The 54245-nt window shown below is 68.1% G+C and carries 47 protein-coding genes and 10 pseudogenes (1 of these 57 only partly in view); 30 read left to right on the top strand and 27 right to left on the bottom strand.

All coding sequences use genetic code 11. The features are described 5' to 3' along the window. Window positions 1-122: 122 nt before the first annotated feature. Window positions 123-434, top strand: coding sequence for a hypothetical protein (locus tag AQI94_RS43320; RefSeq protein WP_199814335.1), 312 nt, complete (start codon window positions 123-125; stop codon window positions 432-434). Between the two features lie 82 nt (window positions 435-516). Here the strand turns inward: AQI94_RS43320 and AQI94_RS31710 are convergent, their stop codons facing one another. From AQI94_RS31710 to AQI94_RS31695, 4 genes are all read right to left on the bottom strand, one after another. Then, window positions 517-1272 (bottom strand): class I SAM-dependent methyltransferase, encoded by a 756-nt coding sequence (locus tag AQI94_RS31710; protein ID WP_031047217.1) that lies wholly within the window; start codon window positions 1270-1272, stop codon window positions 517-519. Window positions 1273-1844: 572 nt separating this feature from the next. Then, entirely contained in the window at window positions 1845-2369 is a 525-nt protein-coding gene (locus tag AQI94_RS31705) for a hypothetical protein (protein WP_031050430.1), read from the bottom strand. A 51-nt stretch (window positions 2370-2420) separates the two neighbouring features. Beyond that, complete coding sequence (locus tag AQI94_RS44775; RefSeq protein WP_158806309.1) at window positions 2421-2744, bottom strand: hypothetical protein; 324 nt, start codon at window positions 2742-2744, stop codon at window positions 2421-2423. 71 nt (window positions 2745-2815) lie between these two features. After that, entirely contained in the window at window positions 2816-3682 is an 867-nt protein-coding gene (locus AQI94_RS31695) for a hypothetical protein (protein WP_031050424.1), read from the bottom strand. Between the two features lie 480 nt (window positions 3683-4162). Here AQI94_RS31695 and AQI94_RS31690 point away from each other — a divergent pair, with 480 nt between their 5' ends. Together AQI94_RS31690 and AQI94_RS44245 are read left to right on the top strand one after the other, a co-directional pair. Then, on the top strand, window positions 4163-4879 hold the full coding sequence (locus AQI94_RS31690; RefSeq protein ID WP_225890313.1) for a class I SAM-dependent methyltransferase: 717 nt from the start codon (window positions 4163-4165) through the stop codon (window positions 4877-4879). 178 nt (window positions 4880-5057) lie between these two features. Continuing rightward, window positions 5058-5249, top strand: coding sequence for a DUF4240 domain-containing protein (locus AQI94_RS44245; RefSeq protein WP_404817938.1), 192 nt, complete (start codon window positions 5058-5060; stop codon window positions 5247-5249). A gap of 270 nt (window positions 5250-5519) precedes the next feature. Here AQI94_RS44245 and AQI94_RS31685 read toward each other — a convergent pair whose 3' ends face one another. The 3 genes and pseudogenes from AQI94_RS31685 to AQI94_RS31675 form a co-directional block, all read right to left on the bottom strand. Then, window positions 5520-6452 carry a hypothetical protein gene (locus AQI94_RS31685; protein ID WP_031050419.1) on the bottom strand — a complete coding sequence of 311 codons (933 nt, stop codon included), beginning with the start codon at window positions 6450-6452 and terminating at the stop codon, window positions 5520-5522. A 221-nt stretch (window positions 6453-6673) separates the two neighbouring features. After that, a pseudogene (locus AQI94_RS31680) lies at window positions 6674-7967 on the bottom strand (IS256 family transposase). 103 nt (window positions 7968-8070) lie between these two features. Next, window positions 8071-8538, bottom strand: a complete 468-nt coding sequence (locus AQI94_RS31675) for a winged helix-turn-helix transcriptional regulator (RefSeq protein WP_031050416.1) — start codon at window positions 8536-8538, stop codon at window positions 8071-8073. Window positions 8539-8631: 93 nt separating this feature from the next. Here AQI94_RS31675 and AQI94_RS31670 point away from each other — a divergent pair, with 93 nt between their 5' ends. Continuing rightward, window positions 8632-9135 carry a PaaI family thioesterase gene (locus tag AQI94_RS31670; RefSeq protein ID WP_031050413.1) on the top strand — a complete coding sequence of 168 codons (504 nt, stop codon included), beginning with the start codon at window positions 8632-8634 and terminating at the stop codon, window positions 9133-9135. A gap of 98 nt (window positions 9136-9233) precedes the next feature. Continuing rightward, window positions 9234-9701 (top strand): hypothetical protein, encoded by a 468-nt coding sequence (locus tag AQI94_RS31665; protein ID WP_031050410.1) that lies wholly within the window; start codon window positions 9234-9236, stop codon window positions 9699-9701. Here AQI94_RS31665 and AQI94_RS31660 read toward each other — a convergent pair. Then, window positions 9683-10324: pseudogene (locus tag AQI94_RS31660) on the bottom strand (MFS transporter); the annotation flags it as partial. The gene AQI94_RS31665 and the pseudogene AQI94_RS31660 sit on opposite strands and share 19 nt — an antisense overlap. On the opposite strand from AQI94_RS31660, the pseudogene AQI94_RS46625 reads away from it, so the two are divergent. Next, window positions 10325-10425, top strand: a pseudogene (locus AQI94_RS46625) (IS5 family transposase); the annotation flags it as partial. A 223-nt stretch (window positions 10426-10648) separates the two neighbouring features. Here AQI94_RS46625 and AQI94_RS46620 read toward each other — a convergent pair. Together AQI94_RS46620 and AQI94_RS45930 are read right to left on the bottom strand one after the other, a co-directional pair. Further along, window positions 10649-11047: a peptidase inhibitor family I36 protein gene (locus AQI94_RS46620; protein ID WP_078902857.1), complete on the bottom strand. Its 399-nt coding sequence runs from the start codon at window positions 11045-11047 to the stop codon at window positions 10649-10651. 965 nt (window positions 11048-12012) lie between these two features. Beyond that, window positions 12013-12333, bottom strand: a complete 321-nt coding sequence (locus AQI94_RS45930) for a hypothetical protein (RefSeq protein ID WP_225890312.1) — start codon at window positions 12331-12333, stop codon at window positions 12013-12015. Between the two features lie 632 nt (window positions 12334-12965). Here AQI94_RS45930 and AQI94_RS31645 point away from each other — a divergent pair. Next, the gene (locus tag AQI94_RS31645) at window positions 12966-14618 is read left to right on the top strand and encodes a WD40 repeat domain-containing protein (RefSeq protein ID WP_062230049.1); all 1653 of its coding nucleotides are present in this window, start codon (window positions 12966-12968) and stop codon (window positions 14616-14618) included. Between the two features lie 459 nt (window positions 14619-15077). On the opposite strand, the gene AQI94_RS31640 is transcribed toward AQI94_RS31645, so the two are convergent. Beyond that, on the bottom strand, window positions 15078-16433 hold the full coding sequence (locus tag AQI94_RS31640) for a serine hydrolase domain-containing protein (protein WP_031048431.1): 1356 nt from the start codon (window positions 16431-16433) through the stop codon (window positions 15078-15080). A gap of 161 nt (window positions 16434-16594) precedes the next feature. Between AQI94_RS31640 and AQI94_RS31635 the strand changes: the two genes are divergently transcribed. Next, on the top strand, window positions 16595-17278 hold the full coding sequence (locus AQI94_RS31635) for a TetR/AcrR family transcriptional regulator (protein ID WP_031048429.1): 684 nt from the start codon (window positions 16595-16597) through the stop codon (window positions 17276-17278). Here the strand turns inward: AQI94_RS31635 and AQI94_RS45375 are convergent. Then, window positions 17227-18291, bottom strand: a pseudogene (locus tag AQI94_RS45375) (transposase). The gene AQI94_RS31635 and the pseudogene AQI94_RS45375 overlap by 52 nt on opposite strands. 317 nt (window positions 18292-18608) lie before the next feature. Between AQI94_RS45375 and AQI94_RS31630 the strand changes: the two are divergent. After that, window positions 18609-18989, top strand: a complete 381-nt coding sequence (locus tag AQI94_RS31630) for a glycine cleavage system H protein (protein ID WP_031048427.1) — start codon at window positions 18609-18611, stop codon at window positions 18987-18989. 479 nt (window positions 18990-19468) lie between these two features. On the opposite strand, the gene AQI94_RS31625 is transcribed toward AQI94_RS31630, so the two are convergent. From AQI94_RS31625 to AQI94_RS31615, 3 genes are all read right to left on the bottom strand, one after another. Continuing rightward, window positions 19469-19663 carry a ubiquitin-like domain-containing protein gene (locus tag AQI94_RS31625; RefSeq protein ID WP_158806289.1) on the bottom strand — a complete coding sequence of 65 codons (195 nt, stop codon included), beginning with the start codon at window positions 19661-19663 and terminating at the stop codon, window positions 19469-19471. A gap of 635 nt (window positions 19664-20298) precedes the next feature. Next, window positions 20299-21570: an aldehyde dehydrogenase family protein gene (locus AQI94_RS31620; RefSeq protein ID WP_078902789.1), complete on the bottom strand. Its 1272-nt coding sequence runs from the start codon at window positions 21568-21570 to the stop codon at window positions 20299-20301. A 592-nt stretch (window positions 21571-22162) separates the two neighbouring features. Then, window positions 22163-23101 carry an AraC family transcriptional regulator gene (locus AQI94_RS31615; RefSeq protein ID WP_031048416.1) on the bottom strand — a complete coding sequence of 313 codons (939 nt, stop codon included), beginning with the start codon at window positions 23099-23101 and terminating at the stop codon, window positions 22163-22165. Between the two features lie 97 nt (window positions 23102-23198). On the opposite strand from AQI94_RS31615, the gene AQI94_RS31610 reads away from it, so the two are divergent. The 6 genes and pseudogenes from AQI94_RS31610 to AQI94_RS45920 all read left to right on the top strand — a co-directional run bounded on the left by AQI94_RS31610 (window position 23199) and on the right by AQI94_RS45920 (window position 29125). Further along, entirely contained in the window at window positions 23199-23978 is a 780-nt protein-coding gene (locus tag AQI94_RS31610) for an MBL fold metallo-hydrolase (RefSeq protein WP_031048413.1), read from the top strand. A 133-nt stretch (window positions 23979-24111) separates the two neighbouring features. After that, complete coding sequence (locus AQI94_RS31605; protein ID WP_199814338.1) at window positions 24112-25119, top strand: SMP-30/gluconolactonase/LRE family protein; 1008 nt, start codon at window positions 24112-24114, stop codon at window positions 25117-25119. Window positions 25120-25157: 38 nt separating this feature from the next. Continuing rightward, window positions 25158-25808, top strand: coding sequence for an NADPH-dependent F420 reductase (locus AQI94_RS31600; protein ID WP_031048407.1), 651 nt, complete (start codon window positions 25158-25160; stop codon window positions 25806-25808). 98 nt (window positions 25809-25906) lie between these two features. After that, window positions 25907-26847, top strand: a pseudogene (locus AQI94_RS46615) (SMP-30/gluconolactonase/LRE family protein). Window positions 26848-26970: 123 nt separating this feature from the next. Further along, complete coding sequence (locus AQI94_RS31590; RefSeq protein WP_037944268.1) at window positions 26971-28245, top strand: multidrug effflux MFS transporter; 1275 nt, start codon at window positions 26971-26973, stop codon at window positions 28243-28245. 409 nt (window positions 28246-28654) lie between these two features. Continuing rightward, window positions 28655-29125, top strand: coding sequence for an ATP-binding protein (locus AQI94_RS45920; protein ID WP_225890310.1), 471 nt, complete (start codon window positions 28655-28657; stop codon window positions 29123-29125). A 292-nt stretch (window positions 29126-29417) separates the two neighbouring features. On the opposite strand, the pseudogene AQI94_RS31580 reads toward AQI94_RS45920, so the two are convergent. From AQI94_RS31580 to AQI94_RS46610, 5 genes and pseudogenes are all read right to left on the bottom strand, one after another. After that, window positions 29418-29762 (bottom strand): annotated as a pseudogene (locus tag AQI94_RS31580) (hypothetical protein); the annotation flags it as partial. A 275-nt stretch (window positions 29763-30037) separates the two neighbouring features. Continuing rightward, window positions 30038-30976: pseudogene (locus tag AQI94_RS45915) on the bottom strand (PAS domain S-box protein); the annotation flags it as partial. 210 nt (window positions 30977-31186) lie between these two features. After that, a pseudogene (locus tag AQI94_RS45910) lies at window positions 31187-31819 on the bottom strand (caspase family protein); the annotation flags it as partial. Next, a complete protein-coding gene (locus AQI94_RS31570) occupies window positions 31803-32216 on the bottom strand; it encodes an effector-associated constant component EACC1 (protein WP_158806409.1) in 414 nt (137 codons plus the stop codon). The pseudogene AQI94_RS45910 and the gene AQI94_RS31570, both read right to left, overlap by 17 nt. A gap of 277 nt (window positions 32217-32493) precedes the next feature. Further along, window positions 32494-32691, bottom strand: a pseudogene (locus AQI94_RS46610) (hypothetical protein); the annotation flags it as partial. Window positions 32692-32705: 14 nt separating this feature from the next. On the opposite strand from AQI94_RS46610, the gene AQI94_RS31565 reads away from it, so the two are divergent. After that, window positions 32706-33038 carry a hypothetical protein gene (locus tag AQI94_RS31565; RefSeq protein WP_158806410.1) on the top strand — a complete coding sequence of 111 codons (333 nt, stop codon included), beginning with the start codon at window positions 32706-32708 and terminating at the stop codon, window positions 33036-33038. Between the two features lie 10 nt (window positions 33039-33048). On the opposite strand, the gene AQI94_RS31560 is transcribed toward AQI94_RS31565, so the two are convergent. After that, window positions 33049-34197 (bottom strand): serine hydrolase domain-containing protein, encoded by a 1149-nt coding sequence (locus AQI94_RS31560; RefSeq protein WP_031057160.1) that lies wholly within the window; start codon window positions 34195-34197, stop codon window positions 33049-33051. A 781-nt stretch (window positions 34198-34978) separates the two neighbouring features. On the opposite strand from AQI94_RS31560, the gene AQI94_RS31555 reads away from it, so the two are divergent. The 7 genes from AQI94_RS31555 to AQI94_RS31525 all read left to right on the top strand — a co-directional run bounded on the left by AQI94_RS31555 (window position 34979) and on the right by AQI94_RS31525 (window position 42916). Next, a complete protein-coding gene (locus tag AQI94_RS31555; RefSeq protein WP_031057163.1) occupies window positions 34979-35407 on the top strand; it encodes a DUF5959 family protein in 429 nt (142 codons plus the stop codon). Window positions 35408-36692: 1285 nt separating this feature from the next. Next, a complete protein-coding gene (locus AQI94_RS31550) occupies window positions 36693-37466 on the top strand; it encodes a maleylpyruvate isomerase family mycothiol-dependent enzyme (protein WP_051832800.1) in 774 nt (257 codons plus the stop codon). 1864 nt (window positions 37467-39330) lie between these two features. Beyond that, window positions 39331-39840 (top strand): AMIN-like domain-containing (lipo)protein, encoded by a 510-nt coding sequence (locus AQI94_RS31545; protein WP_031057170.1) that lies wholly within the window; start codon window positions 39331-39333, stop codon window positions 39838-39840. A 350-nt stretch (window positions 39841-40190) separates the two neighbouring features. Next, a complete protein-coding gene (locus AQI94_RS31540; protein WP_031057173.1) occupies window positions 40191-40394 on the top strand; it encodes a cold-shock protein in 204 nt (67 codons plus the stop codon). Window positions 40395-40850: 456 nt separating this feature from the next. Then, complete coding sequence (locus AQI94_RS31535; protein ID WP_031057177.1) at window positions 40851-41519, top strand: LysE family translocator; 669 nt, start codon at window positions 40851-40853, stop codon at window positions 41517-41519. A gap of 423 nt (window positions 41520-41942) precedes the next feature. Further along, window positions 41943-42515, top strand: a complete 573-nt coding sequence (locus tag AQI94_RS31530; protein WP_031057180.1) for a hypothetical protein — start codon at window positions 41943-41945, stop codon at window positions 42513-42515. Continuing rightward, complete coding sequence (locus tag AQI94_RS31525) at window positions 42512-42916, top strand: cytochrome P450 (RefSeq protein WP_107064335.1); 405 nt, start codon at window positions 42512-42514, stop codon at window positions 42914-42916. The genes AQI94_RS31530 and AQI94_RS31525 overlap by 4 nt, the downstream gene beginning before the upstream one ends. A 474-nt stretch (window positions 42917-43390) precedes the next feature. Here the strand turns inward: AQI94_RS31525 and AQI94_RS31520 are convergent, their stop codons facing one another. The 3 genes from AQI94_RS31520 to cdgB form a co-directional block, all read right to left on the bottom strand. Further along, complete coding sequence (locus AQI94_RS31520) at window positions 43391-43828, bottom strand: hypothetical protein (RefSeq protein ID WP_158806411.1); 438 nt, start codon at window positions 43826-43828, stop codon at window positions 43391-43393. Between the two features lie 636 nt (window positions 43829-44464). Beyond that, window positions 44465-44590: an SDR family oxidoreductase gene (locus AQI94_RS43285; protein WP_225890309.1), complete on the bottom strand. Its 126-nt coding sequence runs from the start codon at window positions 44588-44590 to the stop codon at window positions 44465-44467. A 382-nt stretch (window positions 44591-44972) separates the two neighbouring features. Then, window positions 44973-46502: a diguanylate cyclase CdgB gene (gene cdgB / locus AQI94_RS31515; RefSeq protein ID WP_404817940.1), complete on the bottom strand. Its 1530-nt coding sequence runs from the start codon at window positions 46500-46502 to the stop codon at window positions 44973-44975. A 1740-nt stretch (window positions 46503-48242) separates the two neighbouring features. On the opposite strand from cdgB, the gene AQI94_RS31510 reads away from it, so the two are divergent. Together AQI94_RS31510 and AQI94_RS43280 are read left to right on the top strand one after the other, a co-directional pair. Then, window positions 48243-48443: a hypothetical protein gene (locus AQI94_RS31510; RefSeq protein ID WP_031057194.1), complete on the top strand. Its 201-nt coding sequence runs from the start codon at window positions 48243-48245 to the stop codon at window positions 48441-48443. Window positions 48444-48552: 109 nt separating this feature from the next. Continuing rightward, a pseudogene (locus AQI94_RS43280) lies at window positions 48553-48861 on the top strand (mycothiol transferase); the annotation flags it as partial. A gap of 356 nt (window positions 48862-49217) precedes the next feature. Here AQI94_RS43280 and AQI94_RS31505 read toward each other — a convergent pair. After that, window positions 49218-49628, bottom strand: coding sequence for a winged helix-turn-helix transcriptional regulator (locus AQI94_RS31505; RefSeq protein ID WP_107119437.1), 411 nt, complete (start codon window positions 49626-49628; stop codon window positions 49218-49220). Between the two features lie 120 nt (window positions 49629-49748). Here AQI94_RS31505 and AQI94_RS31500 point away from each other — a divergent pair, with 120 nt between their 5' ends. From AQI94_RS31500 to AQI94_RS44220, 5 genes are all read left to right on the top strand, one after another. After that, window positions 49749-50462: a DsbA family oxidoreductase gene (locus AQI94_RS31500; protein ID WP_031057202.1), complete on the top strand. Its 714-nt coding sequence runs from the start codon at window positions 49749-49751 to the stop codon at window positions 50460-50462. 55 nt (window positions 50463-50517) lie between these two features. Then, a complete protein-coding gene (locus AQI94_RS31495; protein WP_031057205.1) occupies window positions 50518-51162 on the top strand; it encodes an FMN-dependent NADH-azoreductase in 645 nt (214 codons plus the stop codon). 36 nt (window positions 51163-51198) lie between these two features. Beyond that, window positions 51199-51864: an NAD(P)-dependent oxidoreductase gene (locus AQI94_RS31490; protein ID WP_031057208.1), complete on the top strand. Its 666-nt coding sequence runs from the start codon at window positions 51199-51201 to the stop codon at window positions 51862-51864. A 64-nt stretch (window positions 51865-51928) separates the two neighbouring features. Then, on the top strand, window positions 51929-52093 hold the full coding sequence (locus AQI94_RS44770) for a hypothetical protein (protein ID WP_158806413.1): 165 nt from the start codon (window positions 51929-51931) through the stop codon (window positions 52091-52093). A gap of 163 nt (window positions 52094-52256) precedes the next feature. Next, the gene (locus AQI94_RS44220; RefSeq protein WP_107064336.1) at window positions 52257-52499 is read left to right on the top strand and encodes a hypothetical protein; all 243 of its coding nucleotides are present in this window, start codon (window positions 52257-52259) and stop codon (window positions 52497-52499) included. Window positions 52500-52679: 180 nt separating this feature from the next. Here the strand turns inward: AQI94_RS44220 and AQI94_RS31480 are convergent, their stop codons facing one another. Both AQI94_RS31480 and AQI94_RS31475 read right to left on the bottom strand, forming a co-directional pair. After that, on the bottom strand, window positions 52680-53819 hold the full coding sequence (locus AQI94_RS31480) for an ABC transporter substrate-binding protein (RefSeq protein WP_031057213.1): 1140 nt from the start codon (window positions 53817-53819) through the stop codon (window positions 52680-52682). Between the two features lie 283 nt (window positions 53820-54102). Continuing rightward, window positions 54103-54245 carry the 3' end of an RICIN domain-containing protein gene (locus AQI94_RS31475; RefSeq protein ID WP_031057216.1) on the bottom strand. The gene runs 2512 nt beyond the window's last position, so the window shows 143 of its 2655 coding nt (coding positions 2513-2655); the start codon falls outside the window, past its right edge — the gene reads right to left on this strand; the stop codon is at window positions 54103-54105.

The following is a 54245-nucleotide window of genomic DNA, read 5'->3' as shown; positions in this document are numbered from 1 at the left end:
TGTAGTCGCCGACAAAAGCGCCTGAGTTCGCGATTTCTGAGGCGCTGGCACCACGAACTTGGCTCTGCCGCCGGAGATCCTCGGCCGTGTACGGCTCGGTTCCGGTTACTGAGACTTGATGCGTGATGTCGTTGGGGCGACGCCTTGAGCTGCGAAGGCGAGTGCCCGCCGCCCGGCATCACGCGAAGTACAGCGTCACCTGGAGCACGGTCAACAAGGCCCTGACCTCGGCTTGGCCGCAGCCACGCACGACAACCGCTTCGGCGCGGCCGTCGAAGCTGGATCCGTTCGCGCCGCTGATCGACGAGATCCTGCTCATTGATCTGGATGCGACCAGGAAACAGCGCCACACCATCACCCCGGATCTACTGCCGTCTGATCGACGAACACTCCTCGTCCGAGGCGTTGCGTTGCGTTGCGTTGCGTTGCGTTGACCACTTGAACCCGCACCGATGAGAGGGCGCAAGCGTCCTGCGAGCAACCGCGCGGTCCGGCCAGGGACTGAGAGTCCGATGTTTATACCTTGCTCGCGACCACCATGTAGTTCTCGGCCTCAAGATCGAACGTGCTCAGTTCCGTCTGGAGTCCGACCCGGTGCAGCTCGACTTCGAGTTCCTCGTACCGGTAGGGCCAGCAGGACAGCAGTTCCGAGCGGACAAGAACCGGCCCAGTCGCATCAACTTGGGCGATCGCAATCTCGATATGGTGCTCATCCTCCCAATGCGGCGCAATCTCCCAGCGGTAAATTACGACGGCATCGCGACCGTTCCGGCGGACGAGTCGGTCCCAGATGTCCAGCCGGGAACCTCTGGCCCTCACGAGTTCCCAAGTCCGGGATGTGAGCACCAAGCGCCCTCCCGGGCGCAGAAGCCGTGACATCGACTCCAGAGCAGCACCCCTGCCTGTCGCGCCCGCGGCATGGTGAAGCGAGTTGCCAACGCAGAACACCATATCGAACGTGTTGTCCTGGAAATGGTCGGGCAACTCTTCCCAGTTCGCTCGTAAGGCCCGGACGGATGCCCCGAACTCCTCAGACAACTCTGCAGTCCGGCGAACCATCGCCTCGCTGGCGTCAGTTGCGACAACCTGCATGCCACGACCGGCGAGGCCAACCGCCAACTGTCCGGTTCCGCACGAACAGTCGAGGACGTGAGCGTTCGACGGCAGGAGATTGAGGACGTCGTCGAACGACTTAGCGAACTCGGCTGGAGGCAACTTTGCATCCGAGATGAGCCATTCGTACACCTCGGCAAGCACGTCATAACCTGTCACAACCACTACCTCCGTCACGCGGCAGACTCACGGTAGGGCGTCAGTCCATCAGCGGAGCAAGCCGCGCACCAATGGTTTTCGCGGTCAAAGCCAGTCAGTAATTCGGTGTCGACGTGCATGACGAATTCGGTGTCCGGGTGAGCGAGTGCTTCGCCGCCGGAGCGAGTGGGTCGGTGACGCGGACGCAGCCAGGGCGGTTGCCAGTCACGGCGTGTCCTCCTGGTCTCGGTCGGCCAAGGGGTCGGGGTGGAATGTCCGGGTGTAGCGCAGTCCGGTGTCGGGGGTGATGTTGAATACCGCGCACAGGTGTTGCGGGTCGGCGCCGGTGACGGCGGCCTCTTCGAGGATCCGGTCCTCTGTCCTCCGCGTCGGATTCCGGGCAGGGCCAGCAGGGCTGGCAGCCGCCAGTGTTGGGCAGTACGTCGCGCTCCAGCCACGGCCGGGACGCGAGCCAGCCACAGGATCTCGCAGAGCGGTTGCGGGCCGGCCGGTACACGCGGGCGGTGGGGTTCGCGCACCCGGGCGGCGCCATTCCATGGCCGAGGAAGCCCAGGACCAGGGTGGCACCGGCCTCACCGGCCCGCCGGGCAGCGATCACTTCTTCCAGCAGTAACGGCAGGCTGCGCGAGGCGCCGGATCGCAGCACCTGCCAGCACCGGGCCCAGGCCCAGGCCGCGCCACGATGGTTCCAGGATGACCCGGTCCATGACGAGCAGGTCACCGACAGGGTGCGCGAGGGCGGCCTCGAAGGCCAGCTCCCATCGGCCGTCAGCGACGTCCAGGACCACCTCGCCGATACGGGAGACGTCCCCGGTGTAGGAGTCCATCGCCTCCCACGGATGGTCCGGGCCGAACATCCGTACCCGCACGAACGACATGCGGCCCACCGTGACGTCCTGGACCGCGTCCAGCGCGTCCTGGTCCATGTCGCTGTAGGCGGCCAGTTCCTCCGCCAGGACGTCCGCGTCGATCCGGGCGGACACCGTCCACACCTCCAGCGTGTTCTCGAACTCGTACGCCTGGACGGGGTGTTCGTGCTGGTAAGCGAGGATGATCAACGAGGGATCGGCAGGCAGCTGGGGAGCCAAGAGGGTCACCGTGCCAGCGTAGTTCTGCCCGGCCAGCGCATGCCGGGAAACAGCGCTCTCTCACACCTCGGCGAAGCGCTCACGCAGTAGTGGGCGAGCCTCGTCGCCGAGATGTTCGCGCAGCTCGCGGTCCCGCCGGGCGGAGACGCGGGTACCACGCAGCGGCAGATGTCCCGGTTGAACGCTGACCTGGTCGCCCAGCGCCAGGTGAGAGAGCGCCTCAGCGCCGCCCGAGAGCGCCGCGACGACCTCCAGCGCGCCCTGTCCCGCGTCGATGTTCCATGGATGAACCTTGACGAAGGGCGCCGTCGCAGCATCGTGGAGGCTGCCGGAGGCGAGCTGCCTGTGGAGGCGCTGTACCGCGAAAGCGTGAGTAGCGTCCACCGCACGCCGACGCCCCGATGGCACTGATCCACGGGCTAGACACCAGGACGGCGCGCGCCAGGGCTGGGGTATCAGCCGCTGACTTCGAACACGCCCCACGCGGTGAACGGCTGGGCCTGGACGTAGATCCTGCTTCCTCGGCCGACGACCCGGCGGTGGCCCGGGAGGGATCCGTCGGGCAGGGTGAGTAGGCCGACGTCCGTTGGTTCGACGGACGTCTCGGTCACCTCTCCAAGGGCGAGCCGGTCCAGTTCCTCGCCGTAGCCGCCGTAGAAGGCGACCCGCTCGCCGTGGACGGCCACCGCCTTGGCGCCCCGGACACGGTTCGCCCACACCTTCACGGGCCGGTTGGTACGGCCCGGGCGTATCTCCACAAGCGGGAAGTCCGTGTACGGGCACGCCCAGGCGGTGGTGCCCGACACGTTCAGGGCGTAGCAGTCGAAGAGACCGGGGATGCTTTCGCCGTCTGACGTCCAGTAGAGGTGGCCTGTGGGGCTCCAGCGGCGGATTCCGGCCGCATTCTCGTCGAAGTGCCCGACCCAGATGTGGCCGGCCTCGTCCACCAGCAGGTGCTCGATGGCGTCCCCGACGGAGAAGGACGAGGTCTCACGGCCGAGCGCGTCGAAGACCTGGACCTGGTCCGCGTCCTCATACCGACGGGCGCGGGATGCTGCGACGACGAACCCTCCCTCGGTCAGGCGGTCCAGATGCGGCCAGCGGGCCCGCACGGCGCTCAGCTCGGTGAGTTCGACGTCGCCGCCCGGATGGACGGAGACGACCAGCGCGTCGAAGGGCAGGACATCGCCGCCGGGCTGCGGAGCGCGGTCGGCAAGCAGCCAATGGGCGATGCCGAAGACATCGACGGTACTGGTCAGGACGTGGCGGTCGTGGTGCGCTCGGGGAAGGTGGGCGTAGGCAACGAGGGAAGTCTTCTGCACGGGCGGGGCTCTCCTGGGTAGGCGGTCACGGCGTTCGGCGCTGCGGTGAGCGGCGGTCGGCGGTGCGCGAGCGGTGGAGAGCGAAGCGGGGCGCCTAGAAGGCATGGCCCTTTCTGTTGGTCATGGAGTGATCATCGTCGACGTACGTCCGCGGGACAAACCCTTTCGGTCAGCGCTCCTCGCGCGAGGAAACCGGCTTCACCACCTCTGAGGCTGGACAGCGAAGACCCTAGCTCCGCCCGGAAACCTGTTCACTGTCTCCCTGGACAGCCGCGCGCGGTGCGCCGACGAGAGGGCCAACCGACGGAATTCGCTGACCTGCTGAAATGCGGCCCCAGGGCCGTGGGCGTCCCGTGATGAAGTGCGGCGGTTCCCGGTGAACACGCGGTAGTCCGATCTCTGTGACTGAGCGCTTCAGTTGGCCGCCTAGAGTGTCACTTTTGGCCACGTCCCGTGCCCGCAGCGAGAAGGAGTGTCCTGGTGAATTCGATCGTGCAACCGGACGGAGTCGCAGGCGAGTGGCCGGATCGCGTGGCAGCCGTACGCCGCGAGCTCGCCGAGCACGGGCCGCCGCGGAGTCCCCATGGCGCTCCGGACTTCGTCACCGTCACGCTGCCGAAGCGTGACGGTGATCAGGTATGTGACCTCCTGGTGGACGAGCGAGTGGGCACGGTCGTGGAGATCGGACTCGCCTATGCCGGCTCGGCGCTGGCGATCAGCGAGGCGCTGCTGCGCACCGGTTCACGGAACCCTCGGCATGTGGTGATCGACCCGTTCCAGTTCACGGCGTACGACGGCGTCGGGTGGGAGCTGCTGCGCAGCCTCGGCCTGGATGACATCGCCGAGCTGGTGACCGAGCCATCGCAACGGTTCCTTGCCCGGTTGGCCGACGCGGGCTTCGCGGCCGATGCGGCCTTCGTCGACGGCAGCCACCACTTCCACAACGTGTTCGTCGACCTCCACTTCCTGGGCGAGATTGTCCGACCTGGCGGCGTCGTGCTGCTCGACGATGTCTGGTGGCCATCGGTCGCCGCTGCCGTGGCGTACTTCGAGACCAATCTGGGGTGGCGTCCGATACCGGGCGCTCTGGCCGACGGGACCGCCGCCCCGGCCAGTGGTCGGCCGCGGACCGGCGCCTACCGGCTGCCTGATCCGCGCCCGACGCCGGACTTCAAGGAGTTCCGATCGTTCTGCTGATTCGGGTGGCCTCGCGAGTGCCCCACCACAAATCGCACGACCACGCGTCTGTCCTGTCGCAGATTGGATGGCATGTGACGCGGCACTGACCTGCGGAGTTGCCAAGTAGCCGACGGTCCGGTGTTGGCGGCATTCTCAATCGACCTGGCCTTCGCGGAAGTGATCTCGATGCTTGTCAGTGGCACCTGGCAGTGTGTGCCGAGTGAACGTTGAATCCTTCTGGGGACTGATGGAGACCTGCCGACGACAGGAGGAGGGCAGGGATGCGCGGCTTGCCTGGTTGCGGAATGAACTGTCGCGAAGGTCGCAGATGGAGATCGTCGAGTTCCAGCTGCGCCTCGACCAGGTAACCCGTCAGACATTCCATTGATGGGGCTCCTTGAAAATCCCCACCCCCTGCTCGGGAGTGACCCCAGACCTGCTCGACGGATCTCCCCACGTCGCTCGCAGCCGGCCGGTTCCAGGGGCGGTGTGTGGCCGACTCGGCCACACACCGCCTGCCGAGGGCGGCTTGGGCCAGAGCCCGCCCTACGTGTGGGAGCTCGTGCCTGGGAGACAGCCTTTCATCGGGGTGTGCGCGCTCCTGGCGGTACAGCGGTACATCCGGACGTAACGGTCAGCGGGAGAAAGTCGACAGGGCTCAGACACGGGGCCAGTCCTGGCCGGCTGTCACCTCGCGTGCAATGTGACGCCACTGGTCCTCTCCGCCGGGCAGGGGCCAGGCCCAGGTTGGTTGTTCCACGGTGTTCAGGTCGTGGAGGAGGCGGACGAGCTGCGGACCGGCGGTGGCGGCGCCGTCTGGGACTGTGAGGCCGTGGACGGCTCGGAGTTCGGAAAAGCGTGCCAGTTCGTCCTCGTAGAAGCCCACGGCCTGATCGATGCGTTCGGCCAGGTCACCGCGCGGCACCATACGGTGCAACTGCAGCAGCGGCGGCTCGACGGATTCAGCGATCGCCGCGGCGAGGCGCGCGTGCCCGTCCAGGATCAGATGGCAGTCCAGGCCGCTGACCCACCACAACACGACGGGCGGCAGCGTCCCTTCACGGGCCTGCTTGCGGTACGCCTTGACCCGGCTGTCGTCGGCATCGGGCATTGGCCGCAGCGGAAGGACCTCCCACGAATGAGAATGGAAGAACCAGTCGATGTATCCGTCCGGATGGCCGTCGACGAGCATCGAGCCCCAGTACTCGGCGTGCGAAGTGTCAGCGTGACGCCAGCGCCGGAGTGGACTCTCACAGGAGAGCAGCCACCGGCCCTCGTGCAACGGGCTGTCCGGCGAATCAATGAGGTACTGCGCAAAGCGGTGAGCCCACCGTTCCGGGCTGCCCGCCAGGGCTCGCGCCACATCGGCACGCAACGGCGGGACGAAGGAGCGGTACTCGTCGGTGCGCCAGAAGTTCACGCCCTGGAGCTGCGCGTCGACCACAGCGAGCAGCACGGGCCGCGACAGCTGGGAGACCAGCAGTTGCGGGCCGGCACTGAACAGGCACAGCCCCGGCTGGTGGCGGCCCTTCACGTCCAGCGAAAGGCCCACCCACGCGCCGTCGTCCCTTGTGACATCGCTGCGCTGCATGCCGAGAGCCTAGAAGCTGCTGCGGTTGACCCCAATGGCACCCTTGGCCTTCCGACACAGCCCTGCCCACTCCACGAGCCGGTGGCCTCGGCCGGAATCACCCCGCGGGCGCTCGTTGAAGCTCCTCACTCCATTGAACTCCGCACCGAATGAGGCGACGAGCGCCCCTGGCCGATTTCGGGGGACTGTCAAACGAGTGGTGTAACTGGGGTAGTTGAGGGTTAGTGACGGGCTGCGGAGAGGCGGCCGTCGAAGGTGATGTCGAAAGCGTTGAGGGCGGTTTTCCAGCGCATGGTCCAGCGGGCTTGTCCCTTGCCGGTGGGGTCGAGGGACATGACCGCCATGTAGACGCACTTCAACGCGGCCTGCTCGTTGGGGAAGTGTCCCCGGGCTTTGACCGCGCGCCGGATGCGGGCGTTGACCGACTCGATCGCGTTGGTGGTGCAGACGATGCGGGGGATCTCGGTGTCGAACCGCAGGAAGGGGGTGAATTCCTCCCAGGCGTTCTCCCCACAGTTTCACGATCGCCGGATACTTCCTGCCCCAGGCATCGGCGAACTCCGCGAACCGGTCCAGGGCGGCCTCCTCCGTCGCAGCGGTGTAGACGGGCTTGAGCGGACGCGCGATCTTGTCCCAGTCCTGGCGGGCGGCATAACGGAAGGAGTTCCGCAGCAGATGGACGACGCAGGTCTGCACGATCGTCCGCGGCCAGACCGCCTCCACCGCCTCGGGCAGGCCCTTGAGCCCGTCGCAGACCAGCATCAGCACGTCGCCCACACCGCGGTTCTTGATCTCGGTGAGAATGTGCAGCCAGTGCTTGGCACCCTCACCGCCGTCACCGGCCCACAGCCCGAGAATCTCCCGCCGGCCCTCCACCGTGACGGCCAGGGCCACATAGATGGGCCGGTTCGCCACCGCACCGTCCCGGATCTTCACGTGGATGGCATCGATGAAGATCACCGGATAGACGGTGTCGAGCGGGCGGTTCTGCCATTCGGCCATGCCCTCCAGGACCTGGTCGGTGATGGTCGAGATCGTCTGGCGGGAGACCTCGGCGCCGTAGACCTCGGAGAGGTGGGCCTGCACCTCGCCGGTGGTCAGGCCCTTCGCGGCGAGCGAGATGACCATCTCGTCGACGCCGGTCAGGCGCTTCTGCCGCTTTTTGACGATCTTCGGTTCGAAGGAGCCGTCGCGGTCGCGGGGCACGGTTATCTCCACCGGCCCGACGTCGGTCAGTACTGTCTTGGAGCGTTTGCCGTTGCGGGAGTTGCCGCCGTTCTTGCCGACAGGGTCCTGCTTGTCATAGCCGAGATGGTCGGTGATCTCGCCTTCCAGGGCGGACTCCAGCAGCCGCTTGGTCAGCTGTTGGAGCAGGCCGCCTTCACCGGTCAGCTGCAGCCCCTCGGCCTGGGCGCGGCCCACCAGCTCCTCGATCAACTGGTCGTCAACGGCCTTCGCCGGCACCGCGCTTGTGGACTTGCCACCCTCGGACTCGGACACGTTCTCACTGGTCATCGATGCATCTTCCATGATCGGGAGCTACACCAAACGTCTTACAGTCCCGGACCTGGAGCCGATGCTCGGCCAGGACGCCCGGCACCGGTGTAGCCGCGTCGCGTCAGGTCAGGGGTCGTGCTCCCGGCCCCGGCTCGACCGTCACGTCCCCCGGCGTCAGCGCGCCGTGCTCCCCGGTGCATGCGACGACCGCGCGGACCGGGCATCCGCAGGCGCTGTGCCGCATGTCGAGGACCGGGCCGGCCGGGTCCGGGTTGTGTGTCTCGCCCCACTGACGCAGGGCGACGAGCACCGGCCACAGGTCCCAGCCCTTCCGGGTCAGCCGGTACTCGTTGCGAGAGCGGCTGCCGGGTTCGCGGTAGGGGACGGTCGTGAGGATGCCAGCCTCGGTCAGCTTGCGCAGCCGGTCACTGAGGACCGCCTCCGACAGGCCGATGTGCCTGCGGAAATCGTCGAAGCGGCGCACGCCGTTGGCCGCGTCCCGCACGATCAGCAGCGTCCACTTCTCCCCCACCACGTCGAGGGTGCGCTGCACCGAACAGTTCTCGGTGCTGAATGCGAGCCAGTCCACCGGGCCATGATAGCCAGCTGGCTTCGTCATTGACAGTCAGCTGCGGGCAAGGCTAGCTTCGCCGTACAAAGTCAGCCGGGAAGGCGCAGACGCATGGGACGCACACGTACATACACATGGGACGACCCCATGGTCACGGCCGGTGCCGTGGGCCGCTCGTCCGGCCTGGACTTCCTGCGTGACGTCCTGAACGCCAGGCTTCCGGCGGCGCCCATCTCCGCCACTCTCGACTTCACGCTGGACGAGGTGTCCGAGGGCCGCGCGGTCTTCTCGCTCACCCCGGGCGAGGAGCACTACAACCCGATCGGCAGTGTGCACGGCGGCGTCTACGCCACCCTGCTCGACTCGGCGCTGGGCTGCGCCGTGCAGTCCACGCTGCCCGCGGGCATGGGGTACACCTCGCTCGACCTGAGCGTGAAGTTCCTCAAGCGGGTCTCGGTGGACACCGGCCCGGTACGGGCCATCGGCACAATCGTCCACCGCGGCCGGCAGACGGCTCTCGCCGAGGCCACGCTGGTCGACACCGAGGACCGGGTGCTGGCGCACGCGACCAGTTCCTGCATGCTCTTCCCACTGCCACCGGCGGCAGCGGCCTGAGTCGACCGCGCTCTGCTCTGTTCGAGTGGTGAGCGCGGGCCCACGGTCGTAACGTCGAAACCGGGACATCCGTCGGCCAGCGGCAGCGGGGATCGGCCATGCAGCTACGCGCACTCACCACGACGGTCGCGGTCTTCGCCGCGGCCACCCTGGCCACCGCCGCGGGCACCTCGCCCGCGGCCCGGCCCGCACCGGCACCGGTGACGCAGACCGTCCAGTCACGCACCGCGCCGCCGGTCCTCGTCGACTGCCTGTGGCACCCGTATGTGCGGCCGACGGACTTCATGCTCGCCTGCGGGGACGGCAACAGCCGCCTGGCCTCCCTGCACTGGACCCGATGGGACGCGGCTTCGGCGCGGGCCGAGGGCGTGAACTGGGTCAACGACTGCAAGCCGTACTGCGCGGCCGGGCACTTCCACGCCTACCCGGTGGCCGTGCGACTGGACCGTGCGCGGCCCTGGAAGAAGCAGCCCCAGGTGTCGCACTACTCCCGCATCACGCTGACGTACCCGGCCGCCCGGCCGAAGCAGTTCGGCCCGACCGTGTCCTATCCGCTCTGGGACTGAGAGGCGACGGCCTGCTCCCGCTGGGCGCCGGTGATCACCTCGGAACGGCTGCCGCCGCGGTCCATGAACCCGCCCATGAACGCCAGGCCCAGCCCGGCAACGCCCAGGGCCGCGCCGACCAGCGACGGCGACGCCCAGCCCCAGCCCCAGCCCGCCGAGATCGCGAGGCCGCCGAGCCAGGCGCCGCCCGCGTTGGCCAAGTTGAAGGCGGAATGGTTGGAGGCCGCCGCCATGGTCGGGGCGTCCTTCGCCTTGGCCATCAGCAGCATCTGGACCGGCGTGGTGATGAGGGCGCGCACGGTGAGGTGGACGGTGAAGCAGAACGCCACCAGCGCCGAGGACATCAGCGCGAGTCCCGCGTACAGCGTCGGGCGCAGGGCGCGGTCCCTGAGGGGACCCGCGGCGAGCGTGCCGAGGGTCGTGCCGACGCCGTAGAGCGCCAGGACCAGCATGGTCGAGCAGTCGGACAGGCCCATGAGATGGGTGAGCAAGGGCACGAGGTAACTGCAGACGGCGAAGAATCCGCCGAATCCCACGACGGCCGTGACCAGCCCGATGGCCACCTGCTTATTGCCCATGACCCGCAATTCGTGCCGGACGCCGGTCCGCAGGCCGCGCGGCTGGCCCACTCCCACCGCTCCGAAGCCATGATCTCCTCGCGATGATCAATCTCATGACCCGTCGTCTCACAGCCGAATCCACCCCAAGTTGGCGCGACACCTGAGCCGCCCTAACCCGGCAATCCGGGATGAAACGGCTGGAGGAAACGCTCTCTGAGTGACGCGGCCGGCCAGGCCTACTGCCGGGCGCTACCTGAGCTGACGAATTCTGCTGCCGAGCCCCCGGCTCAGCCCGAAAGGTGGCGGGTCCGGAAGATACCTCCATGCCGGACCCGCCACCGCCCCCGTCGGCTCAATTCCCGGAATGCAAGGAGTGTCCGAGATGCCTCAGAGGGGGCACGTACGTCCGGGGGTGGCCCTCACCGAACTGGCTACGTTGTCGTAGTGCCCTGTGATCGTCCACGGGCCTGAGTTCGCCGTGATGCAGGCGTCCTCGCCCGTGTAGTTGTAACCGTCATACATGGTGAAGGTGCTGGACGAGCGATTCCAGTACGAGGTCGTGCGGTTGTCCATTCCCTGGCCCCGCAGATCCGCGGAGCCCGACCGGAACCATGCCATCCCGCCGGTCCCGTCGGGACCATCGAAGATGCAGAAGTTCCCGGCCGGGCAGCGGTCCCATCCCGCGGCAGGCGACGCGGGTTCGGCGTCGGCTTGGCCGACCGTCACGCTCCCGCTCAACACCAATGCTGCACCAGCCGCAGCGCCGACAATCCATTTCCTGATCATCAGACCTCAATTCCCCGTTGAGTGCCGGCCGCAGCACCATCGGCCGGCAGACGACACTTCCTGACGGACAACCAATGTCCGTCCTTATGTGGGAGTCCGCCGCGTCGGCGCTCCCCATCCTTTGTGGCTGGCGGTCTTCCGGCAAAGCTCTTCAATCGTGATCGAACAGCCTTGGCGCCGAGCGACGTAGGCGCCGGCCGCCAGCGGTACAGGGCAGTAGGGCCGTGGGCCGCCAAGGCCGGCCTCACCACACCGGTACCCGGTGATCGAGGTTCTGGACGAAGCCCCTGCGAACACAAGGGACTTCGTCCACCCGCGATCATCTTGCGGACAGCCCGAACCTTCATGTGACGGCGATGGTTCCGGGCCGTGCAATTCGTCGGCGGGTCAGGGACGGGTCGAGTCGAGGTAGTCCGCGTAGATCCAGACGTTGGCCCTTCCGCCCCACAGATTTCCTCGGAACCAGCCGTCGCGGTATTCGACGGTGTCGAATCCCTGACCCCGGTGCACCTGCCCTAACGGGGTGCCACCGGGGGAAGCCCTGTAAATGACGTTGTTTGCGGTGACCCAGCACGTCTCGCGCTCGAAGCAGACGTTCTGAGGTCCTGCTGGACGGGCCGGCACCGCGGCACTTGCGGACCCTACGGCGAGTCCCATGAGCAATACGGCCGTCGCGCCCGCCGAAGCGAGGCCGCGGGCGCGGTGGGTGGGCTGCATCAGAACACTCCAGTTCTGTGGAGAAGCGGCGAGGGCAGGGTGCGGCCGTGAACCCGACCGCAAACGCCGACTCTACGGCCGCAAACCCGGCACAGCCCAACGTTTCGAACTCAATCGAAATGTTCCCGCGTCGAGGCAGGTCGAGGCTCGAGGCAGGGAGCTCGGCGCCGCACTCGATGCGCCGTGCCGGCGGTGCCGGCCTCGGTGCCAACGCCTGGGCGCCTGGGCGCCTGGAAGGCAGGACATGGTCAGCCGGTCTGTGCGTCCAGCAGGGCGCCCGGGTCCGTGGTGTCCCCGGCGGACGGGGTTGTGACGGTGAGCGGCTCATTGATCCGGAGGAAGGCGGCGGTCATGTCGAGGGGATCACGGACGGTCGGCGCTTCACCGGCGTTGTCGGGCATCTTGTAGGTGGCGCCCCGCATGCGGAACTGCCTGGTGCGCCTGTCGTCGTCGATCCACAGATCCATGATGAGGTTCTTGTCGAGCTCCAGCGCGATGAACTGGTCGTGGCTGCGGGTCTGGCGTTCCCGGCTGGTCTTGTCGGTGGCAGCATCCTGGGCGGCCCGCAATCCGTCGAAGGTGACGGTTCCGCGGTAGTGCGTGGTGCGGGCGCCGAGAATCGTCTCGGCGCCCGATCTTCTTCGCGTTCTTGGCGCCGGTCAGCAGCGTGGACTGGACGATCGGGCTGCCCTCGACCTGGTGGGGCAGTATGCCGTAGGACCGGTTGTCCACGGAGATGAGACCTACCCCACGCTGCCGGCTCGATCCGCAGCCAGCTCTTGCCGTTCAACTTGCCGGGGTCCAGCTTCGCGGATCTCCCCAACTTCCGGATGTCGAGCGCACCACCGCCGACGTACATCGCCTTATCGGCGAACCGGATACTCAGCGGGCCCTTCGCGCGCTGGTCCGGCATGGTCAGTTCCATGGTCATTGACAGCGGCGCCGTGCGCAGGGCCGCGTCGACGGTCAACCGGCCCCGATCCGGCACAGATCCGGTGATCCGGTGATCCGGTAACGGAGGGACGTGATGTCGGCGGAGTCCTCCGCAGCCTTCGCCACGGCCTCGGCCGGCGTCAGGGCCGGCGCCGAGGCCTGCGCGGCCCTGACGGGCCGGAGGCCGCGAGGTCATGGCCGTCCGGCGGTGTGTACCGGGCAGAGGCTCTGATTGACTGTCCGCCAGTCGGGGAGGAAGGGGCGGCACATGGACTTGTTCCGGCGCGGGAATCGGCAGACACGGGCCCGAGCTGCCGCAGCGGCCGCCCGGGCGGCGGAGTGGGGCGGCGGCCCGGAGGGGGAGGCGCTGGGCGACCTCCACAGCTTCCGGGACGAGGTCCTGGCGCTCACCGCCCTCCCCCCGGACGTCGAAATCCTGCTGTCGGACCTGGCCGTCGGCTGGGAGGACGTCTCGCCGGAGCTCCCCGCCCTGACCGTCCTGCCGATGATGGAAAGCCGGGGACTCGTCGCCCTGCCCCGGGGCGGCGACGGACTGCGGCGGATCACGTTCCCCGGACGGCTGCACGCCCTCATCTCCTCCCACCGCACCCCGGAGGAGATCCGCGCCGGGCACCGCCGGATTCTCGCCCGGGCCGTCACCCTGCCGCCGGAGGGCGGCCACTGGTGGCAGCTGCCGGTCGCCGAGACCTACCTCTGGCACCACCTGCCCTGGCACATCGCCGCCCACGACCGCGCCGCCGCCGTACGACTGGTGCAAAACCCCCGCTGGCAGGCCGCGAAGGTCAGGGTCTGCGGCGTGGCCGCACTCCGCGCGGACCTGGCGATGTTCGACACCCCCGAGATCGACGCGGCCCGCCGGGCCGTGGACCGCGTCGCCCACCGCCTGGAGCGCCGCGCCTGCCCGGACCCGGTTCTCCGGGCCGGGCTGCTGCTCGACGCCCTGGCCGGCGAGGCCGTCCTGCGGGCGGAGGTCGACCGCCTCCGGCAGGAGCTGCGGGAGGAGGCCCCGGGTCGCGTCGCCACCGACCTGACGTCAGCCCTGGTGGGCGTGCTGCCGTCCCCGTCGTATGTCAAGGACGTCGCCCTGGCGGCGGACGGCAGCTGGCTGGTGACGGCCTCGGGCCACAAGGCCAGCCGGATCCACGACGTCGCCGACCGGAGCGTGCGGCACGTGCTGGGCCCGACCGAGGGGGTCCACGAGGTGTGCGCGATCACGCCGGACGGCAGCCGGGTCATCACCGGGGACTACGACGCCGCCCGCTGGTGGGACGCCGCCACCGGCCGGCGCCTGCGGTCGGTCGACGGCTGGACCACCCAACTCGCCCTCGACCCAGGCGGTGCCTGGGTCGCCACCGACACCCGGCCCCGCCCCGCGGTCATCGACAGCACGACCTACGCGATCAGACGGCTCGGGAAGGAGTCGGACGACCGCACCCTCGTCACCGCCATGGCCTGCTCCCCGGACGGCCGGACCGTCGCCGTCGGCGAACAGAGCGGGCGGATCCAGCTGTGGGACCCCGCCTCGGGCAAACTGCGGGCCGAACTCCCCACGTCACCGGGGTCCGTCTACCGCCTGGCCTTCGCCCCCGACGGCAGCTGGCTGGCCACCGTCACCCGGGACGGGGTCCGGATCCTGGGTCTGCCCGGCGGCCGGGAGCGCCTGCACATCCCGGGCTCGCAACCGTTCGCCGTCGGCGATGGCGGCCGCTGGCTCGCCGTCCCGGGAGACACCGTCCGCTTCCACCGGACCGACACCGGCGAACTGCTCGGCGAGTTCACCCCGGACCACCGCGGCTGGGACCACCGCGTGCGGACCTCGCCCGACGGCCGGTACCTGGCCACCTGGCACCTGGGCAGCGCCTCCATCCTCGTCTGGGACGCCCGACGGCTCGTCCGCTGACGCACAGGGACAGCGCAGGAGAGCCGCCCGGTGCCGGCCCTTCACGCCCGCCATCGAGACCCTCCGCAGCCCGATCCCCGCTTCCCGACACCCGCCCCCACGGCCCGATCCACTCGGCGAAGCCCCATGAACATCCTCACGGCCGGCTTCCTCGAACGCGGCCTACGACAGGCGGGCCAATCGCCGTGCGGCGATCTTCTACCGTTCCTCTGTTCCCAGGGCTCGCCGCGCGGCTTGCTGGAAGGCGCGGTCCGGTGCGCGCTTTGCCTGCCATGTCTGCTTGAAGCGCTCGTCGCACTCGGTGAAGCGATCCCTCTCGCAGAGCCGCCGACAACCAGTCCAGCCCGGCCCTCTCCCAGTCGTACATCGCCACGCGCAGTGAGTAATTGTCAAATGTCGTGGACCTGGGCGAAGCTGTGCCAGCCTCGCCTGCGGTGCTCTCCCGGGGTTCTCAATGTGTCACTCGGAGGGTGTCGAGGAGACCCGGTTGAAGAACCGTCCGGCCATGTCGGCCCCGATGATGGCGCCGTCGGCATCGCGGGTGAGGAAACCGCGCTGGCCGATCAAGCCGCCGCCGGTGACGATGTACTCGTCGCCGCTCCCGGGGAGCAGGCCGAGGCTGGCCGGCGGCAGGTCCGCCGGCAGTTCCCTGTCGGCCGCCGCGCGGATCTCCGGCTTGATCCGGCATTCGACCGTCATCGTGTCGCCGTTGGTGTCGATGATCAGCGTCATGAATTCGTTCTCGTAGTGCCCGGTGATCTCCTGGGCGCGCTGCGGGTCGTACGGGAGCGGGTCGGGGTCGCGCTCGACTACGCCGAGGTAGTGATCGAGAGCCCAGCGGAGCACAGCCTGGTTGAACTCTAGGCCGTTGTCAGGCCCAGCGTTGGATGCCGCCACGACGGCGAAGTCCCGCTCCGGGACCAGCAGCAGGTTGGCGAACTGGCCGTTGGTCGATCCGCCGTGTCCGATGGTGCGCACGCCGTCCACGTCGCGCAGGAACCAGCCGAGGCCGATGGCGTCGCCGAGCGTGGAGCCGTGCAGCTCCACCGTCGGCTCCTGCATGCGCCGCGCCAGGTCACCGCCGCCGAGGTGGAACCGGGCCCAGCGCAACTGGTCGGAGACCGAGGACGCCAGGCCGCCGCCCGGGTTGTTGCCGCGCGTGTCCTTCCAAGTCCGGGCGACCTTGAGCGCCCCTTCGCTGAGGTTGTGGCCCACGGCGAACCGGCGGGTGGTGGCCTGTCCGGCGGTGAAGACGCTGTCGGTCATGCCGGCCTGTTCCAGGACGAGTGAGGCGACAGCGGCCTCATAGGTCTCGCCGGTGACGTTCTCGACGACCCGGCCGAGCAGGTTGTAGCCGAGCTGGCTGTAGGAGGCGCGGCTGCCGACTGGGCCGATCATCGCCACCTCGGCCATGTTGGTCACCTCGCGGGCCAGTGCGTCGTCTCCGTCTCCGCTGTCGAAGACCATCCGAGTGTCCAGCCCGGCGGTGTGGTTGAGCAGGTTCAGGATGGTGATCTGCGCGGCCGCGCCCTCATCGGGGAGGCGGAGTTCGGGAACGTAGCGGCGCACTGGCGCCTCCAGTTCGACCCGCCCCTGTTCGACCAGGCACATGATCGCGGTCGCCGTGTACGTCTTGGTGACCGAGCCCAGCACGAAGAGTGTGTCCCGGTCGACGGGCAGCGGGTTGTCGATGCTCGTCACGCCGTGGCAGACGGTCAGCTCCTGTCCGTGCGCCTGGACTCCCACCGCTGCACCAGGGATCCCGAGCTCCTTGGCCTTCTCCTCGACGAACTGCGCCAGCGCATCGTGTGACATCTCGATTCCCCCTCGATCGGTGTGGTTCACGCACGGCCCCAAACTGCCCATCGGGCGTCGCGGCAACTTGCACTGTGTTCAAGGGGGAGGCTAACGAAGGACTTGAACACTGTGCAAGTGGTTTCTTGAACGGTGTGCAAGTCGAGGGCTATCGTGAATCCATGCCCCGCAACACACTGACCCGCGAACAGATCCTCACTGCCGCCATCACCCTGCTGGACGCCGAAGGGCTTGAGGGCCTGAGCATGCGGGCACTGGGCCAGCGGCTGGGCTCGGCGGCCACCGCGGTCTACTGGCACGTGGGCAGCAAGGACAATCTCATCGCCCTCGCCGGCGACCAGCTGTGGCACGAAATCGCGCTGCCCGACCCTGACGGGGTCGGCTGGCGCACGGCGGCCACCGTCATGGCCAGCGACCTGTACGCAATGCTCACCCGCCACCCGTGGCTGCTGCAGTCCTTCGGCTCCCTCCTCATGTTCGGCCCCGGCAAGGCCCGCCACGACGACCACCTCCTCGCCATCTACGAAGCCGCGGGATTCGCCGGCCCCGCAGCCGACCAGGCCGCGGCCGCCGTTTTCACCTTCGTCCTCGGCAACGCCCTCGGCCCAGCCGCGACAGCCTCACTCACCCGCAAACTGCGGCGCGAAGGCAGCGGTGACGCCGAACAGGCCATCGGCGAAGCCCAGGCCGAGGCTCGCGAGATCGCCGCACAATTCCCTCGGCTGCGCGCCCGCCTCGATACCCACAGCGCCGACTACGGCGCGGCGCCCGACAACACTTTCCAAATCGGCCTTCAGGCCATCCTCGATGGGCTGGAGGCGCTGCAACGCGGGCCCACTCGGTGACCATCACGCGATTTTCGAGCAAGGGGCGCTCGGCCCACGGGTTCAACGGCGAGCACGAGGCGAAGGGCGGTGACCCTGCGGCCCAGGTGCCGCAGCACAGCGGACTGGGCCATGGTCTGATCTGGATCGGTGAGGACCTGCTTGACCAGAGCCGTCTCCTCAGCCGCCGGCGACCTGCACGAACTCGCGAAGGTGTGCAACGAAACGCAGGTACTCAGCCGACTCTTCCCGCGGGCGTCGTAGGGTCTCATGCGGCTTGGCCCTGACGCTCGATCAGGACACCGTTCTCGAACCTCGCTCCCGCGCGGACGAGGGCGACGAGCTGGGCCCCGGTTATCGCGCCAGCGGGTCTGGGTGGACTCGGCGAGCTTGAACACCATGGCCAGGGCCGCTGCGGGGCTGCCGGCTCCGCGGGTGACCCGGGTCCTCAACTTGACGGTGCTGAAGGTGGATTCGATCGGGTTCGTCGTCCCGAGGTGGACCCAGTGTTCGGCGGGGAAGTCGTAGAACGCCAGGAGTTCATCGGCTCGTCGGTGACCTTCTTCACCGCCTTGGGCCACTTCGCGCCGCAGGCGCGATCGAAGTCCTTGACGGCCTTCTCGGCGTGGTCACGGTCTTCGGCGTTGTAGATCTCCTGCAATGCCCTTCTTCGCTCCGGGCTGGGCCGACTCCGGAAGGGCGTTGACCACGTTCCGGGTTTTCTGAAACCAGCGCCTTTGGTGCCTGGCCTGCGGAAACACCTCCGCAAGAGCCCGCGACCGGCCCATCGCGCCGTCACCGACCACGAGCTCGGGGGCTCGCATGCCGCGCCGCCGGCAGTCACGTAGCAGGTCGGCCCGGGACTCGGTGGACTCGCGCAGTCCTTCGGCGAGCGCAATGAACTCCTTGCGGCCCTCGGTGCGCACTTCCCATGAGGACCAGGACGCAGGAGCCGGCCTGGCCGAGGCGGATCTTGGGGTGGACGCTGTAGTCGGATTCCGACAGGTCGCGGGCTTGGAAGACGGCGTGGCCATCGCTTTTCATTGCTTGGTCCGCCGGGTCACCGTGGCCGGCGAGAGCCCGGCCGAGCTGCCGAGGAACTGTTCCATGGCAGGCACGCCGTCGCCCGGAGGACAGTCCGTGCAGGTAGAGCAGGGGATGGACCTCGCTGATCTTCGGGGACTTACGGCACCAGGGGGCCAGGGGGCCAGGGGGCCAGGATCTTCAACGAGAACCGCTCGCGCTCGCCCGTGGCGGCGTCGACGCGCTTGTCGTTCACACGAGGCAAAGTGCGGCGGCCATGACACAGTGTCATAGTCGATCACACAGAGTCCCGCAGAGGAGCCGTGCCGTGTCGAATATTCCGGACAGCCTCATGTTCACCACGAACCACACATGGGTCCGCGACGAGGGCGGGCTCGTGACAGTCGGCCTGACTGACTACATCGTGCAGGATCTCTCGGACGTCGTGTTCGTAAAGGTGCCCGAGGAGGGCAGGACCGTCCGGGTCGGGGAGACCATCTGCGTTGTGGAGTCGACCGAGGCTACCCACGAGGTCTACTCCCCGTTCAGCGGTGAGGTAATCGGGACGAACGTAAGCCTCGAAGCGTATGCCGACTGGGTGAATCATTCCCCCTACGACCAAGGATGGTTGTTCAGAATCAAGCCGATGGATGGTGCCCCCACCCTCAACCTCCTCGCCGCCGCCGAATACGAGAGACTGGTCGGCTGACCACCCTGCCGCACAGCATCCGCCGCCCGACGCATCAGGTTCCAGCGCACTCTCCGTTGGGGCCGTCCCCAGCACGGCGAGCCGGTCGACTCTGGCGGGGCCGCGACGTACTCCAGCTCCATCCAGTCGCCAGCTGGCCCACGGAGTCCAGCAACTCAGCCAAGTCCCCAGAGCGACGTCATCCGCCGACCCGCTCTCCTTCCGGCCTAATCCGGCAGGCTGAGCCAGCGGCCTCGGGCCGCGCCCGCTGCGCGATCCGCACGCCGCGGAGTCCCTCGGTCGCAACGGCCTCGCATTGACCTCACGCCCGCCGACGTAGCCAGCCAGGGAACCCGCCCGGCGATCTTTCCGTGAACCTCAGCAAACCGTTCAGTCGACGTGCTGGCCGAGCATGATCGTTCTGGCCGGGATCTGCTGTACCCCAACTACTCCCCCGGACTCGTCGACGATGCTGACCAATCACGGTCGCGGCTCGCCAACTATCCGCTGACCGCCATGATCGCGTTGATGAGGTCGCCATCGTTCTCTTTCAAGGCCCTGACCGCCTTCGCTCTTGACGCACCAGTCTCATTCATGACCACTTCGATGTCCTTGGGGTCAACCCCGGTCTCGTCGACGGTGGCCTCGATCGTGTCGTCCTCAGGTTCAGGAACGTCTTCGAAATCTTCTGGCATGAAGTCCTCCAAGGAGCAACGAAGTACCGCTCAGCCCTTCCACTGGTCAGGCACCCTGAAACAGGTGCCCCAGCGTCACGGGCGCCGTTCCTTAGCCACTTTGCGTGAGTGCTCCAGCCGGCCCCGCCATGGGGTGCTGGGCTCGGTCGCTTGATGAGGCCGGCAGCGTCGGCGACTACGACCCCAGCGAGCTGAGGAGCTGAGCCCACCCGAGGCTCGCGTACGAATACCGCGGACTTGGATACATACCTGGTACCAGCTGCCCGCCCCGACCTCTCCCCTGCCGGCGTCCCCCGCCCGGCGTCACCGCCGCGCTGACTCCGGTGCAGCGCGGAGGCCCGCCCGCGCAGCAGCGGTGAGCGCGCCCGATGGACGGCCGCGTCCACGCCGCCCACCTCGCCCGTGCTGCTTTCGGGCGTGGCACCGGCGGGCACCGACGTCAACCGGGTGACCGGGCGGAACGGTTCGCCGGTGAAACCGTTCAGCCGGCCGGTCGACACGAGAACGTGATCGCTGACCGGCCCATCGCTGGGCCAGGGCGCGGGCACCACCTGGCAAGACACCCCGGCAGGACGGAACGACGAACCCTCAGGGCGTGTCACCCACCGAACGGCCGGTGTTCCGGCAGCCGGGGTCTAGCCGAACTTCTCTGCGCTGGGCACGACCACGTACTGCCGCAAGTACAGATCGCGGAAACTCACCGGTCCACGCGGACCTGGGACCCGGTCGATGTTGATACCGGTCTCTGGCAGTCGCAGCAGCTTGAAGCCGTCGAGAAGTCGCGTGGGAGAATTCCAGAAAACCCCGGAGCCGCCATAAGAGTCGATGAACCGGGCAGCGGCGGCCGGGTCGTCGGTCGCGATCGCGGCGGCCAGCCCGGACGTCTCCTCGTTCGCGATCCGCGCCGCGTCCGACGGACCGTCGGCGGCATCGATCGTCACAGTGGCCGCACGCTCCGAGTCGAGTGCCCACTCGAATCCGCGCGGATGGGTGTGCGGGGGAAGCGATGCGGTGATGCCCAGGCGGTGCAGGAGCTGAAGAATGCCGGGCAGCCGCTCTTCGTACACAGGCCGGTCGATGAGCAGCAGATTGAGGCGGTTGCACACACCCAGGCGGTCGAGGCTGTCGGTGATCAGCTGGTGCGCGGATTCTTCGATGGCGGCCGAGTCCACGTACAGAACTCCGCCGCCATCGGCATGGGCGAGGGTCCGCACACCGTGACGTGCACCTTCCTGGCCGAGGTTGCGGGTGCTGTCGCCGCTCCCCCGCAGGATGACCAGCGGGATCAGCTCGGGCAGGGCCACCAGCGCGAAAGCCGCCGAGCGGTCTTCGCTGGGCACCAGCTGGATGGCATCCGGATCCAGCCCCGCCTCGGCGAGCGCTGGTGCTATCACCAGATCCACCAGGGCTCGGGACGAGCCGAGCGCGGCCGAACCGGTGCGCAGCACACCCGCATTGCGCGACTTGAGGAGCTGAGACGCGATGTCGAGGGTGACGTTCGGACGAGCCTCGAAGTTGGCGCCGATGACCCCGACCGGACGCCTGCGCTCCACCAGGGTGAGGCCGTCGGGGCGCACCTCCACAACCCTGTCCCTCGGCTCGTGCGCGGTGTCCGCCAGCGTGCGCAGCTCCGCCGCCATTGCCTCCAACCGCGGCGCGGTCAGCCGCAGGCGATCCTGCAGCGCGGGCGACATGCCCGCGGAGACGGCAGCCGCGAGGTCCTTCTCGTTGGCGGCCATGAGAGCCGACCGCGCCGATCCCAGACGCTGGGCCATGCCACACAGAGCCGAGTCGATCCCGGCGTCCGAGGCGCCCATGAGAGCCGTGCCGCCCTTCTTGGCTCGGACGGCGCAGGCACGCACGACATCCAAGGAGGCAGGTGCTCGGTAGTCCTCGTCACTGGTCACGGGGTTCCTCTCACTGTCCGAATACCGCAGCAACCTGAGAGCATGGATCGTAGCATCGTTCAACAATCTTGCTCACGGTGCGGACCGGCGGTGCCGGGAAACGCAGGAACACGGCTCGGCATAGCTCGCGGGAGGACGACGGCGCCCGCTCCGCACCGCGCGCACCTGTGCGCCTTGTCGCTCGCGGGTGACCGAAAGCTCGGCGCGATGGCGATGTCGAGCGGGACACAGGACCGAGCCGACCGAATCGACGCGCCTATCTGACCGACCTCAAAGCCGAGCCGCGGCCCGACAGACCGGTGCTGACGGGGGCGGTGCTCGAGAAGCCGTGAGCACGATGCAGGAGGGCTCATGCACCCATGCGGCGCCGGGAGCCGGCTTGCGTGTCAGAACATGGAGCCGGTCCACCGGGCAGCTTCACCTTGGCTCGCTGTTCTCTTGTGGCAGCCGTCCCGACCGAATGAGGGTCGGGCGGTCGCGCTGCCCCTGGGTTGCGGCGAGCGGTGAGGAAGTAACCAGCGACACCCTGCTGTCGCTGATGGGATCCGGAGCCCTCTCCCACGACTTTCGACTTTTACTCCCAGGGCCGCTCTTACTGTTGTTGCTGGTGGGTTTGCCTAAAAGCACCAGGAGTTTCGCCGGCGTGGCGGGTGAAGAACTTGCCGAAGTTGGTGGGTTCGGGAAAGCCCAGGCGGCGGGCGATGGTCGCCACCGGTTCATCGGTGTGGGCGAGCAGGCGCTGACCTTCCAGGGCGACGCGTCCGTCGATGACGTGTTTGACGGGCTTCCCGGTGGCGGCCATGCAGGCGCGGGTGAGGGTCTTGACGGTGTAGCCGAGGCGGTGGGCGTAGTCGGCGGCGCGGCGGGTGGTGGCGTAGGAGCGTTCCAGCTCGGCGCGGAAGCGGGCGTACACCTCGCCGCCGGCGCGCGGGTCTCCCCCGCCGTCGGGGTGCGGCAGCCGGTCGATCTGCAACAGCACGGTGGCCAGCAGGAGTTGGAGGATCTCCGCCGAGACGGTGGGCTGCGGGCGGTCGTACTCGGCCCGCAGTTGGCCCAGCAGGGTCGACAGCCCCGCGTACGCGGGGCTCGCGCCGAGCTGCCAGCACGCTGACCCGTACCACTCGTTCACCAGCCGGTCGGCGCTGCTGGAGTGCGGGGGAAAGGCCGACGTGAACAGCAGATGCGTGCCGTTCGCGGTGCCGGGCCGGACGAAGCGCTGGACCTGGCCCGGGCGGACCCACAACAGGGTGCCGGGACGGACGGGGTAGGTCACGAAGTCGATCGCATGCTCCCCGCTGCCCTCCGTGATCAGGGTGAGGGTGTGGAAGTCCACCCGGTGGACGAGGTCGGGCCGCCGGCCCCGCCGCTTCCGTCGCTCGTGCAGGGTGGCGAGATCGATGATCTCGAAGCCCGGGACCCGTTCCGCGGGCGGGTTGAAGTCGAGGCGAAGGATGGCTCCGTCCGGAGCAGGGTCGGCGCCGCCAGGATCGCTGTAGAGCACCACGATCTCCAGATGTCCTCGATTTACCATGCCGCGTCTTCAGCGTATCTCGCCTGCCTGCGCTTTCGCGACGAAAGTGGAGGTCGTCAAGGCGGCGCAGGGCCGCCTCCACCTCCAGGAGTCCCTCATGAACGGCACGGTCACGGTCCTCGACAAGGGCGCGGTGCGCATCCACAGCTACATGTCCCCGGCGGACACCTTCCACACCACCACCCAGCTGGTCGAGACACCGGCCCGCGTCATCGCGATCGACGCCCAGTTGCTGCCCGCCTACGCCGACGAGGCCATCGCCTACGCCCAGGGGCTCGGCAAGCCGATCGACCGCCTCATCGTGACCCACGCCCACCCGGACCACTACAACGGTGCCGCCCGCTTCGGTGTCCCCGTCCACGCGCTGGCCCAGGTGCGCGAGCAGATCATCGCCCGCGGCGACAGCAACCTGCCCACCGGACAGGTCATCCCCCTCAGCGAGTTCACCCCGTCTGTGGCCATCATCCCTGGCACCGAGGTCATCGACGGCGTCCCTTTCGTCTTCGAGGCCGTTTCCGGTGGCGAGGCCGCCGACGAACTGCTCATCAAGCTGCCCGAGCAGGGCGTCCTGATCGCCCAGGACCTCGTCTACAACGATGTCCATCTCTACCTGGGCAACAACGACATCACCGGCTGGCAGCAGGCCGTCGACGCCCTGGCCGCCGAGTCCGGCTACGACACGATCCTCGCCGGCCACGGCGCCCCCACCGGCCCCGAGGTCTACCAGGACATCCGCCGCTACCTCGACGACGCCCGCGAGTTGCTCGGCGACGACGGCGACGCGTACAAGAAGGCGATCGTCGACAAGTACCCGGCCCATGTCGGCCCGTTCATCATCGACATCGCCAACCGCTCCCTCTTCCCGGCCGGCAACTGAGCGCAGCCGGCTTGTGCCGCCCGCGCCGCACGGATCCGGGGCACTCGGCGCGGACCGCGTCCTCTGCGCTCATGGCCCCACATTGTTGACCGCCCTCTTGGTCTGCTCACTTACTCACGCCCGGAGATCCGTCATGTCCCACAACCGCCTCTTCCGTCCCCGCGCCGCCGCCGTGGCCGTGGCCTCCCTCCTCGTCCTGGGCGGTACCGCCCCGGCTCTGGCCGCCTCCGGCGGCGATGCGCCCCACGCCGCCGCCCGGCATCACCGCGAACCGCTGCCCGCCAGCTACTCCATCCCCGGCGACAAGACCTACCCCGAGGGCATCGCACGCCAGGAGGGCACGCCCTTCTTCTACGTCGGCAGCACCAGCGACGGCACCATCTACCGCGGTGACGTCCACCAGAGTGCGACCCAGGTGTTCCTGCCCGGCGGCCAGGACGGGCGCGTCTCCGTCGCCGGCATGAAGACCGACCGGGCCGGACGGCTCATCGTCGCCGGCGGCGCCACCGGCAAGGTCTTCGTCTACGACACCCGCAGCCGCGCCCTGCTGCACGTGTTCGACACCGGCCGTACCGACACCTTCCTCAACGACGTGGCCCTCGCCCCCAACGGCGACGCCTACATCTCCGACTCGATCCACCCCGCGCTGTGGCACCTCACCGCCGCCGAGCTGAAGAGCAATCAGGTCCAGCAGCCGCTCCACATGGGCACGGACCTGAGCCACTCCCCGATGGTCTATGACGACGGTTTCAACGGCAACGGCCTGGTGGTCACCGGCGATGGCCGCTACGTCCTGCTTGCCGACTACAACGACTACGCCTTCTACCGCGTCGACCTGCGCACTCACCAGGTCGTCCCGATCGACCTCGCCGGCGCCAAGGGCGTCTCCGGCGACGGTCTGCTGCTGAAGGGCAACACCCTGACCGCCGTCACCGAACTCGACCACCCCGAGGGCCAGATCAGCGTCCTGAAGCTGAGCCACGACTACACCAAGGCCGAACTCGTGCGCACGGTCCACGGCCACGGCATGCACAGCCCCTCCACGGCCGCCGTCGACGGATGCGACCTGCTGATCGTCAACTTCCAGTTCCAGATCGCCGACCCGGTGCTCCCGTTCAACGTGGTGCGGGTCCACGTCTGACCGCGGTCAGACACAGCGCAGGAAAGGACACCACTCTCATGAAGATCACCATCGTGGGTGCCGGCAACATGGCCCGAGGCATCGCCACCCGGGCTCTGGCGGGCGGGCACACGGTCACCGTCACCGCCAAGGATCCCGGCAAGGCCGTACGACTCGTCGACGAACTGCGTGGGCAGGCGACCGGCGAAGGCTGGATCGCCGCCGCCGACGCATCTGCCGTGGACACCGCGGACATCGTGGTCCTCGCGGTCCCCTTCGACGCCGCCAAGCAGCTCGCCGCCGCCTACGGAGACCAACTGAGCGGCAAGGTGTTGGTAGACATCAGCAACCCCGTCGACGCCTCCCTCGACGCACTCGTCGTCGCCCCGGGCACCTCGGCCGCCGAAGAGATCGCCGAGGCCGCCGGACCGGACGTACGCGTCGTGAAAGCGTTCAACACCACGTTCGCCACGACCCTGATCGCCGGCGAGGTGAACGGCACCGCGCTCGACGTCTTCATCGCCGGTGACGACGAGGCCGCCCGTAAGCAGGTCGCCGACCTGGTCACCTCCGGCGGGCTGAACCCGGTTGACGTCGGCGCGCTCAGGCACGCCCGTGAGCTGGAGGGCTTCCAGCTGCTGCACATGGCTCTGCAGATCCGCGAGGTGGGCCACGGCTGGGCGAGCACGATCAAGATCGTCGCCCCCTGAGCCGTAGCCGTAGCACCCCATCGAGCCCCGCTGCCGGCCCGCGACCCCCACGGGCCGGCAGTGGACCGTCAGCAGAACCCCACCAGGAGAACCACCCCATGCGCGTCCGTACCTCCCTGATCACCCTCTCCGCGACCGCGGCCCTGCTGGCCTCCGCGACCACCGCAACCGCAGCGACCCAGCCCCTCTCGGCGCCGCACATCACCAACCACTTCCAGCTGGCGGCATCGCAGCAGCCCGAGAACATCACCGTCGACCGCACCGGGGCTGCGTACCTGACCTTCTCCTTCGCCCGGCAGATCGTCCGCGTCACTCCGGGCAGCCGGCCGCACGTCCTGGCCACACTGCCCGCCCCCGCCAAGGCGAACACCCCAACCTGGGCAAGGCGTTTGTCGGGGGCATCGCCCGCGCCGACGACGGCACCCTGTACGTCACCTACGCCACCGGTACCGCGGACCTCACCGGCGTCTGGGTCGTACGTCCCGGTGGCCGCCCGCACCGTATCGCCGCCCTGCCCGCCGACGGGTTGCCCAACGGCCTCGCCCTCGACCAGCACACCGACAAGCTCTACGTCACGGACTCCGTGCACGGCGTCATCTACCGCCTCCCCGCGTGCGGCGGAAAGGTCACCGTCTGGGCCAGGGGAACGCAGCTGGAGCCCACCACGTTCGCCGGCGCCAACGGCCTGAAGCTGCACCACGGTTCCGTCTGGGCCACCAACCTCGACCGAGGTACCGTCCTGCGTATCCCGGTCACCGCCAAGGGCACCGCCGGAAAGATCCAGGTCCGGGCCACCGGCATGCCGTTCATCGACGACTTCGCGTTCACCGGCCACGGCGACACCCTGCTCGCCGCCCGTGACGACAACCAGGTCGACCTCGTCCGCCCCGACGGCACCCACACCACCGTCCTCACCCCGGCCGACGGTCTTCAGACCCCCACGTCCGTCGCGGTCCACGGCACCAAGGTGTACGTCCCCAGCGCCGCCTACATGACCGGCGAGGACCCCAACCTGCTCATCGCCCGCCTCGGCCGCTGACGCGGCCGGCAGGACGCATCCCACCGCGCCGGTGCCGCGCCGATCGGCGCGGCACCGGCCCGCGCAGAACCGGCAGCACAGTGGTCCGCACGGCCCGCTCTCCCCGACAGCCCTGGAACCGACATGTCCGAACCCTCCCCCACCAGCAGCGCCGGGACAGCAGACACCCTCCACGCGCCGTCCCCGGACCGCCGTCCGCTCCGTCTGCCCCTCGTCCTGATCCTGGGCTCCCTGACCGCGCTCGGCCCGCTCACCATCGACCTCTATCTCCCTGCCCTCCCTCAGGTCAGCGGAGCTCTCCATGTCTCACAGACCGTCACCCAGCTCACCCTGACCGCCTTCATGATCGGGATCGCCCTGGGCCAGCTGGTCATCGGGCCCCTCAGCGACACCCTCGGCAGACGCCGCCCCCTCCTGACCGGCCTGACCGTGTACGTCGCGGCGAGCCTCCTGTGCGCCGTCGCCCCCAATCCCACGGTCCTCATCGGCATGCGCCTGGTCCAGGGCCTGGCGGGCGCCGCCGGCATCGTCATCGCCCGGGCCGTCGTCCGTGACCTGTACGACGGACTCGGCGCCGCCCGCCTGCTGTCCTCGCTGATGCTCGTCTCCGGCACCGCCCCGATCCTGGCCCCCGTGCTCGGCGCCCAACTGCTGCGCCTGACCTCCTGGCGCGGCGTGTTCGTCACCCTCACCGTCCTGGGCCTGGTCATCCTCACCGCCACCGCGACCCTGCTGACCGAGACCCTGCCGACCCACCAGCGCCGGCGCGGCGGGCTCCCCGACACCCTGCGCACCATGGGCGACCTCGCCAAAGACGGCCGCTTCTCGGGCTATCTGCTCACCGGCAGCCTCGGCTTCGCCGCCCTGTTCGCCTACATCGCCGGCTCCTCCTTCACCCTGCAAGAGGTGTACGGCGCCTCCCCGCAGACCTACAGCCTGCTCTTCGCACTGAACTCGGTCGGCATGGTCACCACCGGGCAGCTCAACGGCAAACTGCTCCTGGGCCGTTTCCCCTCTCATCGCATCCTGGGGGCGGGCCTGGCCGTACTCGCCACGGCGGGCACCGCCCTGGTCGTCCTGGCCACCCTCACGCACGTCGGCCTGCCCTGGATCGCCAGCGCGCTGTTCTTCACGGCCTGCCCGGTCGGCATGATCCTGCCCACCTCCACCGCCCTTTCCCTGCAGCGCGCCCCGCACGCAGCGGGCAGCGCCTCAGCGCTCCTGGGCACCGCACAGTTCCTCATGGGAGCTCTCGCGCCCGCCCTCACAGGTCTCGGCGACCAGGGCACCGCCCTGCCCATGGCCCTGTCGGTGCTCGCCTTCGCGCTGGCCGCGACGGTCTGCTTCCTGGCCCTCTGCCGCCCATGGCGTCCCACTTCGGACCCGCTGGCCCAGTAAGCCCGCGAACCAAGAATGCCGTCGCACCCGTTCGCGCATACGGACACCGTGCCGCGGCCAAGCCTCGCAGGTCGGCGATGCCTGCCGGGAGGTGAGCGACCAGCTGCTGGAAATCAACGCCCTGTACCTGTACCGACTCCGCGCGGCCCGGGGAGTACTCGGGCTGCGCAAGAAGTATGGCGACGCTCGGCTGGAAGCCTTCTGCAGAAGGGCGATCACGGTCAGCGCCCGAGCTACCGCACCGTCAAGGGGATCCTGATCGCCGGCACCGAAACCGATCCGGAACCGGAGACCGGCGACGCCGGGGCCGCGGCCTACCTGCACAGGACCGAGGTCCTTTTCGCCGCCACCGTCCCCACCCAGACGCCCGCGACGACCAGGACCGCGGTGACGCCGGGGAGACCACCCTATGAGCGTGATGACCACCTCCCTTCGTGACTCGCTCAAGACGCTGCAGCTGTCCGGGATGCTGGAAACCCTCGACGCCCGCCTCCCCCAGGCCCAGAAAGGCGAACTCGGCCACCTCGACTTCCTCCAGGTGCCAGGACGAGATCACCCGCCGCGAGTCCGTCGCTCTCGAACGGCGCCTGCGCAGAGCGAAGTTCGAGCAGCAAGCCACCCTGGAGGGCTTCGACTTCACCGCCTCTCGAAACTGCCCGCCGCCCAGATCCGTGACCTCGCGGCCCTGCGCTGGCTCCACTCCGGCGAGTCCGTCATTCTGTTCGGCCGGGTCGGCGTCGGAAAGACTCACGTCGCCCAGGCCCTCGGCCACCAAGCCGCCCGCCAGGGCGCCAACGCCCGCTTCGCCAAGGCCAGCCGCATCCTGGCCGAGCTCGCCGGCGGCCACGCGGACCGCATCTGGGACAAGCGCATGAGCTAACTCATCCGCCCCGATCTGCTGATCCTCGCCGACTTCGCGATGCGCAGGCTGACCGCACCGCAGGCCGACGACCTCTACGAACTCGTCTCCGAACGGCAAGGCCGGTCCCTGATCATCACCAGCAACCGGGCGCCCAGCGACTGGTACCGCGCTCTTTCCCAACCCAATCATCGCCGAGTCGCTGCTGGACCGGCTGATCAACTCCAGCCACCAGGTCATCATGAACGGCCCCAGCTACCGCCCTAACAAGCGCCCGAAGAACCCCAGCAACAGGAATTGACCCGCGGATCAACTACCCGTGCAGCCAGACCCGCAGCGGACCGGCCGCCTCGAAGCCATGGCGGATAGCGGCATCCAGGTCCGCGCCGTGCTCATAGCCCACTACGGGCAGGGTCGGAAACAGCCGGCGCACTGCGTTCAGCACCACCGGCCAGGCCCGGTCAACGCCGCCCTCCACCGCGAAGACGTTGGAGATTCCGACCACATGGTGGTTGCGGCTCGCCACCGCCTCGACAGTCACCAGGCCGTCAGCGGAGTGTCCGACGAGCACGGACGTGGCCGGGTCAACGAGCAATTCGGGCCGGAAGAGGTCCACGTTGCCGTTCCCGTCATCCCGGGCAAGGGCCCAGTCCCGCAGTCCTGGACGCTCTGCTCGAACAGGTCTCCGACTACGTGCCGGGCGACCTCAGCGCGGAGGCCGCACTCGCCGACCGTCCCGGCGCCCTGCAAGGGGTCGTAGAGACGTGCTCTGCCTCCCTGTCGGCAGAAGGCCCTTGTGGCCCACGCCGTCGACTGACCCGCTCGTCATGCCGACCGTCCTACCCCGGCGCTTGGGTGAACAGAAAGGGACCCCCACCGGCGCCGCCCGAGAGATCACGTCAGATCGGTGCCTCAGGAACGGTGCCAGTTCGGTTCCTCAATGTCGTGCACGTGGACCAGGAGGAGATCCGGTGCGGAGGTGTTGTCGGGGATGACGCTGTTCCGCAGCGAGACCCACACGTACGTGCCATCACGGCGGGTGAGCCGCAGCTCTGCTCTGCCACCTCTGACGGGTGTGGCCAGCAAGATGTTCCCGTCCTCGGGATGGACGAGGTCGGAGAATGTGTAGCGGCGCATTTCCGTGGCCGGTCTGTCCAGCAGGTAGCACAGAGCCTCGTTCGTGCGTACGACCCTGCCGGGCTGTTCGTCGTGCAGCTCGGTCAGCGCCATGCCCGAGGGTGCATACTCGAAGGCTTCCCGGAAGGATGCCTCGCTGGCGCGAAGTGCCTGCTGCTCGCGTTCCAGTCGCGCCAGCGCGCGTTTCATGTTCGCCTTCATTTGGGCGTTGGCGATGGCAACCGAGGCATGGGCGGCATACATCTGGAGCGCTTCTCTCCCCCAAGCACCTGGGCGACGTCCGTTGCGCGGCCGGTCAACGGAGATAACACCGATAAGGTCCTGCCTCCTCTTGCTGCCCGCGGAGTACAGAGGCGCGAAGAGCCGGTCACTGGGATGCCACTCGTCTTCGAACCTCGGCACTGGCCCGTCGGTGTACCACTGCGGGACGTCGTCGTCATCGAGCACATGACCCTCTGTGTGAGGGATGAACCGCAGATCGCCCCACGCCTCTCCCATCGAGAGACGGCGGTCCCACGACGCACGTGAGCCAACCCTGCCCGTGATCAGAGCCTCGGCTCTTTCGTTGCCTGCGAAGGCCGCGACAACGAGATCTCCGTCCGGCCGTACAAGGTTGAGGGCGGCGAGTTCGTAGCCCAAGCCAGCGACGACCCCAACTGTGACCATCTGCAGAGTGTCGGCGAGGCTCTGGGCGGGCGAGAGTTGCTGAATCAGTTGGTCCAGCAAGCTCCGCAAAGAAGCGAGACGGACGTAGGGCTCGGACTGCGTGGCGTCTGCCGACGCATTGGTGCTGGTCTCATGGCTGGCCGTCCATGTACTCCAGCTCGGCCTTGACGCCGTCGGTAACGGCTCGTACGCCACGTTGCGAAAAAACGGTGCTGTGCCCAGGCTGTTACGGCACAGACGGTGGGGCTCGGGTCTCCCCCTCAGCCCTAGTTCGAGGCGCAGCTTCGTGTAGACCGTGTCGAGGTCGAGGAACTCGCCGCCCTCCAAAACCCCGTTGCTGATGCACTTGATCAGTTCGCCGGTGAACGCCGTGTACTGCTCTCCCGGAGGCGCGATTGCTACGGCGTTCTCGGCGGACGCAGTGAGCACGTAGGTGCCTTCGACTTCGAGGGCAGCGCTGGCGTTGGCCGATTGCACACCGAAGGCCCGTGCGCTGTAGCAGCAGTCGATCACGGCGATCTTCCGGGCGGCAGGGCTCTGCTCGATCGAGCGCCGGATCCAGTCGTAGGGTGCCGCCGTGTCATGAACCGACATCCAGTCGCTGTCCCCGACGGCCAGGTGCAACTCGCCTGTTCTAGGTTCAATGAGCCCATGGCCCGCGTAGTAGACGACCAGAGTATCTGTTGCCTCCTGGGCTGCCTCGGCCACTGGTCTGGACAGCTGCCGCGGGGTCTGGGGGTTCAGCACCACTCGGCAGTGGGCGGGTGGGAGTCCCCAAATTTCCTGTTGAGTGAAGAGACTCGCAAGTCCTTCCGCGCTGTCGGCTACGGCGGGCAGGCTGTCGAGCGTTTCGTAGTACCCGGCGCCTATGAGTATCGCTCGTGAGGCGGAGGGATCAGGCGGAGAGGCCAACGCGCCCTCCGGAACCGTCGGAGTCGTCCGGCCCGCGGGTGCCGCCGGAGTCGTCGGCCAACGATTCGATGAGACGCCGGGCCTCTTCGGCAGAAGAGTCCGAGATCGTGATCGTCAGTCCGTCAGGGCGGTTCACGATCACGGACGGACGGTGTGGGCGTGTCGCGCGCCAGGAGACCACGGACATGGCGAGCGATGCGGCGCTGAAACCAGAGCTCACCATGAGCGACACGAGGTCAAGCGCGCCGCCCTGAGCTCCTGGTGTCAGAACTTGTGAAGCGCCAAGCATCGGCTTCGCATGACGGCGGGCTACTGGGTCTGCCATCAGCCACATGTGCAGCGACCGCAGCTCGGCTTCTGGCACCTGCACGTCTAGGAACCCAAGCGTCAACTGCACCAGCAGCCCCTCCTTGTCTCCCGTGCCCCTGCGCACAGACCACTTCCAGGGAGACTACCGTTCGTCCTGCTGTAACTCACCTCGGCATACGGCAAGTTCGCGGTCGGCCGAGGGGTTCCTCCACTCATGCAGCGCACCGTTGATCAGCCGTTGTTCCTGCTGAGACATGTCATCATCCGGCTCGCGGCTGCGGTCGGGCCACAGTTCCTCGTCCAATGCCCAAGAGCAGTGATGATCGCGCCCAACGTGTCGGCCTGGTAGCTCGCTTGTTGGGGTATCAACGCCACGACTGCAGGTGGCGACGCGGCCTGGTCAGTGGTCCTGGCCTGAGTTCTTCGGTGCCCTGGGCTAGCAGGCGACTGCCACGTTCCCTGTTCTCGGCGACATCTGCCGCCGAGTCGCGCCGGCTCCACCGGATACAACCGTCATGGATCCAGTAGTGCGACTGGCGAGAGAGCGCCCAGTTGCCGATCGAGGGAGATGGAACGGGTGTGGACGCCGGACGAGGAGACCGACGAGGCGTGTGACGCCGCCTATGACAAGGGGTGCGTGACGATCGGCGGCCGTCGACTCCATACGCGCGATCTCGACGCCTGCACCGTCACCGCCTACGAACTCGCCGACCTCGCTGACCAGGACGAGGAGTTCGACCCCAATGGCATGGAGAGCGAAGACCGCCTCGTCCGCGGTGACCTGGACGTCGCGCTGGCCTGGGCTGCCGCCGGCGTCTGCGTCGTGCAGCAGTTACTCCCCTACCCCTTCGGCGACGTCTTGCCGTACGGCCCCATCGGCAACCAGCCCGCTCATTCCGGGCGTGCGTGAGATGCGTGCGTCAGGCGTCCGCCGCGTACCGCCAGAACTCCCTGGTCACCGGTGCCGGCACGGGGCCCATCGCTGCTACCTGAGTCAGCAGGATGGTGACTGTACCCGTGGCCGGGATGACGTGCGCCGCTGTGCCCGTGCCGCCGACCCAGCCGTAACGGCCGGGCGTATTCCACGGGTTGGTCCGGTCGATGTCAACCGAGCCGCCGAAGCCCCAGCCCTGGCCCTCCAGGAACAGTCGGCCGATGTCGCGCTGCGCCGGATTCGTATGGTCGGTGGTCATCATGCGCACGGAGTCGGCCGACAGCACCCGGCGGCCGTCGGCCGACACCCCGCCGGCCAGCAGCATCCGGCAGAAGGCCAGCCAGTCGTCGGCGGTCGAGGCCAGCCCGCCGTTGCCGAGCGGTAGCGCGGGCAGGCTGCTCCACTCGCCGTCCGGTCCGTCGGCCAGCTCCAGGCTGCCGTCGTCGCCTGGCCTGTAGAAGCTGGTGAACCGGCTCCGCTTGGCGGCAGGCACCTCGAAACCGGTGTCCATCATGCCCAGCGGCCCGAAGATCCGCTCCGCCAGGAACTCCGGCAGCGGCTGTCCGGTGACCCGCGAAATCAGTACCCCCTGCAGGACGGAGCAGGTGTCGTACAGCCAGGCGGCGCCTGGCTGGTACAGCAGCGGGATGCGGCCAAGAGCTGCCATCCACTCGTCGGCCGGCGGGAAGTTGCTCGGCACCCGGCCGTCCTTTTGCACCGTGAACAACTCCTGCACCACCGGCAGTGTGAAGTCGGAGGGGAATCCGCACCCGGCCTGGGAGGCCAGCACGTCGAATACGGTGATGGGCCGGTCGGCCGGCACCACTTCGTCCACCGGGCTCGCCGGTGTGCGTACGACCACCGGCTTCCCCAGCTCCGGCAGCCACACCCCGATCGGGTCGTCCAGTGCGATCCTGCCCTCCTCCACGAGGACCAGCAGTGCGGCGGCGGTGACGGACTTGGTGATCGAGGCGACCCGGAAGATGGAGTCCCTCGCCATCGGGGCGCCGTCGCCGGCGTCCTGCGCGCCTACGGCCGCCACCTCGACTTGGTCGCCCTGGGCCACGAGGCCAACCGCTCCCGGCAGCGTACCGGCACCGACGTGGGTTTCGAGCAAGTCGTGCAGGGTCGTCATGAGGCCGCCTTCCAGAAGATTGCTGTCGAAAGACAGACTCCCGCACAGGCCAAAAATCATCGGCGTCGACAGGTCTGGCGGTCGGAGCCTCGTCACGGAACGTCTCAAGAGGACCAGATCATGACCGTGTTAGGAGCTCTCAGGCTCGTAGGCGGTCGCGCAGGTCCTGGTCGGCACGAGCGCGGTGAAGTGCAACTGCCGGGTTCTCGGGCCACGGTCACGAAGGCTTCGCCACCAGTCGGTTCCTAGTCTGGGAACCGGGCGCGACCACCCATACCGACGACAGCGACGTACCGCAGTTCACCGGGAAACTTCGCGCTCCCTCACTGGACGCACACGCTCCGGAGGGTCGCGTTCCAGCAGGTCAGCGAATCCGTCGGTTGGCCGGTGAAGGATTCTGACGCGGCGGGCCGCTCCGCTCCTTGTAGCGTCCGGTCTCCGGCCAGGTCGCTGACCACCGCCCTGTTCACCCGAAAAGCCCTGGCTTGGCCGGCCCCAGGTCCTCATGGAGACGAACGAACCGCACGGTGCGGCGCCGGGTGGTGCCCACCTCCGGCCACCGTGTGATCGTGATGACGTCGGCCGCTGCGGTGACGAAGGGACCCGGGTCACGCGGGCTCGCTCGCCACTTTGCTTTTGGGTTTTTTCTTGTCTCTGCGCTTGGGCATCTAAGCAGCCAGTCGCAGTCCTGGCGGTCGACGCCTACTCCTAGCAAAATTGAGATGAAGGATGCCCTCAGGCCGAGGGAGGATTGCTCAGTACTCGCCGACGAAAGGCAGTCATGGGCGGCAGTCCCCCGAGGGAGCTCATCTCGCTTGCTGATGACGAGGGCAACAGTGTCTCGATCAACGTTCTGGGACGTAGTCCCGGGTGGAGCGCCGGGCTCGACGCGGAGATCGTCGTCAAGACGCCTTTCGTGTCCGGACGTGTCGACCTGGCGTTGTATGTTGCGAGGTTGGAGAGCTGGGCCGCGGCACTGGACCGGCTTGAGGCCGGCGAAGATGTGGCCTGGATGGACATGAACAGAGGACCGTCCCTCTTCATCCAACTCACCGGCGAGCGCGGCTGCCCGGAGGTGGTCGTGGAGGACGAGTCTGGGTCCATGGTCAGCGTGCGGATCCCGCTCGTCCCGCCGAACGGCTGGATTGCCGACCACCGCGAGCGTCTACGCCACGTCATGGATTACTGGGTTCCCATGCTGTCAGGGTAAGGCGGCACGTCGCGGCCGGCAGGTGAGGGTGCATCCGAGGGGCAGGAAGGCTTCGTGGATGTCGTCGCGGATCTCCCAGCGAATGCACAGGCGGCAGAACCGGTGGTGCAGGTGGGCGACCGCATCCTCCACGACACAACGGATGCAGTAGCCAAGCAGCCGAGGGGGCACGCTAACCACGCCGAGCCGAGCCTCACGAGGGCCGTGACCGATGGGGCGAAGAACTGATCTGCGGTGCCGCCTCGCGTCGTTGCCGGCCTCCTGCCGTGCTGCCGGTCCGAGGAGGATCATCGCGGGTCGCCGCCATACAGGCCGCATCGGGGTGTGGACAGGGCCACCGGGCAGCTTGCCCCGCTCGGCGTCGCGCCCGGCCTCGCCGTCGCGCGCGAGCCGCACCCGAGGGCGCCCGATCCCCTCGCTCGCCACCCGGAGCCTGTCCCACCCACCAGCGCCGTCTGCACCACACCGCATGGCATGGACGCACACGAGATCCGTCCATGTCCGCTGGACGCGTGCCAGATGACGCACGAGGCGGCATGGCTTCGGTCATGTTCAGCGGCAGCAGTGGTGCATGCATCCGGGGGCAGCTGTTGATCGCCTCCTCGTGAGATGTTCGCGAGTTGTGACGGCACCGCCCCGTGCCGTCGCCGCGTGGAGTGAATAATCCGCTGTGCTCCGACCAGCAGCGTCCGTAGGGTTCCTGCATGGGATGAGAGTGAGAGGGCCGTGCAAGTGGCCATCGATGCGGGGGATGCGGCTTCTCGATCCCGACGTACGCGCTTCGCAGGACCGTGTCCTGGAGCTCTTGGACCCGCAGTGGACCGAGATCGGGGCTTCCGGACGCCGGTGGGATGTCGAGTCGGTCCTCACGGTGACAAGCAGCGGCTCGGTGTCCGCGGAGTCTCCGGTCAAGGTAAGTGCAATGTTTGGAGTGGTCCTCGCTCCGTGTGTCGTTCATCTGACGCACTTCGCCGAGAACCAGGGTCGCCGGGCATGGCGGAGTTCTTTGTGGCGTCTGACGAGAACGGGCTGGCGGGATGTGCTTCCACCAGGGCGCTTCGACCGGCTGAGCGGGGCCCAGGTTCACGACCGCCCGACTGCGTCGATGTCAGCGACTCGTCGACGCCGACCGCTGCGAAAGGCCGTCATCCGGCTTCGCAGTGCGCTTCCCTGACAGCGCAGCCGGTTCAGGGCGAACTTCGGCAGGAGATCCGCGAACTTGCCCTCCGGTCAGCAACCGACACGACTCTGGACAGCCGATCCAAGCGCAGACATGATCGCGCCCATGACACCCGAGGATGCCATCGTCGCCACAGCCGACCGGATCGCGGAACTGCTGGCGGCAGGGGCGGACCCACAGACGCCGCTGCTGGGCGCACAGTGGACGGTGGGAGAGGCGGCGGCGCACCTCGCCCTGGCAGGGAAGCTGATGGCGGACATCGGCGGGGGTGAGGCGCGCCCCTACGGCGATGGGACGCCGAGCGGCCTCGCTGCGGCCAACCGTGCCGCACTGACCGCCTTCCCGCAGCGGGACCCGGTGCTCCTCGGCGCCAAGATCGCGGACACGGCGCGAACCTTCGTCACGGCCGCGGCCGCCCGCAGTCCGCGGGATGCGGTGCTGACTCCGATGGGGCCGATGGACGTCGCCACCCTGGGCTCGTACCTGCTCACCCACCTGCTCGGGCACGGATACGACATCGCGATCGCGCTGCGCGGGCGGCACATGGTCACTCGGGAAATGGTCGCGTTCACGCTGCCCTTCATGCGACTGGCCATGCCGCGCGTGGTGAACGCCGACGCAGCTGACCACCAGGCGTGCTATCTGTTGCGGATCGGCCGCGACCGCTTCGCCGTCGCCTTCGCGAACGGCGTGCCGACGGTCACCGACGCCCCGCCCCGGCGGCCCGACTGCACGATAGCCATCGACCCCGTCGCCTTCCTCCTCCTCGCCCTGGGCCGCTGGACCGCCCCCGCCGCCATGGCCCGCGCCAAGGTCGTCGTCTGGGGCCGCAAACCGTGGCTTGGCCTACGCTTCCCACTGCTTTTCACAGCGCCATAGACAACCGCGCACACTCCCACCGGCCGGCCTCTACGACCCGCCATCCCACGAACGTGACGAGCGGATTCGGCAGGGCCGCTCAGGCTGGGAACATCGCCCTGCCCCGCAATTCACGGCCGGTTCATCCCGGGGAGGAACCCGCGGACGGCACGCCGCCCCGGAACAGGCGCGGGGAAAGCGCGCTGATCTGGCTGAACCGGCTGACCCCGCACTGGAACGCACCCGGCCCTGTCAGCGGGCCACGCAAAAATGACGGCGCCGCACGTGATACGTGAGGTGATGGCCTGCATCGACATACCTTCTGGGAGGCGGGGGTCGATGTCGTCACGGACAGGTTCACCGGCACACGTCCGGCTGCTCGTCGCGGGTATCCGATGGCGTGTGGGTATGGCGCGCGGACTTTGCGCACTATCTGGAGGCGTATCACGTCCTGTTGCCCGCACCTTTCGTTGCCCGTGTTCGAGGGCTGCGCCACCAAATGCCGGATCTGGTCGGTGCGGATTTCGCACCGCTCTTCCACGAGATCGTCCTCGGGTTTGGCTGGACGGATGTCGAGCCGTGGGACGCAGAGTCGGTCCTGCAGCCGCGACCGCGGGCCGTTTCGAGCCGTGCCGAATTCGTGGCACTGGTCCGGCAGGAACGACCTGCCGGACCCTGGGGGAAGGCGCCACGTAAGCCGCGCAGGGGCAGGAAACACCGTGATTAGCGACCGTCCCTGTACTCGGTGGGACTGGGCAGACGGAGAATAGTTTCTGCAGGGGCTGGGTCGGCGTTTCCCGCCAAGTGCCTTACACAGGCTGCTGTTGTGTTCGGCGGCGACCGCATCGACGTGGTCGCGGGTGCGGCCGGACAGGCTGCTGCCCTTGGGAGAGTACGGGTCGATCCGTGCTCCGATGGCCGGCTCCGACAGCCGCCGGCGGATCCGGACGAAGGCTGCGTCAGACCGACCGCGCAAAACCAGTGGCCAGTGCGCGGGTGGGGCCACTGCATACGGCGCGGCAAGCAACTCTCCCCCTGCTGAGGCAACGACGTCTGCGACTTGTCCCCGGCCTCCGGCCGGGCAGGACCTCCTTCAGCACCATCACCCCGACCGCCGCGTCGGCAGACAATACGGCCGGCACCCGAGCCGACAGCGCGAACACGCGTGACGTCTCCAACTGCTTGCTCAACAGCGACCGATCGAATCACCTCAAAACCGCCGGCGTCCCGTCAGTCTATTGACGGTACACACGACAGCGCAGGCTCCACGCACGAGACCAAGCACGAACCCCCACCGTGCAGCCAGACGCGAAGCGAGGCCTACCAGCGAAGCGTGAACCTCTTCCATATTCGCCCCCTGCAGCCTGCACACCAAACTGCACCATGCATATGCATATCGACACAAGCGGATCCGGTCGGCCAGGCCGCCCGGACCGACGCGAGATCGCTACAAAGGAGAGCGGAAGAAGGTCGTCGGGGTCGGGGATCTGAACGGCGACGGCATCGGTGAGCTGCTGGCACAGGACACGGCGAACAACCCGTACTGGTGCTACGGCACCGGCAACGGCACGTTCGGTGCCTGGGCGAAGGTCGTCTCGAACTGGGGCGGTTCCTGCAGGTGGCGATACCGAGGAAGTCCAGGATGTGCGCACCGTCCTGGAAGGTTGGATCGCGACGCCATCCGCGAAGTGTTCTGGCGGCTGCGCCTCATCCAGCCACCTGAACACCCGGGTCTGGGCCGGCCGCGGCTATGCCGGCCACCGTCGAGGTCAGCGATCGCACTTCAGTGGATGAGAATCGTTCGCCAAAGCGTGCAACCTTATGACCCTCACATATGTCTCATACTGCAACCACCAGTCCCCGACATCTCACAAAAGGGGGCGTCATGTACACCCGCCATCGCCTCATGGCCGTCACCGCCAGCGCACTCCTCCTGGCCGGCACCGCGGCCTCGACCTCTGCCGCCGCCGCATCCCCGGCACCGTCCACGACTCTCGTGGTCAACGCCAGGATCGCCGGTCACTGCTCCTACGACCGGGTCGTCATCGACGTGAAAGGCAAACTGCCGCCGACCACCGTGACACGGGTCAAGGAACTCCGCTATGACAGCTCGGGGAAGAAAGTCCCGCTGGCCGGGAAACACTTCCTGCAGATCAAGCTCTCCCCAGCCGCAGGCCACACCGACGCGGGCAGGAACGTCTACAAGGGCCCGCGCCTGATCAAGCTGAATCTGCCGAAACTCAAGGGCTTCGCACTCACCGGCGACTTCGAGGGCGTCGTCACCTTCGGGGCCGCGTTCAACAGCAAGCCCACCTACACGACGAAGCAGCTGCACCGCCCCGAGCGCTTCGTCCTCGACATCGCCCACCACAACACCTGCCGTTCCTCACACTGAGGTGCACTGACGGACCCTGAAGTCGCTCACCGCCTCACACGGTGGGCGGCACCGGGTGTATCTCGTCAGCGGCATGCCCAGCCCGCCGCCGCAAAACGGCATCCGCACCCATCCCTAGTCCAATCGACACAAGGCCACAACAGGTGGACCGGGCTCACTGCGCGCAGCAGATGGCGTCGTTGGCGGGGGATCTGCTGGCGTGAGGCAGGCGGGCTTGGCGTCTGGCGTGGTGTCCGTCGGATAGGCGTCGTGATCGGGGGTACAACGGCTGCAGGCTCGTGCGGTTGCAGGGCCGGAACATGCGCCCGGGTTGACGGGCTGTTCCCAGGTATGAACGAAGGATCGAAGGTATGGCCAGCGGCACCGTGAAGTGGTTCAACTCTGAGAAGGGCTTCGGTTTCATCGAGCAGGACGGCGGGGGCCCGGACGTCTTCGCGCACTACTCCGAGATCGCGGGCCAGGGGTACCGCGAGCTGACCGAGGGCGAGCACGTGACCTTTGACATCGGCCAGGGTCAGAAGGGGCCGCAGGCGCAGAACATCGTTCGCGGCTGAGCGGGCCACGTAGCGCAGGGCAGGCGGCTGACCGGTTCGGCAGCCGCCTTGCTCATGCAGTCGGCACGTTGCCCTACAGGTGCTGTCCCTGCAGCCGGGCGGGCTGCCCAGCGCGCCCGGGCCCGCGCCCTGGGCACCGCCTTCACCAGGCTGCCGCTGGTCTCGCCACGCACCAGGACACGCGCAAGAACTGACAGTGCCGGGTACCACCTGGCCAAAAGTCTCTGCTCGCGACGGGCTCACTCTCGGAAACCGTATTGGCAATGGTAGGCAATGCTCTTCGATGGACGGCCGCCACAGTGGATGGTCTTCGACCGATCTGCTGGCTCTGCTCTTCGGGGTCGAGAACCACCAGTGGCTCACCGTGACCGAGCTGGCCACATGAAAGCCGGCATCGGTGGAAACCCACGAACGAGGCGCGTCCGACGGACGGACGGACGCGGAGCGGAGCGGACGATGTCGGTTGATCTCGCGGGGTTCCTCGGTGTGGTCCTGCTCGCCTACCTGGTACCCGGCCCCGATTTCCTGGTGGTCGTGCGGGCCGCCGCACGGAGCACCTCGCTGGGTCGGGCAGCCGCCCTGGGCGCGCAGACGGGATTGTGCGTCCACATGTGCTCCGCGGCGCTGGGCCTGTCGGTGATCGCCGCCCGCTCGGCCCTCACCTTCACTGTCATCAAGCTCGCAGGCGCCGCGTACTTGGTCTACCTCGGTGTACGCGCCCTGCTCGACGCCCGTGAAGACGCCCGCGCGGGCCTCGGCCCGCAGAGGGCCCAGCGGTGGCGACCACGGGACGGTCACGCCCCGCGGTCAGGCGCCATTGCGCCGGTTGGCCGCCGAACCGGCTTCACCCAGGGATTTCTCACCAACGTGCTCAATCCGAAGGCCGCGTTGTTCTTCCTGAGCGTGCTGCCACAGTTCGTCGACCGAGGCGCTTCGCCAACGGAGCAGATCTTCCTGCTCGGCGCGCTCGACATCGTCATCGGCATCGTCTACTGGCAGGCCGTGGTAGGCCTTGCCGGCCGGCTGCGCGCCGTACTGGGCCGTCCTGCGTGGCGCCGCCGCTGCGAGCGGATCAGCGGCTGCCTGTTCATCGCCATCGGGGTCGGGGTGGCCGCGGTCGAATGACGGGTGCACCCCGACGCCTGTACGAGATCTGGCTCGCCGAGGCCGATCGCGGCGGACTCAGCCTTCATTCCTGCTGAACATCCGCAACCGGACAAGCGGCGCCGCCCCGACCACGGTCCGCGTCGACCGGTCATGACCGGTCGACGGGCAATCGGTCACCGGTCACCGGTCACGCCGCCGGGTTGGTCTGACCGATCCGCCCCAGCCCCATCAGTCTCGCGTTCTGGTCGCTTTACCGGCTTCCAAACGGCCTTGAGTCAGACCCGTACGAACTGACCTGCCGCGCCGACGAAGGCGTTGTGCGCGGCGCAGGCACGGGTGCGCACGCTGGTCACTTTCAGCGCAGTCAACGGCATCACTGACACAACCTCAGCCTTCGTGGCAGGGTGCGGTGATCAGAATCGGCACACGGAGAGGGCGTCCATGGAAGCGCAGATGTGGGACGCGTTGGTTGGCGTGGCGAAGCAGGCGTACACCGCTGGGCTGGGCGAGGGGATGGCGCCGCGCCCGCTCATCATGCCGCTGGTGCGCGGCGAGCTGGTCGGGATGATCTGGGTCCGCCCGATCAAGGTGGGCCAGGACGCGCTCACCGGGATCGCGGAACTGGCGAACATCGCCGCGGCCGCCGGCGCGGACGAGGTCGTCCTCGTCTGGGAGACCCATGACGTCGCCACCGCCTGCGAGCTGCCGGTCGTCGGCCCAGCGCCGTGCCTGAACATGGTGGTTGCCACCCGTGAGGGGCATGTCCTGCACCAGTTCCCCTACACCGAGCAGCTTTTGTCCCGCAGCCCCGAGGGCTGGGCGTCGGTCGCTCCGGACTGGAGTCCTGCCCCTGCACCGCAGCGGGGTGGCGACCTGATCCCACCGATCCAGGCAGCGGTGCACTATTCCTTCATCCCGATCGAGATCGACCACCCCTCCCCCTTCGGCGTCACCGTCGTTCTGATGGAAGAGGACGGCTACCGCATCAGCCTGACCGAAGCGTTCGCTCATTGAGGTCCGACATCCGGGACGCATGCATCAACGAACAGGCACGACTGAACCCGGGTCGAGCTCATCATCACCCGTTTCCCGGACGAAGACATGAGATCCAGGGCGTGCGCGTTCCAGCCGGCTCCTGCATCAAGTACCCGATCGACGCCGCGAACCGGGACTCGGCGGTGTTCGACAGCCCCCAGGAGTTCGACTACAACCGGCCGCCGGACGCGAGCCGAAACCTGACGTTCGGTCTCGGTACCCACGCACGCGCCGGACAACTGCCGGCACGGGCCGAGACCAACCTGATTCTCGGTCTCGTCGTCGAGCGGTCCTCTTCGGTAGAACTCGCCGACGACCCGCTCGAGGTCCGCACCAACCGCCTGGTTGCGTTCGACGAGCTGCCTGTCCGACTGTCCTGAGCCGCACTGTCCACCCCGCCGGGTGCCGCTCTCCCGTGAAACCAAGCGGCGCCTGGCGGTCGTACGCCACGTCGAGCACCCACCGGCCCCAGCCACCCATCCCGCCGATCTCGACCGGTTTCTGCGCATGCTGCCCGTTGCTACATGGCTTGGTGCGATCGAGTTCGACCACTCCCCCGCCGGGCGCACCACACGGCGCGCACAGCTACGGGTCCTCAAGGCCGTTCTCGCTGACCCTCGAACCCGTTCCCAGCCCATGGCCACCGCGCACAGTCGCGGCGCCGAGCAGGACACCATCTCCTGACTCGTCCAGTCCGGCGCCACCGTCGCGATCCTGCACTGGTACAAAGAATTCGAGGTGCGATTCCGAGTTTTTCCCTGCGGCCGGAAGCGCTCACCCTGAGCGTATGGGCCGGCTCAACTCCGGACGCACAGGGTGAACGTGCCCCTCGAGAAGAGGCCCCGGATGCGCAATCAGCACAGACTGTCAATGGAGAACGGGGCCGTCTTCCACTCGTCCGCGCTGTTCACCCAAAGGCTCCCCTGGTGGGCGATGCCGACGCCGCACGGGAGTTCAACTGTTGCTCCGAAACAGCCGCGCGCCTGGCCTCCAGGAAGCGCGTAGAACCCGCAGAACCCGCCTCCCAGATCGGAGTTGCCGTCCCAGCGGCCGTAGATATCCGAGTCGAACTCCGCGCCTTTCAGCTCGATCGTCTTGGTCGACCGGTTGGATACGACGAGTACCAGTTGGCCCTTTCTCTTGTCGGGGGTGGTTATGAGGCAGACTTGGGAGACAACCTGGGTTGATATTTGAATATGACGGCTTTCGCCGCATTTCCAGTTCGAGTTGGCCGAATACGTCTGCCAGTCAGGGTGAGCGCTCGCAGGGGTCGCCCAGAGCAGTGCGGTCAAGCCCAAGACGATGGACAGGACTGCCATCAGCCTGAGTCGGATACGCGGCACAGTGCGTGTCACAGGGTCTCCCGGTGGTCATGCAGCCTGTTTGGGCTGTCTCCAGCCGACCGTACCGGAAAGATCATTTCGGAGGAGCCGAATAAAGCGGCTTGCCAGCAGCGACTGACACCGGTGCTGGTTGCCTTGTCTGGGGCGGGAGTTGAGCGTTCGGTCGCGTGTGGGAACTTCGCCGTGGATCATGAGGAGAGCATCAGGTGGCAGCTCATCGGCGAAAGTTGGTACTCGCCCATACGACGACACCTACTTCACCGCTGCCCGCGCCCTCGACATCGCCCACCTGGTCCCGCTCGCCGAAGCATGGGGACTCCGGCGGCCTCCACCTGGACTCCTAAGAAGTGTGCCTCCTGCACGGCCGGAAACCACGCGGGAATCTTGCTCACGTCGGTGAGGACGGCCCAGACGCGGTCGGGTTCCTGTGGGACTCGGGTGTCGAATCGGAACGTTGCCATGGGGGCTCCCTGCTTGTAGAGAGAGGACGGGGGCTCGGCCGGTGTCCACGGCCCCGATCGCAGGATCACGGCCGTGCGGACAACGGCATCTCACTTCGCTGCCCGGGCCCATGAGTGTCCTGGGTCAGGCGCCGATCATGTTGAAGCCGCCGTCGGCGTTGAGGTAGGCACCGGTCATATGGGCCGCGTCGTCGGTGGCGAGGAACAGGGCCGTGCCGGCGAGTTCGGCCGGGCCCGGGATCCGGCCCATCGGCGTCGCGCACCGACTCACGCAATGGGCAGCACCAGGTGTATCTCGTCAGCGGCATGTCCCAGCCCGCCGCCGCAAAACGGCATCCGCACCCATCCCTAGCCCAAACGACGTAGGGCCACAGCACGTGGAATGGGCTCACTGCGCGCAGCAGGTGCGCGCGTAGCGCCAGCGGCGACGCGCCGGCTCCAACGATTGGCCGCAGGCCACGGCATACAAGGAGCGCGCCGGTCGGTCCTTCGCTGACCATTCACCGGCTGTCGTCCAGGACTGCATCAAGATCGTCGGTGATGGACTGCGATGCCCAGTGCACTGGATTCGCGCCGTCAGCGATGCCGATACAGCGCCTTCCGCTGACGACTCATGGGCTGCGGTTCGGGTCTCATGAGGCGTATTCGCGGGCCGCTCGCAGGATGTTCGCAGGAGCCTTGCCGCACTGCGCCCATGCGATGCCGACACCGGCGTGCATACGCACGGTCTGATCGGCCAGAAGGACCGGCAGGTGGATCTGCGACTGCAGCGACTCCGCAGCGGTCTGCGCATCGGCGGGGCTGAGTTCCGGGGCGAGGACGACGAACTCGTCACCGCCGTACCGGGCAACCGTGTCGCCGTCGCGTACGGCGTGACGGAGCCGCCGGGCGACCTCGATGAGGACCCTGTCCCCCGTTTCGTACCCGAAGTGGGTATTCAGAGCCTTGAAGTCGCGCAGGGCGAAGAAGAGCACGGCCAGGCCACGGGGGTTGTCACCCCTGGGAGCCCATACGTGGTCGTGCTGGGTCTGGGCAGCGTCTGTGTCGTCGAGATGGGGACCGTCGAAGCCTGGTACGACGGTGTCGAGCTTCTGTTCCCGGAGTGTGCAGAGTCGGACGTCGATACGGGCATGCAGTTCGGCGGAGTTCGGCAGGCCGGTGAGGGCATCGTGCGAGGCGCGGTGGGCGAGATCGAGCTCGCGACGCTTGCGCTCGTCGATGTCCTCGATGTGAGTGAGCAGCAGGCGGGGCCCGTCGCTGGCGTCGGCCACCACGCTGCTGCGCAGCGAGACCCACAGATAGGTGCCATCGCGGCGGCCGAGGCGGACTTCCGCGTACCCGCCCTCGGCGCTGGTGCTGAGCAGGGTGCCTATATCCTCGGGATGGACGAGGTCGGAGAACGCGTAGCGGCGCAGCACGGCAGCAGGGCGGTCCAGCAGGCGGCACAGCGCGTCGTTGGTCCGATGGATACGGCCGTGCTGGTCGCCGCCCATCATGGCAATGGCCATGCCGTTGGGGGCGTACTCGAAGGCTTGTCGGAAGCTCTCCTCGCTGGCGCGCAGGGTCTTGTGCTCCCTCTCCATCCGGACCAGCGCGCGCTGCATGTTGGCACGCAGACGGGTGTTGGTGATGGCGATGGCGGCTTGCAAGGCAAACTCCTCCAGATTCCGGCGCTCGTCGGGCCTGGGACGGCGGCGGGTGAGAGGCCAGTCCACCGAGATGACACCGACCAGCTCACCGCTGGGGGCGCCGGAAGCGCTTGGGTAGTACATGGGTGCGAAAAGCCGGTCGGAGGGATGCCACTCGTCCTCGAAGCGGGGTGCGGGACCGTCGGTGTGCCACTGCGGCACGTCGTCATCGTCGAGGACCCAGCCCTCGGTGTGGGGGATGAACCGCAGGTCGCCCCACCGCTCCCCCATGGACAGGCGGCGCTCCCAGGATTCGCGGGAGCCGACGCGGCCGGTGATGAGTGCCTCGGCGGCGGGGTTGCCGGCGAGGGCGGCGACGACGAGATCGCCGTCCGGACGGACCAGGTTGACGCACGCCAGCCGGTATCCGAGATGAGCCACGACTCCGTTGGCGACTGCCTGCAGGGTGTCCGCGAGGCTGCGGGCGAGATGGAGGTGCTGCACCGCGGCCTGCAGATTGTGGCTCTTGTCGATGGCGAGTGCGCTGCGGACGCCGTACTCGGCGAGGACTGACAGATCGGCTTCCTGGAAGGCCTGGCCCGCGGGGTCGCGCAGGAGGACGGCCATGCCGATGATCCGCTGCCTACCGTGCAGCGGTACCAGTGCGGTGTGGCCCCCGCCGGATTCGTGCCCGTGGCCAAGCAGCTCCGGCAGGGCCGCGCGGCCGACCGGCGAGTCGGCGGTGACCGGTAACGCGCCGTTCAGTACTTCGAACAGCGCGCTGCCGGGGCGTACCTCGCACGAGGAGGCACCTCCTGCGGTGTGCAGCGGGTACGCCTGTTGCAGCCGCAGCACGAGCGGCCCTTCGTGTTCCTCGTCGCCCACCGGAATCGGGTCTCGCAGATAGACCATGACCGAGTCAGCGACGGTGGGAACGACGGCCCGGCACAGCCGCATCGTGATGTCCTGCGGGTCCCTCCCCCCTGAGATCCGGTAGACCGCCTCGGAGATGTCCCCCTGGGAGTCGACGACCGGGGGCTGTGGGGATTCGAGTTCGGGGACGGATGTGTCCTTGCTGGTCGGCGGGTTGTTCGGGGTTGTTCCGGACAACCGGACGGTCGGCCTTTGCGGGTTGTGGCGGGCGTGGCCGGGCCCGGTCCTCTCGGCTTCCGCCGCAGATGCCGAGGGAGTCGAGGAGGATGACCAGTAGCCCAGCTCGTCGGCGGCCTGCTGAACGGCCTCGTGCCCCTCGTCCAGGACAGCGCGCGCCTTGTCCAGGGCGCGGTCCACGTCGTCGAGCGCGGCGTCGTCGGAGCTGAGCGCGTGCAGGTCGGTTTCCAAGAGCAGTGGCGCCGGCTCCTGCGCCAGGGAGGGCCCGTCCTCCCCCATGCGCAGCCTCAACTCGGCCAGCTCGGTCTCCAGCTCGTGGATACGACGTGCCGCATGGTCGGCGACCTGCTGGGCGATACCCCGTTCCCGTTCGGCACGGACCAGCTGTTCCCGCAGTTGCGTCTCCTGCCGTTGCGCCCGGGACAAGAGCTCCACCGCTGCCTGCCCGCCGGGGAGTTCGGCCGCCACCGGCTCCAGGGCATCGACCCGGCGTGTCAGCTCGGCGACTTTCGCCTGGGCCTGTCCGAGCATGACGAACAGCAAGGTGGCGATCGACAGAGCTTGTTGTCGCCCCTGCTCGCCGGCGTCGTAGGCCTGGCGGGCGCGCTGCATCTCCTCGAGGACCTCGATGGTGCGGTCCTTGGCCGCCAGCAGCTCCCGGGCGGGCACCAGTTCCTGCATGTCCCCGATCGCTGTCGGGTTGGTGGCCGCCCGGTCCCACACCATCCGCGCCTCCCCTAGCCGGCGCCGGGAAAGGTCTGCCTGTTCGTCGGGAAAACACACATCGGCCACGGCCTCGACGAGGTCCCACTGCAGCGACACGCCGGACAACTGCTCACGAAGCCGGCGTAAGTCGGGCACCGCCCCGGCAGTGAAGTGCTCGGGCATGAGCCGTGTGTGTAACTCCCGGACGGACACCTTCGATTCGTCCAGCCAGGAGCGCACCAGCACGACCAGCTGGTTGATCTCGGCGCACGAACCCCGGGCGGGTCCCCACGGCCGTCCCGCCCGCTTCTTTTCGCCGGCCATCGGTTCTCCCCCGTGGTTTGTTCGCCGGACAACCCCCTGTTGTCACCGGAGAACCATCCAACCGTCCCACCTGCGGTTCTGCCCGGGGATCCTCGTAATTCGTCATCGACACCACACAACCCAGGCGGTGCCCTCATGAACCACACCTTGTCGGCGTTGCTGCTTCTCGCGCTGGCAGTGGCCGTCCTCTTCTCCGTCATCGCCGCGGCGATCGCCTTCGCCCTCGCCCGCTGGGAGGGGGCCGCGATGCCGGTGGCGTTGTCCCGCGGCGGTATCGCGTTCGCCGCAAGCCTCACCCTGTGCCTGGCCGTCCTCACGACGCTGGGCCGGACGTAATGGCCGAACGTCAAGCTCGTCTGTGCGGTCGGACGTGATGGGAGGAGACGCCTGTTCGTTGCCGGCGAAGGTCGGCGTAGGCCATGGCTGTTGCTGCCATGGCGGGCCGATGAAGACGACACCGGATGGACGGCTTGTCCCACCCGCCCATGCTGAAGAGCGCTCCACGCTGGAGGCATGGCTGGACTTTCACCGTGCCCTCGTCGATGACGCTGCTCGGTCTCGTTCAGCGTCTGGCTGAGGTGGAACGCAGCTGGTTCCAGCGTGTATTCGCAGGCCAAGACGTGCCCCCGTCTTCAGGGAGAACGACGTCGACGGCTATGCGCTGCGGCCGGACCGAGGACTCGACGAGGCGATGGCCGTCTGGCAGGCCGAGGTGGCCCGACGTCGTGAGCTGATCGCTGACGCATCGCTCGACTGGCCGTGAGCTGCGCATACCTGGATGATTCTGGGGTGTGGTGGCTGGCGGGCCGGCTCGGCGGAACTGCCGGGAGTGTGGTGATGGCGACGGAGGCGGTGTTCTGCTCGGGCCGTTGTCGGGTACGGGGCTTCCGCCAGCGGCGGGCGTCGCGGAACGGCGTTACGGAAACGCCATAGCCGAACGTCACGCGCACACCTTCAACAACTCGGTTCTGACGCGTAGTTGGAAGTGATTCCGGAGAGCTTCGAACGCCCCTGGTTCACGCTCTGCTCCGGCTTGCCTGTTGTCTCTCCGACGATGCGTCGGGCGTCCGCGCTGCACCAGACGCCGACAGCCGATCGCTGATCCTGCGGTCAGGACCGGCCTGCTGGTGCCGCGGCGCGGGCCCGGTGCTCGCGGATCTCGTCGTGGTGGTCGGCGGCCCAGCCGATCAGGGAGGTCACGATCTCGTGGAGGCCGCGGCCCAGCGGGGTGAGGGCGTACTCGACGCGCGGTGGAACCTCCGCGTATGCGGTGCGGGTGATCAGGCCGTCCTCCCGGAGCTGGCGGAGCGTGAGGGTGAGCATCCGCTGGGAGATTCCGGGGATTTGGCGTTGCAGGTCGGTATAGCGCAGCGGGCCTGCCTCCACGACCGCGATGAGCAGCAGGCTCCACTTGTCGCCGACGCGGTCGAGGACCTGCCGGATGAACTCCATGTGCTCGGCGGGGATGCGGGCACAGGGCCCCACCGCCGCCGCGCCGCCCGAACCGCCGGTGACCTCCATGACGCACATTCCTCTCCGGCACGAACACCGATGTGCCTTTTGTATCGACTTCCATACTGGCCCATCATGGCGCTACGAACAAAAAGTAGGAAGCAAGCGCAGGCACGGGAGGCGCGCGTCATGAAGATCGATGTCTGGGCCGAGGTCACCTACCCCTGGTGCGGACTGGGCAGCCACCGTGTGGACCGGGCCGTGGAACGGTTCGAGCACGGCAATGAGGTGGAGGTCGTCCACCACTCGTTCCCGCTGAGCAGTTCCTTCCCCGTGGGTCAGACGTTCAGCGTCCGTGACGCGCTGCTGCGCCGGCACGGCATCGGCGGCTTCCAGGCCGAGGCGTCCACGCGTCGCATCGAGGCGCTGGCCGAGGCCGAAGGGCTCCGCCCCTACAGGGTGCTGGACAACCTGGTCGGCAACACCGATCTGGCGCACGAGTTCCTTGCCCACGCCTCCGCCGAGGGCAAGAACCGCGAAGCCTGGGACGCGATCTTCCGCGCCTACTTCGGCCAGGCCCGCCCCGTCTTCAGCCTGGACGACCTGCTCGACCTGGGCCAGGAGATCGCTCTGGACCGCGAGGGCACCCGCCGGGCGCTCACCGAGCACCGCTACCAGCGCCAGGTGAGCGACGATGCCGCCCGCGCCCAGCGCCTGGGCGCCAACGGCGCGCCCTTCATCGTCGTCGACGGCACGTACGCCATCCCCGGGGCCCAGGACAGCGACGGCCTTCTCGACGTGCTGCGCACGGCCTGGGACGCATCCCACCCGCTCACCCTGGCGACCGACGGCGACGCTCCGGTGTGCGGCCCCGACGGCTGCGCCGTACCGGCCCGCAGCTGACCTCCATCAGACGCCCCTCGACCCACCTTGATGATTTCGAAAGGCTGAATTCTCGATGTCCTATCTGCTGCACATCGACGCCTCCTCGCTCGGCGAGGCATCCGTCTCCCGTCAGGTCGCCCAGTCCTTCCGTGACGCGTGGCAGGGCGCGGTCGTCCACCGCGACCTGGCCCTCTCCCCCGCCCCGCACCTCAGCGCGGCGGGCATCACCGCCCGCACCACCGACCCCGCCGAGCACACCCCCGAGCAGGCGAAGGCCGCGGCGGTTCAGGACGAGCTGATCGGCGAGTTCCTCGGCGCCGACGCCTACCTGTTCACCGTGCCGATGTACAACCTCACGATGCCGTCCGTGTTCAAGGCATGGCTGGACCAGATCATGGTCGCCGGGCGCACTCTGAGCTTCGACGGAGCCCCTCCCACCCTCGGCCGCCCCGCCACGGTGATCTCCGCACGCGGCGGCGGCTACGGCCCCGGCGCCCCCAAGCACGGCATGGACCACCTGGTGCCCACGCTGGAAACCGTCCTGGGCCACCCGACCAACCTCGGCCTCGACCTGACGACAGTCCTGCCCGAACTCACCATGGCGCCGTACGTCCCCATGCTGGCCCCGCTGCTTCCGATGCACGAGGCGTCCATGACCAAGGCGCACGACGAGGCCCGCCGCCTGGGCTCTGCCCTGACCGGCCGACCGACCGCCTGATCCACCTCTGAACTGCCCGAAAGGCGTTTGATCACCATGAGTAACCTCCTTGTCCTCGGCGGCAGCGGCCGCACCGGCGCCCACGTCCTGGAGCACGCGACCCGGCGCGGCCACCACGTCCGCGCCCTCGTCCGCAACCCCGACAAAGTGCAGGCACCGGCCGGAGTCGAACTGCTCCAGGGCACCCCCGCCGACATCGACGACCTCCGCAAGGCAGCCGACGGCACCGTGGGGGTGATCAGCGCACTGAACAACGCCCGCGCCTCCGACAACCCGTGGGCCAAGCCGGTCAGCCCGCCGATGTTCATGACCGACGCCGCCCGCAACACGCTCACCGTCATGGGCGAGCAGGGCATCCGCCGCATCGTGCTGACGTCCACGCAGGGCGCGGGCGAGGACTGGGCCCGGCTCAACCCGCTGGTCAAGGCGTTCATCAACCTGTCGAACGTCAAGGCGGGCTTCGCGGACCACACCGGCCTCGACCAGCTCGTGCGCGCCTCGTCAGACATCCACTGGACCCTGGCTCGCGCCGTCACCCTCACCGACAAGTCCCTCAGCGGTCCGGTACGGGCCGCCGAGGCCGGCACCGAAAAGCCCGGCGCCCGGATCAACCGCGCCGACCTCGCCCAGTTCCTCGTCCAGGCGATCGAGGACAACACCTGGATCCGAAAATCCCCCCTCGTCTGGAACACCCGAGGATGACCCGCCCCATGATCCACACCCACCTGGCATCACGGACGAGGAGCTGGGCCAGGCCATCACCTACGTGACGAAGCCGGTCGAGTCAGGGGAGTTCATGCTGGCGACGACCCTGCTCGTCGCCAACCGCACGATCGAAGTCAGTTACGGCAGGGCCTACGCCCACCCGGAGAAGGACGGCGCCTCCACGTGGATGGCGACCGGGCCCGGCTACGTACCCGGGGCGCGGTGATCGATCCCTGGCAGACCACCGCCGACGGCCGGTACGCGGGTCTGACGCCCGAGCAGGCGGGCCCCTGGAGGGCCTCGACGTCGCCGACTTCGACCTGCCGAATTACCACCTGCGCGGCAAGATCGTCGCGGATGCCGAGGGGCGCTACGAGTACCGGACCGTCGTGCCGGGGGTGAAGCCCGCGGCGGTGCCGGTCAGTCGGCTCGACGGCCTCCCGCGCGATCGCACCCTCGCTGACCGTGTCGACGAGCGGATCGCCGTCGAACCGGAGCGGCCACGCCGCACCCGGGTGGAACGAGCGAAGAGGTACCTCGACATCACCATGAAGACGGTGCGGCGCCCGCCGGACGTCAGGGGCTTCGTCGTGTTCCCACGGCGGTGGGCCGTCGAACAGGGCGTGTCATGAATCATGAACGCACAGGTGACGGACTTCGAGAAGGCGTACCCCGTCACGTGCGGCACGTCCGCAACGGATCTGGCAGGGTGTCAAATCCCGGTCACCCTCGGCTGTCGTCACTCCGGCGGCGAAGTAGGTGCCGCGCCCTTGGACAGCGGGGTCTTCGGGCGCGGCACAGGGCCTGGCAGGTCAGGCCCCCGGGTGCAGACCGGGCCAACCGGGGGTCGGGTCACCCTTGACCTCGCCGAAGTACAGGGCGAAGGTCTGCTTGAGCCGCTCGACCTTGGCGCGGTCTTCCATGAAGCGGGGGAAGCCGTCCACGTTGGCGTTGGCGTACTCCCAGACGGGTCGCAGGCCTGCGGGTGCGGGGATGTCCGTACGCACCGACCAACTGCTGGAGGTCTGGCGCTCCGTGGAGATCTGCCAGTTCAGGAAGAGCTTGGCCGCAGTCGGGTTGGCGGCCTGCTTGAAGATCGCCAGGCGTTGACCCCAGGCCATGAAGGGGTGCCCGTCGGGCAAACCCATACGGATGCCGCTGGTGGCCGTCGCATTGCCTCCGGTACCGAGGCCGACGACCGCCGTCTTGTTGTTGATCGCGGTGCTGGGCGAGAACGATCCCCGAGCGAACTGCGGCTGCTGAGCGGCGAGGGCCGCCATCCAGTCCCAGCCGTACTTCTCCGCGTAGAGGGCGTAGAGGTAGAGGACCGCGTCGTCGTCATGCGGGTAGGAGGAGGCGACCTTGCCTTTCCAGCGCGGGTCGATCAGGTCCAGGGGGGACTGAGGCGCGTTCGCGCCGGCTGCCGCGATGTCGTAGACGTAGCTGAAGGCGATGACCGCCGCAGAAATCCAGGCGCCGTCGGAGTCCCGGAACTTCTTGTACAGCTTGCTGAAGCCGGCGGGCTTGTAGTGCAGCAGCCGACCCTCGTGCTTCCAGCGGGTGAAGTCCTGCAGCGTCTGCAGCTGAACAACGTCGGGGACAAGGGTGTCGGTCGCGAACTGGTTGTCGATCCGGACATCGTGGTACTTGCTGTAGTCCACGATCAGCTGAAGGTCTATCTCCGGGAACCGGGCGCGGAAGGCAGTGCGTGCGCTCGCACCGCTGCCCGAGTTGGCGAGGTCGCCGCCCGCGTAGACCACGAGTTTGCCGCCCTCGGCGAGGGCGTCCTGGTACAGCTCGTCGAGGGTCCTGGTTTCCTCGGAGCGGCTGCCGGTGGCCGAGTCTGCGGGGGCGGCCGATGCGGGGGAAGCGGTGGCGCCGAGTGCGCCGAGGCTGAGCGCGGCCCTCGCTCCGGTGGCGAGGAGGCGTCGTCGGCTGGGCAAGCTGGTCACGGGATTTCGCTTTCTGCGCGGGGGCAGGTTGATATCCGGTGGCCAAGTTACCTGACACCGCAGTATCTGACGGGTCAGTAAAGCAATCAATGCGCTGTCGATCTGAGTGTTGTCCCGTGATGAGACGGCGGGTGCTTCCGCCGCCTGACCATGCACCTCCCCCGGCGTACGCGCAATGCCTGGACCTTCACTGCGGGACCGGGGCGACGCACTGCGACGGCGCTGCGGATGCTCGGGCGGGGCAGCAGGCTGGTGTGCCTGCCGCTCCGCCCGAGCATCGAGGTCAGGACGGGTCGCCGTACTGCAGTCCGCGTCCATTGGTGCCGATGTAGACGCGGCCGAAGGTGTCGGGGTCGCCGGTGATGACGCCGACGCTGCCGATGGCGCCCCACTGGTGGGCGTCGTCGTTGACGCGGAGCCAGGTGG

The organism is Streptomyces pseudovenezuelae, from assembly GCF_001513955.1.
GTDB classification, from domain to species: domain Bacteria; phylum Actinomycetota; class Actinomycetes; order Streptomycetales; family Streptomycetaceae; genus Streptomyces; species Streptomyces pseudovenezuelae.
This window is presented reverse-complemented; position numbering and strand designations above follow the sequence as displayed.

Coding starts and splice junctions, on each gene's coding strand:
- AQI94_RS31535 (WP_031057177.1), top strand. CDS start 40,851: ATGTCGGTTGATCTCGCGGGGTTCCTCGGTGTGGTCCTGCTCGCCTAC.
- AQI94_RS31610 (WP_031048413.1), top strand. CDS start 23,199: ATGAACGGCACGGTCACGGTCCTCGACAAGGGCGCGGTGCGCATCCAC.
- AQI94_RS31510 (WP_031057194.1), top strand. CDS start 48,243: ATGAACCACACCTTGTCGGCGTTGCTGCTTCTCGCGCTGGCAGTGGCC.
- AQI94_RS31635 (WP_031048429.1), top strand. CDS start 16,595: ATGCCCCGCAACACACTGACCCGCGAACAGATCCTCACTGCCGCCATC.
- AQI94_RS31640 (WP_031048431.1), bottom strand. CDS start 16,433: ATGTCACACGATGCGCTGGCGCAGTTCGTCGAGGAGAAGGCCAAGGAG.
- AQI94_RS31530 (WP_031057180.1), top strand. CDS start 41,943: ATGGAAGCGCAGATGTGGGACGCGTTGGTTGGCGTGGCGAAGCAGGCG.
- AQI94_RS45920 (WP_225890310.1), top strand. CDS start 28,655: ATGAGCGTGATGACCACCTCCCTTCGTGACTCGCTCAAGACGCTGCAG.
- AQI94_RS31625 (WP_158806289.1), bottom strand. CDS start 19,663: ATGCCAGAAGATTTCGAAGACGTTCCTGAACCTGAGGACGACACGATC.
- AQI94_RS31490 (WP_031057208.1), top strand. CDS start 51,199: ATGAGTAACCTCCTTGTCCTCGGCGGCAGCGGCCGCACCGGCGCCCAC.
- AQI94_RS43285 (WP_225890309.1), bottom strand. CDS start 44,590: ATGGGCCGGATCCCGGGCCCGGCCGAACTCGCCGGCACGGCCCTGTTC.
- AQI94_RS31560 (WP_031057160.1), bottom strand. CDS start 34,197: ATGACGACCCTGCACGACTTGCTCGAAACCCACGTCGGTGCCGGTACG.
- AQI94_RS31545 (WP_031057170.1), top strand. CDS start 39,331: ATGTACACCCGCCATCGCCTCATGGCCGTCACCGCCAGCGCACTCCTC.
- AQI94_RS31555 (WP_031057163.1), top strand. CDS start 34,979: ATGGGCGGCAGTCCCCCGAGGGAGCTCATCTCGCTTGCTGATGACGAG.
- AQI94_RS31550 (WP_051832800.1), top strand. CDS start 36,693: ATGACACCCGAGGATGCCATCGTCGCCACAGCCGACCGGATCGCGGAA.
- AQI94_RS31645 (WP_062230049.1), top strand. CDS start 12,966: ATGGACTTGTTCCGGCGCGGGAATCGGCAGACACGGGCCCGAGCTGCC.
- AQI94_RS31590 (WP_037944268.1), top strand. CDS start 26,971: ATGTCCGAACCCTCCCCCACCAGCAGCGCCGGGACAGCAGACACCCTC.
- AQI94_RS31505 (WP_107119437.1), bottom strand. CDS start 49,628: ATGGAGGTCACCGGCGGTTCGGGCGGCGCGGCGGCGGTGGGGCCCTGT.
- AQI94_RS46620 (WP_078902857.1), bottom strand. CDS start 11,047: ATGATCAGGAAATGGATTGTCGGCGCTGCGGCTGGTGCAGCATTGGTG.
- AQI94_RS31665 (WP_031050410.1), top strand. CDS start 9,234: ATGCAGCTACGCGCACTCACCACGACGGTCGCGGTCTTCGCCGCGGCC.
- AQI94_RS31605 (WP_199814338.1), top strand. CDS start 24,112: ATGTCCCACAACCGCCTCTTCCGTCCCCGCGCCGCCGCCGTGGCCGTG.
- AQI94_RS31615 (WP_031048416.1), bottom strand. CDS start 23,101: ATGGTAAATCGAGGACATCTGGAGATCGTGGTGCTCTACAGCGATCCT.
- AQI94_RS31500 (WP_031057202.1), top strand. CDS start 49,749: ATGAAGATCGATGTCTGGGCCGAGGTCACCTACCCCTGGTGCGGACTG.
- AQI94_RS31685 (WP_031050419.1), bottom strand. CDS start 6,452: ATGCAGCGCAGCGATGTCACAAGGGACGACGGCGCGTGGGTGGGCCTT.
- AQI94_RS31670 (WP_031050413.1), top strand. CDS start 8,632: ATGGGACGCACACGTACATACACATGGGACGACCCCATGGTCACGGCC.
- AQI94_RS31495 (WP_031057205.1), top strand. CDS start 50,518: ATGTCCTATCTGCTGCACATCGACGCCTCCTCGCTCGGCGAGGCATCC.
- AQI94_RS31600 (WP_031048407.1), top strand. CDS start 25,158: ATGAAGATCACCATCGTGGGTGCCGGCAACATGGCCCGAGGCATCGCC.
- AQI94_RS31540 (WP_031057173.1), top strand. CDS start 40,191: ATGGCCAGCGGCACCGTGAAGTGGTTCAACTCTGAGAAGGGCTTCGGT.